General features: G+C 38.2%; 64 protein-coding genes (1 of these 64 running past the window's edge). 55 read left to right on the forward strand and 9 right to left on the reverse strand.

Annotation, left to right across the window (positions count from 1 at the left end):
* Both asd and rsgA read right to left on the reverse strand, forming a co-directional pair.
* On the reverse strand, positions 1–800 hold the 5' portion of the coding sequence (asd, locus tag H4J52_RS00940; RefSeq protein ID WP_182224117.1) for an archaetidylserine decarboxylase. 34 nt of this gene lie to the left of the window's left edge; only the first 800 of its 834 coding nucleotides appear in the window; its start codon is at positions 798–800; its stop codon lies beyond the left edge, outside the window.
* Between the two features lie 68 nt (positions 801–868).
* A complete protein-coding gene (rsgA, locus tag H4J52_RS00945; protein ID WP_182180631.1) occupies positions 869–1,906 on the reverse strand; it encodes a small ribosomal subunit biogenesis GTPase RsgA in 1,038 nt (345 codons plus the stop codon).
* Positions 1,907–2,232: 326 nt separating this feature from the next.
* Between rsgA and orn the strand changes: the two genes are divergently transcribed.
* Complete coding sequence (gene orn / locus H4J52_RS00950) at positions 2,233–2,778, forward strand: oligoribonuclease (protein WP_182180629.1); 546 nt, start codon at positions 2,233–2,235, stop codon at positions 2,776–2,778.
* A gap of 231 nt (positions 2,779–3,009) precedes the next feature.
* Here the strand turns inward: orn and H4J52_RS00955 are convergent, their stop codons facing one another.
* The 4 genes from H4J52_RS00955 to H4J52_RS00970 form a co-directional block, all read right to left on the reverse strand.
* On the reverse strand, positions 3,010–5,058 hold the full coding sequence (locus tag H4J52_RS00955; protein WP_182224095.1) for a methyl-accepting chemotaxis protein: 2,049 nt from the start codon (positions 5,056–5,058) through the stop codon (positions 3,010–3,012).
* Positions 5,059–5,472: 414 nt separating this feature from the next.
* Positions 5,473–5,778 (reverse strand): hypothetical protein, encoded by a 306-nt coding sequence (locus H4J52_RS00960; protein WP_182180625.1) that lies wholly within the window; start codon positions 5,776–5,778, stop codon positions 5,473–5,475.
* A 95-nt stretch (positions 5,779–5,873) separates the two neighbouring features.
* Positions 5,874–6,086: a hypothetical protein gene (locus H4J52_RS00965; protein ID WP_182224096.1), complete on the reverse strand. Its 213-nt coding sequence runs from the start codon at positions 6,084–6,086 to the stop codon at positions 5,874–5,876.
* A 263-nt stretch (positions 6,087–6,349) separates the two neighbouring features.
* Positions 6,350–6,571 carry a hypothetical protein gene (locus tag H4J52_RS00970; RefSeq protein WP_182180621.1) on the reverse strand — a complete coding sequence of 74 codons (222 nt, stop codon included), beginning with the start codon at positions 6,569–6,571 and terminating at the stop codon, positions 6,350–6,352.
* A gap of 551 nt (positions 6,572–7,122) precedes the next feature.
* Here H4J52_RS00970 and H4J52_RS00975 point away from each other — a divergent pair.
* The 4 genes from H4J52_RS00975 to H4J52_RS00990 all read left to right on the forward strand — a co-directional run bounded on the left by H4J52_RS00975 (position 7,123) and on the right by H4J52_RS00990 (position 12,922).
* Positions 7,123–7,608: a DUF4442 domain-containing protein gene (locus tag H4J52_RS00975; protein ID WP_182224097.1), complete on the forward strand. Its 486-nt coding sequence runs from the start codon at positions 7,123–7,125 to the stop codon at positions 7,606–7,608.
* A gap of 108 nt (positions 7,609–7,716) precedes the next feature.
* Positions 7,717–11,046: a hypothetical protein gene (locus tag H4J52_RS00980; protein ID WP_182223477.1), complete on the forward strand. Its 3,330-nt coding sequence runs from the start codon at positions 7,717–7,719 to the stop codon at positions 11,044–11,046.
* Position 11,047: 1 nt separating this feature from the next.
* Positions 11,048–11,245, forward strand: a complete 198-nt coding sequence (locus tag H4J52_RS00985; RefSeq protein WP_182180615.1) for a DUF1289 domain-containing protein — start codon at positions 11,048–11,050, stop codon at positions 11,243–11,245.
* An 18-nt stretch (positions 11,246–11,263) separates the two neighbouring features.
* Positions 11,264–12,922 carry a response regulator gene (locus H4J52_RS00990; protein ID WP_182224098.1) on the forward strand — a complete coding sequence of 553 codons (1,659 nt, stop codon included), beginning with the start codon at positions 11,264–11,266 and terminating at the stop codon, positions 12,920–12,922.
* Here H4J52_RS00990 and queG read toward each other — a convergent pair.
* Complete coding sequence (queG, locus tag H4J52_RS00995) at positions 12,909–14,069, reverse strand: tRNA epoxyqueuosine(34) reductase QueG (protein ID WP_182180611.1); 1,161 nt, start codon at positions 14,067–14,069, stop codon at positions 12,909–12,911. The genes H4J52_RS00990 and queG overlap by 14 nt on opposite strands.
* Positions 14,070–14,117: 48 nt before the next feature.
* Between queG and H4J52_RS01000 the strand changes: the two genes are divergently transcribed.
* From H4J52_RS01000 to H4J52_RS01060, 13 genes are all read left to right on the forward strand, one after another.
* Positions 14,118–15,740 carry an NAD(P)H-hydrate dehydratase gene (locus tag H4J52_RS01000; protein WP_182180610.1) on the forward strand — a complete coding sequence of 541 codons (1,623 nt, stop codon included), beginning with the start codon at positions 14,118–14,120 and terminating at the stop codon, positions 15,738–15,740.
* Positions 15,741–15,749: 9 nt separating this feature from the next.
* The gene (gene tsaE, locus H4J52_RS01005; protein ID WP_182180608.1) at positions 15,750–16,232 is read left to right on the forward strand and encodes a tRNA (adenosine(37)-N6)-threonylcarbamoyltransferase complex ATPase subunit type 1 TsaE; all 483 of its coding nucleotides are present in this window, start codon (positions 15,750–15,752) and stop codon (positions 16,230–16,232) included.
* 38 nt (positions 16,233–16,270) lie between these two features.
* Positions 16,271–17,575 carry an N-acetylmuramoyl-L-alanine amidase gene (locus H4J52_RS01010; RefSeq protein WP_182224099.1) on the forward strand — a complete coding sequence of 435 codons (1,305 nt, stop codon included), beginning with the start codon at positions 16,271–16,273 and terminating at the stop codon, positions 17,573–17,575.
* Between the two features lie 33 nt (positions 17,576–17,608).
* On the forward strand, positions 17,609–19,486 hold the full coding sequence (gene mutL / locus H4J52_RS01015; protein ID WP_182223478.1) for a DNA mismatch repair endonuclease MutL: 1,878 nt from the start codon (positions 17,609–17,611) through the stop codon (positions 19,484–19,486).
* Between the two features lie 4 nt (positions 19,487–19,490).
* Entirely contained in the window at positions 19,491–20,456 is a 966-nt protein-coding gene (gene miaA, locus H4J52_RS01020) for a tRNA (adenosine(37)-N6)-dimethylallyltransferase MiaA (RefSeq protein ID WP_182180765.1), read from the forward strand.
* A gap of 102 nt (positions 20,457–20,558) precedes the next feature.
* Positions 20,559–20,816: an RNA chaperone Hfq gene (gene hfq, locus H4J52_RS01025; protein WP_182180602.1), complete on the forward strand. Its 258-nt coding sequence runs from the start codon at positions 20,559–20,561 to the stop codon at positions 20,814–20,816.
* An 88-nt stretch (positions 20,817–20,904) separates the two neighbouring features.
* Positions 20,905–22,212 (forward strand): ribosome rescue GTPase HflX, encoded by a 1,308-nt coding sequence (gene hflX, locus H4J52_RS01030; RefSeq protein WP_182180600.1) that lies wholly within the window; start codon positions 20,905–20,907, stop codon positions 22,210–22,212.
* 54 nt (positions 22,213–22,266) lie between these two features.
* Positions 22,267–23,412, forward strand: a complete 1,146-nt coding sequence (gene hflK, locus H4J52_RS01035) for an FtsH protease activity modulator HflK (RefSeq protein ID WP_182180598.1) — start codon at positions 22,267–22,269, stop codon at positions 23,410–23,412.
* Positions 23,413–23,415: 3 nt separating this feature from the next.
* Positions 23,416–24,303, forward strand: coding sequence for a protease modulator HflC (gene hflC, locus H4J52_RS01040; protein ID WP_182180596.1), 888 nt, complete (start codon positions 23,416–23,418; stop codon positions 24,301–24,303).
* A gap of 131 nt (positions 24,304–24,434) precedes the next feature.
* Positions 24,435–24,623, forward strand: coding sequence for a DUF2065 domain-containing protein (locus H4J52_RS01045; RefSeq protein WP_182180594.1), 189 nt, complete (start codon positions 24,435–24,437; stop codon positions 24,621–24,623).
* Between the two features lie 144 nt (positions 24,624–24,767).
* Complete coding sequence (locus H4J52_RS01050) at positions 24,768–26,066, forward strand: adenylosuccinate synthase (RefSeq protein WP_182180592.1); 1,299 nt, start codon at positions 24,768–24,770, stop codon at positions 26,064–26,066.
* Between the two features lie 501 nt (positions 26,067–26,567).
* Entirely contained in the window at positions 26,568–27,809 is a 1,242-nt protein-coding gene (locus tag H4J52_RS01055) for a malic enzyme-like NAD(P)-binding protein (protein ID WP_182180590.1), read from the forward strand.
* Between the two features lie 267 nt (positions 27,810–28,076).
* Positions 28,077–28,442 (forward strand): hypothetical protein, encoded by a 366-nt coding sequence (locus H4J52_RS01060; RefSeq protein WP_182223479.1) that lies wholly within the window; start codon positions 28,077–28,079, stop codon positions 28,440–28,442.
* Here the strand turns inward: H4J52_RS01060 and metJ are convergent, their stop codons facing one another.
* On the reverse strand, positions 28,443–28,775 hold the full coding sequence (metJ, locus tag H4J52_RS01065; RefSeq protein ID WP_182224100.1) for a met regulon transcriptional regulator MetJ: 333 nt from the start codon (positions 28,773–28,775) through the stop codon (positions 28,443–28,445). It lies immediately after the preceding gene.
* Positions 28,776–28,957: 182 nt separating this feature from the next.
* Here metJ and metB point away from each other — a divergent pair, with 182 nt between their 5' ends.
* The 4 genes from metB (at position 28,958) to rluF (ending at position 35,123) form a co-directional block, all read left to right on the forward strand.
* On the forward strand, positions 28,958–30,115 hold the full coding sequence (gene metB, locus H4J52_RS01070; protein WP_182180584.1) for a cystathionine gamma-synthase: 1,158 nt from the start codon (positions 28,958–28,960) through the stop codon (positions 30,113–30,115).
* 40 nt (positions 30,116–30,155) lie between these two features.
* Positions 30,156–32,606, forward strand: a complete 2,451-nt coding sequence (metL, locus tag H4J52_RS01075; protein ID WP_182224101.1) for a bifunctional aspartate kinase/homoserine dehydrogenase II — start codon at positions 30,156–30,158, stop codon at positions 32,604–32,606.
* Between the two features lie 168 nt (positions 32,607–32,774).
* Positions 32,775–34,226: a hypothetical protein gene (locus H4J52_RS01080; RefSeq protein WP_182180580.1), complete on the forward strand. Its 1,452-nt coding sequence runs from the start codon at positions 32,775–32,777 to the stop codon at positions 34,224–34,226.
* Between the two features lie 78 nt (positions 34,227–34,304).
* Positions 34,305–35,123: a 23S rRNA pseudouridine(2604) synthase RluF gene (rluF, locus tag H4J52_RS01085; RefSeq protein ID WP_182180578.1), complete on the forward strand. Its 819-nt coding sequence runs from the start codon at positions 34,305–34,307 to the stop codon at positions 35,121–35,123.
* A gap of 155 nt (positions 35,124–35,278) precedes the next feature.
* Here rluF and fusA read toward each other — a convergent pair whose 3' ends face one another.
* The gene (gene fusA / locus H4J52_RS01090; protein ID WP_182224102.1) at positions 35,279–37,384 is read right to left on the reverse strand and encodes an elongation factor G; all 2,106 of its coding nucleotides are present in this window, start codon (positions 37,382–37,384) and stop codon (positions 35,279–35,281) included.
* A gap of 293 nt (positions 37,385–37,677) precedes the next feature.
* On the opposite strand from fusA, the gene H4J52_RS01095 reads away from it, so the two are divergent.
* The 33 genes from H4J52_RS01095 (at position 37,678) to rpsD (ending at position 57,657) form a co-directional block, all read left to right on the forward strand.
* Complete coding sequence (locus tag H4J52_RS01095; protein WP_182224103.1) at positions 37,678–38,217, forward strand: RNA polymerase sigma factor; 540 nt, start codon at positions 37,678–37,680, stop codon at positions 38,215–38,217.
* The gene (locus H4J52_RS01100; RefSeq protein WP_182180573.1) at positions 38,207–38,758 is read left to right on the forward strand and encodes a hypothetical protein; all 552 of its coding nucleotides are present in this window, start codon (positions 38,207–38,209) and stop codon (positions 38,756–38,758) included. The genes H4J52_RS01095 and H4J52_RS01100 overlap by 11 nt, the downstream gene beginning before the upstream one ends.
* On the forward strand, positions 38,742–40,316 hold the full coding sequence (locus tag H4J52_RS01105; RefSeq protein ID WP_182224104.1) for a PDZ domain-containing protein: 1,575 nt from the start codon (positions 38,742–38,744) through the stop codon (positions 40,314–40,316). The genes H4J52_RS01100 and H4J52_RS01105 overlap by 17 nt, the downstream gene beginning before the upstream one ends.
* 183 nt (positions 40,317–40,499) lie before the next feature.
* Positions 40,500–41,702, forward strand: a complete 1,203-nt coding sequence (locus H4J52_RS01110) for a hypothetical protein (RefSeq protein ID WP_182224105.1) — start codon at positions 40,500–40,502, stop codon at positions 41,700–41,702.
* Positions 41,703–42,373: 671 nt separating this feature from the next.
* Complete coding sequence (locus H4J52_RS01115) at positions 42,374–42,907, forward strand: RNA polymerase sigma factor (protein WP_182224106.1); 534 nt, start codon at positions 42,374–42,376, stop codon at positions 42,905–42,907.
* A complete protein-coding gene (locus H4J52_RS01120; protein WP_182224107.1) occupies positions 42,897–43,445 on the forward strand; it encodes a hypothetical protein in 549 nt (182 codons plus the stop codon). The genes H4J52_RS01115 and H4J52_RS01120 overlap by 11 nt, the downstream gene beginning before the upstream one ends.
* Positions 43,429–45,021, forward strand: a complete 1,593-nt coding sequence (locus H4J52_RS01125; protein ID WP_182224108.1) for a PDZ domain-containing protein — start codon at positions 43,429–43,431, stop codon at positions 45,019–45,021. Before H4J52_RS01120 ends, H4J52_RS01125 begins: the two co-directional genes overlap by 17 nt.
* A gap of 217 nt (positions 45,022–45,238) precedes the next feature.
* On the forward strand, positions 45,239–45,550 hold the full coding sequence (gene rpsJ, locus H4J52_RS01130) for a 30S ribosomal protein S10 (protein ID WP_070375080.1): 312 nt from the start codon (positions 45,239–45,241) through the stop codon (positions 45,548–45,550).
* Between the two features lie 12 nt (positions 45,551–45,562).
* Entirely contained in the window at positions 45,563–46,201 is a 639-nt protein-coding gene (gene rplC / locus H4J52_RS01135; protein ID WP_182180561.1) for a 50S ribosomal protein L3, read from the forward strand.
* A gap of 15 nt (positions 46,202–46,216) precedes the next feature.
* Positions 46,217–46,822, forward strand: a complete 606-nt coding sequence (gene rplD, locus H4J52_RS01140; RefSeq protein WP_182180559.1) for a 50S ribosomal protein L4 — start codon at positions 46,217–46,219, stop codon at positions 46,820–46,822.
* Complete coding sequence (gene rplW, locus H4J52_RS01145) at positions 46,819–47,121, forward strand: 50S ribosomal protein L23 (protein ID WP_182180558.1); 303 nt, start codon at positions 46,819–46,821, stop codon at positions 47,119–47,121. The genes rplD and rplW overlap by 4 nt, the downstream gene beginning before the upstream one ends.
* Before the next feature lie 12 nt (positions 47,122–47,133).
* Entirely contained in the window at positions 47,134–47,958 is an 825-nt protein-coding gene (rplB, locus tag H4J52_RS01150; protein WP_182180556.1) for a 50S ribosomal protein L2, read from the forward strand.
* Between the two features lie 86 nt (positions 47,959–48,044).
* Positions 48,045–48,320 carry a 30S ribosomal protein S19 gene (rpsS, locus tag H4J52_RS01155; protein ID WP_070375075.1) on the forward strand — a complete coding sequence of 92 codons (276 nt, stop codon included), beginning with the start codon at positions 48,045–48,047 and terminating at the stop codon, positions 48,318–48,320.
* Between the two features lie 10 nt (positions 48,321–48,330).
* The gene (rplV, locus tag H4J52_RS01160) at positions 48,331–48,663 is read left to right on the forward strand and encodes a 50S ribosomal protein L22 (protein ID WP_182180554.1); all 333 of its coding nucleotides are present in this window, start codon (positions 48,331–48,333) and stop codon (positions 48,661–48,663) included.
* Positions 48,664–48,675: 12 nt separating this feature from the next.
* Entirely contained in the window at positions 48,676–49,371 is a 696-nt protein-coding gene (rpsC, locus tag H4J52_RS01165) for a 30S ribosomal protein S3 (protein ID WP_070375073.1), read from the forward strand.
* A 10-nt stretch (positions 49,372–49,381) separates the two neighbouring features.
* Positions 49,382–49,795, forward strand: coding sequence for a 50S ribosomal protein L16 (gene rplP, locus H4J52_RS01170; RefSeq protein WP_070375072.1), 414 nt, complete (start codon positions 49,382–49,384; stop codon positions 49,793–49,795).
* Positions 49,795–49,986: a 50S ribosomal protein L29 gene (gene rpmC, locus H4J52_RS01175; protein WP_070375071.1), complete on the forward strand. Its 192-nt coding sequence runs from the start codon at positions 49,795–49,797 to the stop codon at positions 49,984–49,986. Before rplP ends, rpmC begins: the two co-directional genes overlap by 1 nt.
* Positions 49,986–50,237 (forward strand): 30S ribosomal protein S17, encoded by a 252-nt coding sequence (rpsQ, locus tag H4J52_RS01180; RefSeq protein ID WP_182224109.1) that lies wholly within the window; start codon positions 49,986–49,988, stop codon positions 50,235–50,237. The genes rpmC and rpsQ overlap by 1 nt, the downstream gene beginning before the upstream one ends.
* Before the next feature lie 337 nt (positions 50,238–50,574).
* Complete coding sequence (gene rplN / locus H4J52_RS01185; protein ID WP_070375069.1) at positions 50,575–50,943, forward strand: 50S ribosomal protein L14; 369 nt, start codon at positions 50,575–50,577, stop codon at positions 50,941–50,943.
* Between the two features lie 12 nt (positions 50,944–50,955).
* Positions 50,956–51,270, forward strand: coding sequence for a 50S ribosomal protein L24 (gene rplX / locus H4J52_RS01190; protein WP_182180550.1), 315 nt, complete (start codon positions 50,956–50,958; stop codon positions 51,268–51,270).
* 15 nt (positions 51,271–51,285) lie between these two features.
* Positions 51,286–51,831, forward strand: a complete 546-nt coding sequence (rplE, locus tag H4J52_RS01195) for a 50S ribosomal protein L5 (RefSeq protein ID WP_182180548.1) — start codon at positions 51,286–51,288, stop codon at positions 51,829–51,831.
* A gap of 4 nt (positions 51,832–51,835) precedes the next feature.
* Entirely contained in the window at positions 51,836–52,141 is a 306-nt protein-coding gene (gene rpsN / locus H4J52_RS01200) for a 30S ribosomal protein S14 (RefSeq protein WP_070375066.1), read from the forward strand.
* A 19-nt stretch (positions 52,142–52,160) separates the two neighbouring features.
* Complete coding sequence (gene rpsH, locus H4J52_RS01205; RefSeq protein WP_146799770.1) at positions 52,161–52,550, forward strand: 30S ribosomal protein S8; 390 nt, start codon at positions 52,161–52,163, stop codon at positions 52,548–52,550.
* Between the two features lie 10 nt (positions 52,551–52,560).
* The gene (gene rplF / locus H4J52_RS01210) at positions 52,561–53,094 is read left to right on the forward strand and encodes a 50S ribosomal protein L6 (protein ID WP_182180546.1); all 534 of its coding nucleotides are present in this window, start codon (positions 52,561–52,563) and stop codon (positions 53,092–53,094) included.
* A gap of 9 nt (positions 53,095–53,103) precedes the next feature.
* Entirely contained in the window at positions 53,104–53,457 is a 354-nt protein-coding gene (gene rplR, locus H4J52_RS01215; protein WP_070375064.1) for a 50S ribosomal protein L18, read from the forward strand.
* Between the two features lie 9 nt (positions 53,458–53,466).
* A complete protein-coding gene (gene rpsE, locus H4J52_RS01220; protein ID WP_070375063.1) occupies positions 53,467–53,976 on the forward strand; it encodes a 30S ribosomal protein S5 in 510 nt (169 codons plus the stop codon).
* 6 nt (positions 53,977–53,982) lie between these two features.
* On the forward strand, positions 53,983–54,162 hold the full coding sequence (gene rpmD, locus H4J52_RS01225; protein WP_070375062.1) for a 50S ribosomal protein L30: 180 nt from the start codon (positions 53,983–53,985) through the stop codon (positions 54,160–54,162).
* A 2-nt stretch (positions 54,163–54,164) separates the two neighbouring features.
* Positions 54,165–54,599 carry a 50S ribosomal protein L15 gene (rplO, locus tag H4J52_RS01230; protein WP_182180544.1) on the forward strand — a complete coding sequence of 145 codons (435 nt, stop codon included), beginning with the start codon at positions 54,165–54,167 and terminating at the stop codon, positions 54,597–54,599.
* Between the two features lie 6 nt (positions 54,600–54,605).
* On the forward strand, positions 54,606–55,934 hold the full coding sequence (gene secY / locus H4J52_RS01235) for a preprotein translocase subunit SecY (protein ID WP_182180542.1): 1,329 nt from the start codon (positions 54,606–54,608) through the stop codon (positions 55,932–55,934).
* A gap of 38 nt (positions 55,935–55,972) precedes the next feature.
* Complete coding sequence (gene rpmJ / locus H4J52_RS01240) at positions 55,973–56,086, forward strand: 50S ribosomal protein L36 (RefSeq protein WP_083277954.1); 114 nt, start codon at positions 55,973–55,975, stop codon at positions 56,084–56,086.
* 158 nt (positions 56,087–56,244) lie between these two features.
* Positions 56,245–56,601: a 30S ribosomal protein S13 gene (gene rpsM, locus H4J52_RS01245; RefSeq protein ID WP_070375059.1), complete on the forward strand. Its 357-nt coding sequence runs from the start codon at positions 56,245–56,247 to the stop codon at positions 56,599–56,601.
* Positions 56,602–56,614: 13 nt separating this feature from the next.
* Positions 56,615–57,004, forward strand: a complete 390-nt coding sequence (rpsK, locus tag H4J52_RS01250; RefSeq protein WP_070375058.1) for a 30S ribosomal protein S11 — start codon at positions 56,615–56,617, stop codon at positions 57,002–57,004.
* Between the two features lie 32 nt (positions 57,005–57,036).
* The gene (gene rpsD, locus H4J52_RS01255) at positions 57,037–57,657 is read left to right on the forward strand and encodes a 30S ribosomal protein S4 (protein ID WP_182180540.1); all 621 of its coding nucleotides are present in this window, start codon (positions 57,037–57,039) and stop codon (positions 57,655–57,657) included.
* Positions 57,658–57,671 lie beyond the last annotated feature (14 nt).

Below are 57,671 nucleotides of genomic sequence, written 5' to 3' on the forward strand. Positions count from 1 at the left end.
CCTAAACGCGTAACAGTACCGGCACGGGCATCGACACTAAACTCAATCATATTAGGCGCAAAGGTCGAAACTACCGTAGAGCCAAGTTTGAAACGTCCCATCTCGTCACCTTTTTCAAAAGTGATCGCGTCATCGCCATCAGCGGGGTAATTTTCTCTAAAAATACCTTTCTTTTTGGGTGAGGTAATCGTGCCTGCCCAAGTTGTTTCTATGCTGGCAACAATCGTTGCACCTACCAGTACCATTGCCATTGGACCTGCTTTTGTATCAAAGATAGCAACGACACGTTCATTACGAGAAAACAAGTTAGGCACGTTATTCGCCGTTAATGGGTTAACAGAAAATAAATCACCAGGCACAAAAATCATTTCTCGTAATGTTGCCGCCAGTGGCATATGAATACGATGATAATCTTTTGGTGCTAAATAGATACAAGAAAACTTACCGCCTTGGAATGGCTTGGCGGTGTTATATGAGCCACCGAGTAGGGTTTCTAATGAATAATCAAAGCCTTTAGCTTGAATTAAACGTCCGTCTTCAATATCACCTTGTTGGCTAATGGCACCGTCAACAGGGTAGCAAAGTGTTGTTTCATCTTTATCAATAGGGCGAGCACCATTTTCAAGTTCACGGGTAAAAAAATCGTTGAAGGTTTTAAAGTCTTCCGCATTTTTAAGCTTGGCTTCAGACATATTGATGTCGTAATTCTTAATGAATGCTTCAATGGCTTTCGTCGTTACTCGGCCACATTCTGCAGCAGCAAACTTTCCCGCTAAACGAGAAATCAAATGTTTAGGCATAAGGTATTGAAGGGTGATTTTTAATTTATTTAAAAGCACTGAATTTCCTTTATATTATCTATATTAATTTAGTTATTAAAACGGGAGGTTAATTTATTATCGCCTAAACTGGCTAATATTCGTTGAAAACTTGCTAAACGTTTAGGGTGTATTTTCATCTCTTTTCCTGCGGCAATTAATGCACAACCGGGGTCTTGTTGATGCTTACAATCTCTAAATCGGCAACCACCTAAGTAATCTGCAAACTCAATAAAACCACCATAAACTTCTGCGGGAGTTAAATGCCAAAGGCCAAACTCTCGAATACCGGGTGAATCAATTAAATCGCCACCTTGTTTAAAATGATATAAACGAGCAACCGTTGTGGTGTGTTGACCTAATCCCGAATTTTCAGAGACTATTTTGGTCATTAAACCAAGTTCAGGCATTAGCGTGTTAGTAAGTGTTGACTTACCAACACCCGACTGACCCACAAAAATACTGGTATGTTCACTGAGTTGTTTTTTGAGTTCTTCTATACCGTGTTGAGATTCATTACTGACATAGATTACTTGATAACCAATATCACGATAAATATCAAGGTGCTTCTCAATTTCTGTTTTGGTGGCCTCATCAAGTAAATCGGTTTTATTGAGTAAGATAACCGGTGTAATACCTGTTTGTTCTGCGGCCACTAAATATCGGTCGATAATATCTGGATTAAAGGCAGGTAATACAGAAGAAACGATGAGTATTTGGCTAATGTTGGCAGCAATAGGTTTTACACCGTCATAAACATCAGGGCGGCTTAATACCGACGTACGCTCGTGTACAGCCTCTATTACGCCTGAAATACTATGCTGAGTTTCTTTACCTCTACGCCATAGCACTTTATCGCCACAGACTAAAGACTTAACACCACGGCGAATATTACAGCGAATGCAATCGCCATTTTCCGCCTCAACATCAGCATGCTGACCAAAACGGCTGAGAATTGTACCGTTTTCAGGTTCACCTAGTTCAGTGTCTTGCCATTGCACTTGTTCAGGTTTATTACGCAGTTTTTTCGCTTGATTATCTTTAATGCGTCTTGTCTGACCTTTAGTCAGCTTTTTTATCTTAGACATGCGGTTTTATCATGTTAATTATGGAGTTTCACTCTTGTTTAAAAAAAGGCTAATGCGACAAAAAGTTTTAATCACAGTTCATTGTACGTATTATACTGACTAAATCACAATTCATCTAATATACTTGTAATAGTAATATCAGTTTTATTACGTTTGTGATTTTATTATGTATGGGGAAAACAAATCAAAGCAAGGCGCGCAATTGATTTTTGCCGAGACGTTGAAGATTAAAACAACGCTGCCTTAGCGTATTTAACCCTGCATATGTGGGCGATCAATGGATGAAATTGGTCTCAGTAAACAGTTGGCATTATTAAGGAAGCGGTATGACATGTAGCGACACAAATTTAATTTGGTTAGATTTAGAGATGACAGGATTAGAGCCTGATACGGATGTGATTTTAGAGATTGCCAGTATTATCACCGACAGCCATTTAAACATTTTAGCGCAAGGGCCAGTCTTTGCGATTCATCAAAGTGATGAAGTCTTAGATAATATGAGTCAGTGGTGTATAGAACACCATGGTGAATCAGGTTTAACTGCGCGTTGCCGTGAAAGTTTAAGTACTTTAGCCGATGCTACTCAGGCAACGATAAAATTTGTTGAGCAATATGTACCAAAAGGAAAATCACCAATGTGTGGCAATAGCATTGGACAAGACAGGCGCTTTATCAATAAGTACATGCCTGATTTTGAAGATTACTTTCATTATCGAAATTTAGATGTCAGTACCGTTAAAGAATTAGCGCGTCGCTGGAAACCTGAAGTATTAGATAAAGTGGTAAAAACGGGGGCTCATTTAGCCCTTGATGATATTTTAGAGTCAATTGCTGAAATGAAAGTTTATCAAGAACACTTTTTTAAATTGTAATGCCCTTTATCAATACCTTTCAAATAAAAGCGCCCACGGCGCTTTTATACTTTACGACAGCCCTGTCTTTTTTGTTAAAAATCCACCTCAATGGTCCTTAAATGTAAATATCTGTTGATAAGTCTTAAGCTATAAAGAAAATATTTTGGTCACTGTAGCGTATTTTAGCCTCAAGTGATCTCAATTTTTAACAATCATAGGTTGTTAGTTACAGATTATACAAATAACGATTTAGATTTTAAATTGCCTAACTTGCGTATTAAGTGCTTCACCCAGCTTTGCTAATTCAACACTGGTTGTTGCTATTTGTGACGTTGATGTAGACGATTGAATGGTTAATTCTTGTACATTGACAACATTGCGATTAATTTCTTCTGCAACAGCAGACTGCTCTTCTGAGGCAGTTGCAATCTGACAATTCATATCATTAATTGCAGTGATTGATGAGGTAATTAGTGTGAGCATTTGACCTGTTTCATCGGCTTTTTCTACTACATGGTGTGTTTGCTCACGGCTTTTGTTCATACTATCAACAACAGCAATGGTGCCATTTTGTATTTTATCGATCATAATTTCAATTTCTGAAGTGGATTGTTGCGTCCGCTGTGCTAGCGAACGCACTTCATCAGCGACAACAGCGAAACCACGTCCTTGTTCTCCTGCTCGAGCTGCTTCTATAGCAGCATTGAGTGCTAATAAATTTGTCTGATCAGCAATACTTTTAATCACATCTAAGACTGAACTAATATTTTCACTATCAACTTTTAGTTTATTAATGGCTTCTGCAGAGTGTTCAATTTCACTTGCCAATAGACCCACTGACTCTATTGTTTCCTTTACAACATTGGCACCATTACCTGCACTGACATTAGCTTCTTTTGCAGAACTTGCTGCTTGCTCAGCATTACTGGCAACATCTCGAACTGTTGCTGCCATTTCATTCATTGCAGTGGCAACTTGTTCTATTTCACTTCCAAGGTTCTCTACGCCTTGACCTGTCTGCTGACTAACCGTCGATAACTCTTCTGCGGAGCTTGAGAGCTGTTCCGTAGAATAGGTTACTTCACTAATTACAGTGTGTATCTGGGCAGTAAATTGATTGAAGGCACGGGCAACATTACCGGTTTCATCTTTGGCACTTTCGTCAATAACAACGGTTAAATCACCCTCGCGTTGAGCAATATATAGTCGATTGACTAATCGTTGTAACGCGCCACCGATACTCATCGAAATATAAAGAGCAAGCGTACTACCGGTTATAAGGCCTATAAGGGTAAGTATTAACATTATATTGCGCGCTGTCGCATATTGGTTGTCACTTAATTGTGAGTCATGAGACATATCACTTTCTGCTTTTTTCACCAGTTTAGCCATTAAATCACTGGCTTGATCACTGATGATGCGGCCTTGGTTTGTTGACAGGTCAAACGCGCGTTGATTCCCATTTTCTCGTGTAGCATCTCTTATTTTTTGGTTTAAGGTCATATATTGTTCGTAAGCAAGGGTAAAATCTTTTATTTCTTGTCTATCTTCTTTAGGTACAAGGGCTCTTAGGGCCGTCAATCGTTCATAAATATCTTTTTGAGTGATGTCAATGGCTGTGGCGTACTCATTAATGCTTTCAAGTTGCGTGGAGAGAATCATGTTTTTTTCGTCACGTTGAATTTCAACTAAATTACGATTGATACGTGCCGCAAGTTTAATGCGTTCGGCAACAAGCTTTGCATCGACTAAACGTTTGACTGCAGTCAAAGCTAGGTCGTTACGAGCTACAACGGCAATGATTGATTTAGATGCAGTATCATAGGCCAAACGGGCCTCGTCTCTGGATAATTTTCCGGCGACTTTATTCGAGTTAAGTCTAGCCAGTGTTCGAACTTCCGTGTTTATTTTTATGTATTGATCCCAAGTGTTAGCAAAATCATCTAATATTTTTTTACCATTACCATCAAGTAATACTCTTAACTTGGCCAGGCGCTTGCTCATTTCAGTGTTTTCTAAATCTGTGTTGGTAGAAAATATATCCATCTCTTCTTGAGTGTTTGCTAATATAATATTCTTTTCAGCCCTCGATATAGATAAAAGATTTTGATTTATTCGTGCAGCAAGCTTAACTTTTTCGACAGATATATCAACAATGTCATTGAGTTGATTGTTTATGTTAGACATTCCTCTCACTCCAAACCATGCAGATATCACTAAGAAAAAAATTAAAAGGCTAAAGCTAGCAACCAACTTTGTTTTTATTGAGTAGAGTTTATTACTTTGGGGTGTATTCATATATGCCTCTTATTGATAATACTTAAGGTCCACAATAATTTAATGTTTATTCTGTCGTATAAAGAATGATCCACACCAGTTTTGTGAGCTAAAAGAGAAAAAATTCTGTTACTTATACTCGGATATATCTGCTTAGGTAAGTTTAGTATAATGTTTTAAAGTTACAAATCGTATTAAGCTATCGAACAATTTTTTTGATAAGAGATAACATTTTTAAGTGAGTTAAATATTCTATTTACGGCGTTTTGTAGTTACCGTTCATAAAGCGTCTTGTAGTGGTCAAGATGAAGATTATGACGATGATTAACTTGGCTAATCACTAATAGAAGTTGTTATACCAAAAAGGATATACTTTCCCATTCAGGTATGGCATTTCTTTTGAAATAATAGGCATTCTTCAATTTTAGTCTGCTCCTAACCACCTTTATTTCTCTCATAGGCGGGAATGTCGATATAACCATCATCGCCCCTTGCAACGGCCTCTCTTAGGTTTGCTTTGCGAGATTTCCTCGATTCTATAGTTTCACCAAACACCTCAAGATGTGCATTTTCCATCAAATTAAGTGCTTCCTCATTGGAAATCACACCGAGAGCCTTACCTGCATGAAGATACCCTTCTAACCTATGTTTTTTCTTATCATCTTTTTTGTAGTCTTTGACTTCTTTGAATATAGAAGTCAGTTGCGTATAGCATGAATCAATAAACGTTTGCTTATCCATAAAATTCCTCTTAATCACATTGTATACTTATGAATTATTGCTTTTAATTTGAATGAGCAGAGAAATAATTTTTGCTATAACTCTGCTGTTTTTAACTATTTGATGCTTTTTGAAAAGAGGCTAGTCACTACTTTTTGCATTTCTAATTTCGAAGACTCTGAGATTTCAGGCATCAAAATACTTGAATATCCGGCCACCGAGACAGGACCATATCCATCATATTCTTCACCAGTATCAGCATTTATAGCAACATGCTCGTCATTAGTTACATCAAAGTCATATAATTTGCAAAATAATACCAGAACCATTTTTCCTCATGTGGGCTAGTATTTGCAATAACATCTGCGACCCTTTCTTTATTTGGGTTTTGCATGACCTCAGTTTTATACCAATCCAATTAACTTTGCTTCCAAATTTCTGGTGTTCATAAACGATTTCAATGCATCCAGCATATCTAGAGAAGAGAGTTTTTCATCATAAGATGCATGGTTATAAAAATCCCAAATATCATCGAGGTTAGGAGTCTTAAGCTCTTCCCACAATTTTCCGCATGTTGATTTATTAACAATGCTTAATCAGCAACAAAACCAATATCGAGCATTCGTTCAAAGCATTGTCGATTTGCTTGTTCTTTATTAGTTACTTGTAACTCATCTGTCAATTGAAAAGCGGCATAACTTTTAAAGCCACTGTATGAGGCAATTGCTTCATATATCTGGCTTTTTTTAATTGATGGGATGGTAATTTTAAGCACGCAGTGAGTAGCATGAACTAATGGTTGTAAATTTTTCATAAACATATCCATATCCATATGCCTAAGGCAGCTTCAATACTGCTATCAATTATCGTTATACGCGATTACAACATGATTTGCTCAAGGCATGTCTTAATTTATAAAATTTTTATGTGTTGCTTGTAATAGATTAGGTATTACTAAGATCTTTTTAGGTGTTTTGCTCTTTTTCACTCGCGTACAAGTGTGGCTAGCGCCAAAATAAAAAATACCTCTTTAAGTAAAATTTAGCAAATAAAACTAAAAAAACTGCAATATTTCGACTTAATCTAAAAGTTTGATTTTGAAAAGTCCTTCAACATTCAATTTCAACCGCAAAACGGCAGTAGGGCGGATTATTTCAAGCTTTATATCACCTCAACCAATTAATGTTATTGATTATTATGAAATAACCTTTTTCATAATTCGAGACATGTGTACCGGACAAAAGACGGAATGTCTTAGAAACTACAACATTAAAACGCAAGATATTCTGTAGTATAGTAAAATGCCTTGCAGGTCAGACCAGTTTGCGCGACACTACTTTTAAATTAACAGAATGTGAATAACTTATGGCGAATAAATTTGGAAAAATCATCAGTAAAGTTAATAAAATGCCGCGTTTTATACGCTCTTTTTTACTGACTAAAATTTTTTGTTTTACGGTAAAGTTTGCCGGTACTTCATCAATAAAGCTTATTTCAGTTTCGCACACCAAAGCTGTATTGTTTTTAGAAAATAAAAAGAAAGTACAAAACCATATTGGCGGTATTCACGCCATTGCTGCTGCATTATTGGCAGAATCAGCAACGGTTATTGTTTTTGGTATGAATGTACCTGACCGTTGTGTACCTTTACTAAAAAGTATGACGATAAACTTTGAAAGGCGAATGCAGGGAAGTTTATCTGCGGTCGCTGTGTTAAGTGAAGCCGACATTGAACAGATAGAAAATGCCGACAAGGGCAGCTTAATGGTCAGTGTAGAAATTACCGATGAATCACAAAAAAAGCCTATTGTTTGTGAAATGGAATGGGCTTGGGTCACCAAAAGAAGTTAAGTTTTTATAAAATGAAAGCATTGATAACCATTAAAAATCGTTGATTCTTAGTGATAATTCCCTACACTGTATTTTTCTATAAATTTACCGTTGAAGGTATAGAACAATATGGACGTTTCTCGTTACTTTTCTCAGCAATTATCAGGACGATTTTTTAGGATTGCTTTACTTTCCTTTCTTATATTCTCTGTGATAACCGCACTTTTAGTCTTTCGCGACAATCAAGTTACCTCATTCGCAGAGAAAGATCTGCCGTTATTAACGCAACAAAACCAAAGGCAACAGCAAGTATTACTGACTTATTTGGCACTAGATAATTTAGCTCAACGTACACATGCCGATAAGTTAAAGCCTGACTATGTAAAGGCCCAACAAAAAATTAATAATATTTCACTATTGATAAACAATAATAAACCTCAGCTAGATTTAATGTATATAGGTCATAAAGAGTTTGCTGGTGTTGTTGATAAATTGACTAAAAATCACGATAGAAACTACCAGCTAAAACAAAATACGATTATTCAATTACAGCTTATTAATGATCAGATATCGACTGATATTAAACAAAAGCAGCGACAAAAAAAACTATTACTTCAGCAAATCAGTTCAGACAAGTTTACTGACAACGTAACGGCAACAAGAGCTAAAGCCTACGCAACGCAAATAACGGAACTGAGTCATTTGCAACAATTACAACAAACAATTATCCATGCATTGTTAGCCTTTCAACAATTAAATCTTCAGTATTCTATTCTTGATTTTGATGATGTAAGTACTGAGCTAAGGCAAGCTTTAACAAGTTATTTACCGACTAAAAATGTGGTCAGTAAAAATACTTCGTTATTAACAAAACAATTAATAATGTTAGAACAGTTATTATTTTCACAGCAAAATACGGTGGCAAAGTGGCGTAGCCATTTATGGTTGTCGCGTTTATATGTCGAATTTATAAAACAACAGCAACAACAATTACAAAAACTAGTGTTGGACTTTTCATTCGTAGAGTCTGTTTCATTAAATAAAAAATTGTTATTAATCGATTGGCTTCCTGCCAAGGTAACAACCTTACTAAGCCAACAAAAAATCGTTCTAAGCAACCAACATTTACAGTTAGCGATACTTGGTTTTATTGCGCTACTTTTTTTATTTTTAGTGAGCATGATATTCAATACCAAGAGAAAAATAAAAAAGTATGGCCAAGAAAGTGTACCGCTATTTATGGCGTTTATTGAAAGTAGGGTTAACAATGGAGATGAAAAACTTACCCCCAATTTTTTGAATTCTATGGAAAATAAAAAAATTGCAGAAAAAATGCAAATAGCCCTAGAAACAATGGTTAATCCTGCACATAGTGAAAAAGAATTTCAGCAACAACTTTTAGAGCTACAAATTACTAATAAAAATAGTAGTCAACAAGTTGAAGAAATTAAAAAGCTGAAAAACGCTATAAATAAATTAGAACAGGTCAGTGATAAAAAAAGTCTGCAGCTAATATCTAAACATAACACCGATAACGAAAAGTTAAGTAATATGGTGGTACGTACTATGTTGCAAAGTCAGAGTGTATCCATTGGCTCTGGTGTTACCTCACTTCAGGTTTATCGGCAATTATCACGCATCTTTGATTGGTGTCGACAAAATGAAATTCGAAATCAGTTTTCGTCTGCTTTACAACCGATGACATTGAGCGATGTCGCCTTGTACAACGAAATAGATGCGGCACTACTTAATATTATTAGCGATACACATTTTCAGCGTAATAATATTTACTATCTCCAGGACGAACAATTGTTAACACACGCGAAATTGGATATACGTTTATTCCACCGACTTTTAAATGGCATTTGTCGATTACTGCTTGTTGACTTATTTAAAGCTACCTTACAAATAAGTACCCGTGTCATTGATAAAAACGAAGGTCAGCAAATGGTGCGTTTTGACTTTTCTGTTATAGCCAAAAAGGCAATAGCAAAAGTACCTGAGGAAATAAAACGTCTATTATTGGTGGAAAGTTCGGAGTCTGCGAAAATAACAACAAATGATACTCTTGCCTACTTGAGCCTACTTTTTGACACTTTAAATGTCACGGACAAAAATGTTCAATTTCAAGAAAACGGTTATCAATTCTCATTTACGTTACCGATTGCTTTTACTGATATTGTTCAAGAAATATCAGTAAATAAAATTGATTTGCAGCAAACGAATGTTTTATTACTCTCAAGTGACAACAACATCTGTGGCATTATCGAAAAAGCGCTTGTTTCAGCTAATGGTTTAATTGAAAGCTTAGCAAAACCAGCGTTAATTTTTCCGCGTTTAAGCACAACAAAACTGATGAGTAACAGGGTTGATCTGGTTATTTTAGGTAGCGATCTTTATATAAAGTGGTTTGAAAAAATCCAGCAACATATATCGAGCTTAGCAACAAATATTCAGCCCAAACTCTTCGTTATACAACCCAATTTCAATGCTCCTATAGAGCGGCATGGTTTGTTTGAACAAGGAGCTAACCCGCTACAAATATCTGCGTTACAACAAAGTATCTATGATTTTTTAACAACAGAAAAAGCGAGTAATCATAAACTTAATGCAAGTCTGTTTATCGAACATCAGTATTTAATGACACAGGTTGAAGTACTTTTTGCTGTAGAAGCTCCTACTAAGCACCTAACGTTAATACGTATTTTACAGTGGTTAGGATTACAAGTGAAAATTGTTTCTCAGCCTAAGGCTATGTCTAAATTTTGGAGTTCTGGGCGATATTTATTATTATTTACTGGGTTTGAGCAATCACCTTTTATTGAAATGGCTGCAGGTAAAGGCGTTCGCCGCGATATATTTACTTTTAGTAAAAGTAGCTTTTCAACAAAAAATATTCCATCATTGGCAGAGAAGTGGCGTGTCTCTGTTGTCCCCAGACTTGATGATATTGACGCTTTAGTGACACTTTTACAGCCTTGGCTAAAGGCAAAGCAAACTCAAGCAATTTCTAATGCACCGCTAGAAGAGCAAAATAACGACAGCCAAAAGCGGCATACGAGTAAAGAAATTGACCAAGTACACTCGGCGTTAGATTTAACACCCGCATCGAGAAGTAATCAGTCGGAGCCGCTTAATTTAGAACAATATGCAAACACCCAAGGTTCTGCAGAACTGGCAATCGTGATGCTTGATGATTACATTGCTGATATTAATGATGTGGTTAGACAATTATCGACAGCGCTTGATGAGCAAAATTACCCCTTAGGTATAAGCTTGATCCATAATTTAATGAAAACAGGCACAATATTAGCTGCTCAAAACTTGCTTGATACGTGTAAACAATTACTGTTTGAACTTAATCAAGATAAAATACATGAACATCAGCTGATTATGGTGTTGTTTGGACAATTGAATCATCAGAAACGGCTGTTAAGTCTGTTTGCTGAGGCAATATAAAGTGACTTTTGAAGCGGATAAAAACACTAACGTAGCCAGTCCTTGTACGAGAAACTGTTGTTTGAATACGGACGATGTTTGTCTTGGCTGTTTTCGACATATTAATGAAATTTTGGCATGGAAAAACTATAAAAATCATGAGAAAAACAAGGTGATTAAAACGTGCGAACATAGGCGAGTTACTGCGCAAGAAAAATGATCTAAAGGTAAATGTTAAATGGAAATTACTGAAAAAAATGAGCTAGATGACTTTTCTCAACTTACTGTATTAATAATAGACGACAACCGGTTAGTTCATGACACCTTAAAAAGGGGATTATATGACATTGGTATTAATCACGTAAAATGTGCTGAAAATGCTTATTACGGTATAAGGTTATGTGAAACAGAACGTTTTAATATTGTTATTTGCTCATTTAATGTTAACAGTGATAAAGATGGTTTTCATTTACTCGAAGAATTAAAGTTTAGAGGCCATGTTAATAAAACCACTGTACTCATTTTTCTTAGTACTGAAACCAATGAGTCTCTCGTTAATTCTATTGTAGAATTGCAGCCTGATGATTTTTGGGTAAAGCCACTTGCGCCTAAAAATGTCAAAGAACGCTTAATACATACTTTGCAAATTAAGAAGCAATTATTCAATATGTATCGAGCGAGCGATACGAAGAGTTTTTCAAAAGTTATTTATTTTGCAGACCGTCATTTAGCTAATGAGCGTTTACATCATTTTCATTCAAACATATCACGTATGAAAGGTGAGGCTTATTTAAGTCTTTTAGAGTTCGAGACAGCAGAAGGTTTCTATAAAGGTTTAATGAAAACCTATACCTATGCTTGGGTATATTTGGGTTATGTAAAGTCTTTATTAAAACAAGGACGTATTAAGGATATTTATGACTTACTCGAAAAACTGATAAAAAAACCTGCTACTCGGTTTGGTGCTCACGATATGCTTGCTCAATATTATATTGAACAAGCGCAATTTGACAAAGCTTACGATGAGATAAAAAAAGCCACTGAGTTATCGCCACGAAATATTGAACGTAATAAAAAATCATGGGATTTAGCGCGTCTTAATCATGACCATGAAGGACAATATATTGCGACACGTAATATCGTCAAACAAGCAAAAAACTCTATTCATGATTCCCCTGAACTCCTTTTAAACCTGATTCGATCAGGTATTGACTTAGCTGGCGCACTTACAGACGGAAGGGCATCTATTGTTTTAAAGCAAACAGATAAAAACATTAAACAACTTGAAAGTGAATATAGTAACGATATAAGTGAATTCAAACAGCAGTTGTTAGTGATAAAAGCACGTTTATATATTGTGCGAGAACATAAAGGTAAAGCGACTAAGCTCATTTTAAATCACGTTGACTTGAAAGCATCCACTCAAATTGAAGACAACCTTGACAAAGTTAAAGTATTTCATGAATTAGGTATGCGTGAAGAGGCATTGAAAATGTTAGATGTCATTAGTAATCAAGTTTCAGGTGATTCACTGACGAGCCAAGTCATCAATAAATACATCGAACAAGAAAGTATTGAGCGTGTTGAAATTAATTTTTCTCCTAAACAATTGAATGACATGTCGATTGAGCATTTCGAAAAAAACCGTCTTAAACCCGCACTTGACGCTATTCAGCAAGCACTGAGATTAACGCCTCATAATATTAAATTGACGATGCGATTGTTAAAAATATTGATTGCGTTAAAGGAAAGTAATGAATTTGAAGAATGTCATGATATCTTCGGGAAAGAGGCTATTGAAGTACTCTTATCTTCAAACGTCAAGGGGAGTGGTCTAGAGGCAATTGAAAAACTTAAAATAAAGTGGCAAAAAGCTGAGCCAATTAAGCGTCTCTAGGTAAACCTTTTTCAACACTGCGAATCAATCGTTCAGTTAACCGTTGATTTTTTACGTGTATCTTACTTTGCTGTTCTATTGCTATACGCTTGCTTTCCTGTTGGCTCAGTGCCCAAGTCATATGTTCAGCGACCATAGACTCCGCGCTAACTAAGTTATGCTGTAGTGCTTGAACATTTGCTTCGTTATACGGAGCATTACCCAGTGCAACGGCAATATTTCGTTGCCAGCTATTAAAGCCAATACGGCGGATTGGTGAGCCTTCGGTTTTACTGAGAAACGTTTGTTCATCCCAGTTAAAGACCGTCAGTAATTCAATGTTATCAAGATTTTGACGTGGCGAGAAATCACCTTCATGTGTCAGGTTTGCAAATTTATTCCATGGACAAATAAGCTGGCAATCATCACAACCGTAAATTCTATTACCAATTAAGGGTCTAAATTCTTCAGGGATCGCATCTCGTAATTCAATGGTTAAATAAGAGATACAACGACGAGCATCAACGACGTAAGGGGCCACTATTGCTTGAGTTGGACAAATTTTAATACAAGAGACGCAACTACCACATTCATTAGCTGTTTTATCACTGGTCGGTAAGGGTATATCAACTAAAAGTTCGCCAAGAAAAAACCATGAACCCGCATTTTTGTTGATCAAGAGTGAGTGCTTGCCTACCCAGCCTAACCCCGCTTTTTCTGCTAATGGCCTTTCTAAAATGGGGGCAGAGTCAACGAATGGACGAAAATTAAACGCTTCACAATATTCACTAATTTTATCACCAAGTTGTTTAAGGCGTTTACGGATTAATTTGTGATAGTCTCGGCCTAAAGCATAACGGCTAATATAGGCATGATCTTTCTTTTTAAGGGTACGCGCAAATTTAGCATCGGTAGGTAAATAGTCCATGCGTACACTAATTACTCGTGTTGTGCCCTCAACAAGCTCTTGAGCGCGTGCTCGCATTAAACCATGCTTTTTCATGTAGTCCATTTCACCATGGTAGTTGTTTTCTAACCACTGGGTTAATGCTTTTTCATGGCTTGATAAGTCAATATCGCTGAAACCTACCTGGGAAAAGCCTAATTCTTGACCCCAAAGCTTGATTTTTTCGGCTAATTCTTGATAGTTGATCGTAGATGTTGTCATAGTTACATTGTTGTCGCAGGAAAATTAACCGAAAGTTGGATAAAAATAATGAATATAAAAATCTTAGCAGCAAGTTTACCACAAGCGGCTTTTTCCGCGAAGCAAGTGTTGAACAATGAAGAAAAAGTTGCAAAAAAGCAAAAAATTGAAATGTATTCATTAATGAAAAGTGCAGGTGAGGTTACTTTTCAACATATACAACAAACCTATTTATTAAAGTCTAACCTAGAAAACGAGTATCTTTTAAAGCCGAAAATTTTAGTGATTTGCGGTAAAGGAAATAATGGTGGTGACGGTTTTGTTTTGGCGAGTTTAGCTGCACAGGAAGGCTTTCAAGTCACTGTTTTACTTACCGTACCCCCACAGGAACTCTCAGGTAATGCTTTAACTGCTTACCAACACTACACAGTGATTAATAAAGCTAAAGATGCATTGGTTTTATTTGAACAGCAAAACTGCAATGATGAAACGGTGGTGAATTTTCAAGGCGCCCTAATCGTTGATGCAATTTTTGGTATTGGTTTTAAAGGAAGTTTGCCGCCATGCATCGTTACTTTGGTTGACGCTATTAATCAGCATTTAGCGCCAGTGGTCAGTGTTGATGTTCCGTCTGGACTTTGTGCAACAACTGGCTATGTGGAAAGTTCAGCGGTTGTTGCGCAGAGTACAGTCACTTTTATTGCGCTTAAAAGTGGCTTGTTAACAGGGCAAGCAATGAATCACGTTGGTCAGTTATATTTTGCTGATTTAGATCTGGGTTGCGAGTTTTCAGCACAAATCTCGAATGAAGCTTCCGTGTTAGGTGAGTCGGTATTTCAGTATCTGCCAACACGTGTGGCCAGCAGCCATAAAGGAAATATTGGCTTATGTATGGCGATTGGTGGCGAGAAAGGTTTTGCGGGGGCCATTAGGTTATCTGCAGAGGCTGCTTTACGAAGTGGCGCAGCATTGGTCAGTGTTTGTTGTCATCAAGCCAACCAAGCATTCGTATTTAATGGGCGGCCTGAATTGATGTTAGCACCGACTTGTGCTGAAAAATTATCAACTAATGATGCATTTATTAACGCTAAAATCTATGTGCTTGGCCCGGGGTTAGGTCAAAATAACTGGGGTATGGCGTTATTTAATTTGGTTTTAGCTCAACATAAACCTTGTGTCATTGATGCGGATGGCTTGCGTTTATTGGCAAGCGATTATTATCAAGGTCTATTGGGAGAGTACCTTAAAAATAATGATTGGATATTAACGCCACATCCTGGTGAAGCGGCTGCATTATTAGATTGTACAGTAGCAGACATAGAAAGAGACCGTTTTAGTGCAGTGAAAAAAATTGCCCGACAATATAACTGTGTTTGTGTATTAAAAGGCTCAGGGAGCTTAATCAGTGATGGACAACATGCTTGGATAAATACAACAGGAAATTCAGGTATGGCTAGTGGTGGTATGGGGGATGTCTTGTCAGGTATTATTGCAGCGGTCGTTATGCAAAAAAATATGGTTAAAGGTTGGAGCAAAAAGCAAAAGACCCTCAATTATGCACAACTTACTGCTCTGGCTGTTTATATTCATGGGAAAGCCGGCGATTTTATTGCACAAAAGCATGGTAAAATTGGTATGCTAGCAAGCGACTTATTGCCTATTATCCCGCAACTTATTAATAAGAAACTTTAGAATATACTAATGAAAGAAATACTTACAAACAAACACTACTTATTACCTGATGAATCCGCAACCATAGCCATGGGTAAAAAACTGGCTGATATTGTACAAAAAAAACTTAAACAAGGTATTGTTGTTTATTTATACGGTGATTTAGGTGCAGGAAAAACGACGTTAACACGAGGTTTTGTACAAGGTATGGGGCATATTGGTCACGTTAAAAGCCCAACTTACACTTTAGTTGAACCCTACGAACTGAATAATTGGTTAGTATACCATTTTGACTTATATCGATTGTCTGACCCTGAAGAATTAGAGTATATGGGCATTCGAGATTACTTTGCGCAGAATTGCTGCTGCTTTATAGAGTGGCCGGAAAAGGGGCAAGGTATGATTAAGGCGCCTGATTTACGTATCGACTTAGCGTATAGTGATGAACAAAGAACTATTAATTTCCAAGCAAAAACCACGCTGGGTCAGCTTGTGCTGAGCTCACTGGCTTAATGTAGTTTGAAATAAGCAAAAGGAAGGGAAAGCAGTAAATGAATATTCGATCGTTATTTTTAGCTATTTTATTACTTTTTAGCGGTTTTTCTTCTGCCTACGGTAATAGTATTGACGGCGTTCGTGTTTGGCCTGCACCTGAGAATACACGTATTGTTTTTGATTTAAGTGGCGTACCTGACTATAAGTATTTCAGTTTAAAAAAACCTCAACGGTTAGTCATTGATTTTAAAAATAGTAAAAATCACGTTTCGTTTAAGAATCTTCTTAAAAAAGACAAGCGTATTACACGCATTCGTACCAGCAAGTCTCCTACTAAAGGAACAACACGCTTAGTATTAGAATTAGCTGACAATTATTCTCTAGCTGTTTTCCCCCTTGCCCCCGCAGGACAATACGGCAATCGTTTAGTGATTGATTTATTCGATCAGGAAAAAATCACCCAGCGTGCGCATACGCCACAAAATAATCAACGCGATATCATCATAGCCATTGATGCCGGACATGGCGGCGAAGACCCAGGCTCGGTGGGTGGGAAGGGGACTTATGAAAAACGCGTTACGCTAGCGATTGCAAAAAAACTTGCGACTTATATCAATAATGAAAAAGGGATGAAAGCGGTAATGGTTCGCGATGGAGATTATTATGTCTCTGTCGGGCGACGTAGTGAAATAGCCAGAAAAAGCCAGGTCGACTTTTTAGTGTCCATTCATGCCGATGCTTTTAGAACCCCACAGCCAAGTGGTGCGTCAGTGTGGATTGTATCGCATAAACGTGTAGAGTCAGAAATGGCAAAATGGTTGCGTAACCGATCTAACAACTCAGAGTTATTAGGTGGTGGAGGGGGCGTAATCAAAAATACCCGTGATGATAATTTGGCGAAAACCTTAGCTGACATGAATAAAGAGCACTCACAAGGTGTCAGTATCAGTATGGCAGCGAGCGTAATTAAACAATTAAAAAAAATCACTAAGATGCATAAGAAATATCCACAAAATGGTAATTTTGGTGTGTTAAAATCTTCTGATATCCCCTCAATTTTGGTAGAAACAGGCTTTATTTCTAACCACAGAGAAGAGCAAAATTTAAATTCTAGTGCCCATCAAAGAAAACTCGCTAAAGGTATTTTTAAAGGCATTAAAAATCATTTTCTGTCTCAACCACCGATGGGAAGTTTTTATGCCTCTATTGAAGAACGTCAGCACAAAATTACTCGTGGTGAATCTTTGTCGGTGTTGGCGCAGCGTTATAGCGTTTCAGTAAGACAATTAAAACTCGCAAACAATCTAACGTCTAATACCGTACGCATAGGTCAAACATTAAGAATACCTCGTGCCGATTAATTTCATTATAAAATAGTTAATAGATCAAATTTTATGACCATAGAAATCCTTCCCGCTCGTCTTGCTAACCAAATTGCCGCGGGTGAAGTCGTAGAGCGCCCTTCATCAGTGGTGAAAGAATTAGTTGAAAACAGTTTAGATGCTGGCGCAACGACCATTAAAATAGATATTGAAAAAGGTGGCGCTAAACGTATTCGTATTAGCGATAATGGCGCGGGCATTGTTAAAAATGAACTCACCTTAGCGCTAAGTCGCCATGCAACCAGTAAAATTAAAGATTTAAATGACTTAGAAGGTATCTGCAGTTTAGGTTTTCGTGGTGAGGCACTGGCAAGTATTAGCTCTGTTGCTCGTTTAACGTTGACCTCAAAGCCTGCTGAGCAAGAATCAGCGTGGCAAGCAATTGCGGAAGGCCGAGATATGGCGGTGGCATTGCAACCAGCCGCACATCCCAACGGTACAACTATTGATGTCGTTGATTTGTTTTTCAATACGCCAGCTAGGCGAAAATTTCTGCGCACCGAGAAAACAGAATTTTCTCATATTGAAGAAGTCATTAAGCGTATCGCTTTGGCACGGTTTGATGTGAGCTTTATTTTGTCGCATAACCAAAAAGTGATAAAACATTTCAAAGCGGTTAATAATAAAAGCTTATATGCGAAGCGCGTAGCGCAAATTTGTGGTCAAAAGTTTATTGAACATTCACTTGAAGTTGATTGTCATCATGGTGATTTGCAATTGTCGGGTTGGGTAGGGCTACCAAGCTTCGCGCGCAGCCAAAATGACTTATGTTTTAGCTATGTTAATGGTCGCATGATGCGAGATAAGTTGATTAATCACGCGATTCGCCAAGCTTACAGTAATATGCTGCCCGCGGATACTTATCCCGCTTTTGTACTTTTTCTGGTGCTTGATGTGCGTGAAGTTGATGTTAATGTGCATCCTGCAAAGCATGAAGTACGTTTTCATCAAGGCCGTTATATACATGATTTCATCTACTCGGTTTGTCATGACGCGTTAAGTGAAAATGCAAATGTGGCTGAGGTGCCTGTTCAAGGTAATCAATCTGCCACTCTTTCACACATTCAGCCTGAAATGAGCGGGGTAAATTACCCACAAGCCAATCAACACGAAAGCGTTCACCAAGTAGAGCGTGACTATATTAAGCCATTGACTAAAGTGACTGATGTACATGTTCAATCTTATGAGCATCGCCCTCAAAATAATCAATCCTCTTATACACAAAGCAATAACAAAGTCAGTAGAAGTGCGGCTCAAGCTTATCAAACATTAATGACACCTTTGTCTGACAAAGAAAATACTGATGAAAGATTAAAAACCGTTAATGACAACCAAACCCTAGTACTGGGCGATGTGGTTGACAAACAATATGCTGTGATTACACTTAATAATGAACTGCGTTTATTAGCGTTAAATAAACTAGAACAAGCGGTTAAATTGCTTGATGTTCAAAACAGGTGGCAACATAACTTTGTAAGCCAACCGCTATTATTACCCATAAAAATATCGTTAGATAACAATCAAGTCAATTTTGTTGAACAACAGACGGATGCTTTGAAAAAAATAGGCATCGTTGCCAGTGTTTTAACAAAAACTAGTGTGCAGGTTCGCGAATTTCCTGCCTTATTGAGAAATAAAGATGTTAACTTGAGCTTTAATAACCTACTAAAGTTTTTGTTTTTGCAGGATGTCCAGAAATTGGAAAATAGTGATTGGCAACAGGCGTTTGCAAGTTTGTTGACCGCTGGTGTCTATGATAGCCAAGAAGCTAATAATCTACTTCATTTGGGTGAACAAAAATTTAATTCTACTTTTGAACAGCAGCTACGCTTGAATTCGGTAGTGGTAGACCTCACATCCTCAATAAGAAAGTTAACGAATGCCAATTAAGCTGATGTCTGAAGTTCTATCCTTAAACGTTATTGACAGTAAACAAAGTAAATTACCGCCAGTAATTTGTTTGATGGGGCCGACTGCCGCGGGGAAAACAGCGTTAGCGATGGCATTATATGATGCACTACCATGCGATATCATCAGCGTTGATTCTGCACTTGTATACCGAGATATGGATATTGGCACAGCCAAGCCAACGGCTGAAGAATTAGCAAAGTATCCACATCGTTTAATTAATTTAATCGATGCTAGTGAAAGCTATTCAGCCGCTGATTTTTGTCGTGATGCATTAATAGAAATTGCTAAAATTCGAGCAAATAACCGTATACCTTTATTGGTAGGCGGTACGATGATGTACTTTAAAAGCTTAATTGACGGGATCTCACCTCTGCCATCTGCAGATGTTAGTATTCGTGAAGCCATCGAAGCTGAAGCTAAAGCGTTAGGTTGGGGCAATATACACCAGCAACTTGCTGTAGTAGACCCCATTTCTGCCGAACGTATTCATAAAAATGATCCGCAACGATTAATGCGAGCGTTAGAAGTCTATCGACTTACTGGCAAAAGCATGACTGAATTAACGAAAGTTAAAGGTGAGCGACTTAGCGGCGATGTTCTACAATTTGCTATTTCACCTAAAGAACGTAAAGATTTACATGCTCGTATCGCGCTAAGATTTGAGCAAATGATAGCACAAGATTTTGAATCAGAAGTTGTTAAATTAAAGCAACGTAATGATTTAAATAAAGATTTACCCTCCATCCGTTGTGTTGGTTATCGCCAGATGTGGGAATATTTAAATGATGAAGTCGACCATGATGAAATGGTCTTCAAAGGCATTTGTGCGACACGTCAATTGGCAAAACGACAGTTGACTTGGCTGAGAAATTGGCCAAATCTACAATGGCTGCATATGGAAGATGAAAATAATTTAAAACTAATTTTGTCTTCTGTAAGCAAACTTTAAACCTTGATGTATAATGAAAACAGTTGCATAGTAAGTAACTAGTTTTATAACGAAAAAACTCGACAATACATTTATTAAAAATAACAAAAAAGGGGCCACACAATGGCAAAGGGGCAATCTTTACAAGACCCATTTTTGAATGCTTTACGACGTGATCGCATTCCGGTAGCAATATATTTAGTTAATGGCATTAAACTACAAGGACAAGTAGAGTCATTTGATCAATTTGTTATCTTACTTAAAAATACAGTAAGTCAAATGGTTTATAAACACGCGATTTCTACTGTTGTTCCTTCACGGGCAGTTTCTACTATGCCAGCGCCTCAAACAGGTGATTATAATCAGGAACAGCAAGATTAATGATTTTATTGAGTTTGGTTATACGCCAAATATTAAATGTACATAAATCTTTTTTGGTTTAACTATTTAGTTTATAGGTAATACTCAATTGTTTGATCGTTATGAAGCAGGTGAGCAAGCTATTCTTGTTCACCTTGATTTCCCTGATGAAAATGCACGTGAAGACTTACAAGAATTTGAAATGCTTGTAAGCTCTGCGGGTGTGAATGCGCTTGCTATTATTACCGGTAAACGCAGTACACCTCACGCTAAATTCTTTGTTGGTAGTGGTAAGGCTGAAGAAGTAGCCGAGGCGGTAAAGCTATACCAAGCCAATGTCGTACTTTTTAATCACGAACTTTCCCCCTCTCAAGAAAAAAATATTGAAGCGTTGTGTGAATGTCGTGTTATTGACCGCACGACACTTATTTTAGATATTTTTGCACAACGCGCGCGAACCCATGAAGGGAAGATGCAAGTTGAGCTGGCACAGTTACGACACATGAGTACTCGCCTTATTCGTGGCTGGACTCACCTTGAACGACAAAAAGGTGGTATAGGCTTACGAGGTCCTGGTGAAACTCAACTAGAAACTGATCGGCGTTTACTTCGTGATCGTATGGTTAATATTCGTAAACGTTTAGAACGGGTTGAGAAACAACGCCAGCAAGGCAGAAGAGCAAGAACACGCGCTGAAATACCGACTATTTCTTTAGTGGGTTATACCAATGCGGGTAAATCGACGCTGTTTAACATTATTACTGAGGCAAATGTTTATGCAGCTGATCAATTATTTGCAACTTTAGACCCTACGTTACGAAAAATTGAGATTGAGGATGTCGGTCGGGCAATACTCGCTGATACAGTAGGTTTTATCCGTCATTTGCCTCATGATTTAGTCGCTGCTTTTAAAGCAACATTGACCGAAACTCGTGAAGCTGAGTTATTACTACATGTAATCGATATTTCGGACGATAGGCGAACTGAAAATATTGAGCAGGTTGAAACGGTTTTAAAAGAGATCCAAGCGGGCGACGTACCGCAATTATTAATTTGTAACAAAATAGATGCTCTGGAAGATATTCAGCCTCGCATTGACAGAGATGACACAGGCTTACCTAGTAGAGTCTGGTTGTCTGCACAGAAAGGTATAGGAATCGATTTACTTTTTCAAGCGCTAGCTGAACGCCTTGGAAAGAAAATTATTAAGCACAACTTATGTTTACCTCCAAGTGAAGGTAAATTACGGGGTGTATTTTATCAATTAAATTCTATTGTTGATGAAAGTTATGATGAAGACGGAAATTGTTTATTAAAAGTTAAATTACCTGCAAGAGAGTGGGATAGATTAGTTAAACTCAACGAAGCTGATATTGAAGGCTTTATTGAACGCAAACAGACTGATATATTACCGTAATGGGTAAATAGTAGTTTTAGTATTTATTTAAATTTAAAGTGAGTGGAGAAGACCATGGCGTGGAACGAACCGGGGAATAATGATAAAGACCCCTGGAAAAAGAAAGATGATAAGAATCAAGGGCCACCTGATTTAGACGATTTACTTAAAGATATTGGTAATAAGTTCGGTGGTATTTTTGGTGGTAAATCATCAAACGGTGGTAGCAAGAAAGGCGCATCGAATGTTGGTATCGCTATTGCTTTAATTGTGGGTATTCTTGTCTATGCATTTAGTGGTTTTTATACCATTAAAGAAGCTGAGAAAGGTCTTGTTTTACGTTTTGGACAATATTCTGGCACAGTAGAGCCAGGTTTGCGTTGGAAGTGGACATTTGCGGAACGTATTATTCCTGTAGATATGCAAACAACACGCGATTTACCTGCATCTGGCTTCATGTTAACAAAAGATGAAAACGTAGTACGTGTTGAAATGCAAATACAGTATCGTGTTGTTGATGCGCGTAATTATATTTTCAGTGTTACCAATGCAGATGACAGTTTAAGCCAATCACTAGATAGTGCTTTACGCTTTGTTATTGGTGATTCTAGAATGGATGATATTTTAACAAGTGGTCGTGAGAAAGTTCGTCAAGATGTTTGGAAAGAATTAGATGATATTATTGCCCCGTATAACCTTGGGTTAATTGTTGTCGATGTTAACTTTAAAGATGCTCGTCCTCCTGAAGAAGTGAAAGATGCTTTTGATGATGCTATTTCTGCACAAGAAGATGAAGTGCGTTTTTTACGTGAAGCTGAAGCCTATGCACGTGGTATTGAACCACGAGCACGTGGCCGAGTGAAACGTATGGAGCAAGAAGCCATAGCGTATAAGCAACAAACGGTATTAGATGCTGAAGGTGAAGTGGCTAAATTCAATAAACTATTACCTGAATATTTAGCGGCTCCAGAAGTTACTCGCCAGCGTATGTATTTATCAACGATGGAAAGCGTTTACGCGAATACCAGCAAAGTAATGGTTGATGTTGAAGGCGGTAATAATATGATGTATTTACCGTTAGACAAAATGATGCAAAGTCAGTCATCAAACCAGAATAATACGATGCAGAGCCAGTCACGTGTAAACAAATCTGTTAATACGTCAAGCTCTGCTCCTGACTTGTCAGGTCGTGCAGACAGATTTAATGATGGGAGAAATTAAGCAATGAAAAACTTTATAATTGCATTAATTGTATTATTTTTGGTATTAACTGTCTCTTCTGTTTTTGTCGTTTCAGAAGGACAACGTGGTATCGTTTTTCAGTTTACAAAAATTAAACGTGATGCTGATACCGGCGAAATGATTGTCTATGAACCGGGCTTACATCTTAAGATACCGTTTATTAACAACGTTCGTAAACTTGACGCGCGTATTCAAACACTTGATGAAGCAGCTGATCGTTTTGTGACCTCTGAGAAAAAAGATTTGATGGTAGACTCTTTTGTTAAGTGGCGTATTGTTGATTTTTCAACCTTTTACTTACGGACCTCTGGTTCAGTAGAAAATGCTCGTGCGTTATTAAAGCAAAAAGTAAATAATGGTCTGCGTACCGAATTTGGTACTCGTACCATTAAAGAAATTGTTTCAGGTGACCGTGATGGCATTATGGCTAAGGCTTTGGCAAGCGCTGAAAGTAGTCGCGAAGATTTAGGTATTGAAGTTATTGATGTACGTATTAAGGCGATTAATTTACCCGCCGAAGTTAGTGCGTCTATCTACGACCGCATGCGAGCAGAACGAACCGCGGTTGCAAAAGAGCATCGCTCTAAAGGTCAAGAGCAAGCAGAAATTATTCGTGCAACAATAGATGCTAAAGTAACAGTGATGTTAGCAACGGCGCAAAAAGAAGCACAAGAAATGCGTGGTGAAGGTGATGCATTAGCCGCTAAAGTTTATGCTGATTCATATGGACAAGATCCTGAGTTTTTCAGTTTCTACCGTAGCCTTGAAGCGTATGAAAAAAGTTTTAGTAGTAAAAGTGATATCCTGGTGGTTAAACCTGATAGTGATTTCTTTAACTACTTAAAAGAAGGCGCTAAAGTTCAAAAGTAGTCTATTCTTTTGATAAAAAAGCCATGACTTGTCATGGCTTTTTTATATCTGCTATAAGTAGCAACCAATCAATTGTTAATAGGAGTAATTCCTTATTTCAATACTAATCAAATAACTTACGGAGTATTAAGATGATAGATACACTGTTAACCGCTTTCGCGTTGGTACTGATCATTGAGGGTTTAGTACCAGCCCTTTTTCCCAATAAATGGCAAAACTACCTAATAAAGTTAACACAACAACCGACTTCATCTATCCGTAATATCGGCATGAGTTTATTGTTTTTTGGTATGATTATTTTATGGTTGATGAGCAAATAGGTTAAAGTTTGATATAAATATTTTTTATAAGCCCTTTAGTTAATTGAATATTTTAAAATTGAACTAAAAATCGTCATATATTACTTGGACTACTATTTTATTTTTGATAAAATCGCCGCCTAATTTTTTATCGAAATTGAAAACATGGGCAAAAACGTCGTAGTTCTAGGCACCCAATGGGGTGACGAAGGTAAGGGTAAGATTGTTGATTTACTCACAGATAAAGCTAAGTACGTAGTACGTTATCAAGGAGGCCATAATGCAGGTCATACTTTGGTAATTGACGGTGAAAAAACCGTACTTCATTTAATTCCATCGGGTGTATTACGTGACAATGTGAAATGTTTAATCGGTAACGGCGTAGTTTTATGTCCAAAAGCCTTGATGACAGAAATCGCAATGTTAGAAGCTAAGGGTGTTCCTGTTCGCGAACGCTTACTTATTAGTGATGCTTGTCCGTTAATTCTTCCTTACCATAATGCTTTAGATGCGGCGCGTGAAATTGCTCGTGGTAATAAGCCTATTGGTACGACAGGACGCGGAATTGGTCCAGCTTATGAAGATAAAGTGGCTCGCCGTGGTTTACGGGTTGGTGACTTAGTCTGTGCAGAAACATTTGCAATTAAATTAAAAGAAATTGTTGAATACCATAATTTCTCTTTAGAACATTACTACAAAGTTGAGCCTGTTTGTTATGAAACAGTCCTTGCTGATGCCCTCGCGGTGCGTGATGTGATCCTTAAGATGGTTGCTGATATACCTGAAATGCTTGATCAAGCGCGTAAAAACGGTGAGTCAATTATGTTCGAAGGTGCTCAAGGCACTTTACTGGATATTGATCACGGTACTTACCCTTATGTAACGTCTTCAAATACTACTGCAGGTGGCGTTGCTACCGGTTGTGGTTTTGGACCTCGTCACTTAGATTATATATTAGGCATTACTAAAGCATACACAACGCGTGTTGGTTCGGGTCCTTTCCCAACAGAACTAGACGATGAAGTGGGTGAACACTTAGGCACCGTTGGCCATGAATTTGGCGCAACTACGGGTCGTGAGCGACGTTGTGGTTGGTTTGATGCCGTTGCAATGCATCGCGCGATTCAAGTTAACAGCGTAACAGGTTTCTGTTTAACTAAACTTGATGTTTTAGATGGTTTAAAAACACTTAAAATTTGTACAGGCTACAAAACTCAAGCGGGTGATATTATCACCGTGCCGCCAACGGCTGCTGAAGGTTATGAGTGTATTACACCTGTTTACGAAGAAATGCCGGGCTGGTCTGAAACAACAGTTGGAGCAACTTCTCGTGATGTTTTACCTGCTAATGCAATTGCTTACATCAAGCGTATTGAAGAATTGACAGGCGTACCGGTTGATATTATTTCAACAGGACCAGAACGTAATGAAACTATTATTTTAGTTAATCCGTTCACTGATTAACACATAATACAGCATATTTTCTAAAATAAAATTTTATTAAAACCACCTTTTAGGTGGTTTTTTTTTCATCAAAAATAAAATATATTCAAACATTGATTTGAATATAAATGCAAAAAAAATTACTAACACTACAATCATAAGTTATAAAGTTAATGAACGTTATGGTTTTAATGTTAAAATTTAGTGATAAATTCGCTATTGTGCATTGAAAAAAACAAAAATAGAAAGCTAAGTTTAGCCAGTGAATGAAGTTTATAAAATGTACATAAGTATTAGATGAATAGATTAAGCTATATAACGAATATTTAGTTTTATGATGTGCAATAGAAAAGTGCTGAGGGTATGTTTGTTGTGGCTTCTGGCACTTTTTTATATAAGAATAATGTTGGAACAACATGTAAGATTGCCATAATATATATAACTATACTGTATGTAAAAATAATAAAACTTAAAAAATAGCATAAAAAACATAATAAATTTACCTAACGCATAGGACTCATCATGACTGATTTTCGCCAACAAGCACTTGATTACCATCAATTCCCAACGCCAGGGAAAATAAGTGTCGAATTAACTACCGCTGCTGAAACTAGCCTTGATTTAGCGCTCGCATACAGCCCCGGTGTTGCTGAGCCGGTACGTGCAATTGCAGCAAACCCAGATGATGTTTACAAATATACCGGCAAAGGTAATACGGTTGCTGTTATTACTAACGGTACCGCTATTTTAGGTTTAGGTAATTTAGGTGGTATGGCTGCTAAGCCAGTGATGGAAGGTAAAGCGTTATTGTTTAAGCGATTTGCAAACATTAATTCATTCGATATCGAGGTCAAACATAAGACAGTTGAAGAATTTGTTAATACGGTGGCTAATATTGCAGATAGTTTTGGCGGCATTAACTTAGAAGATATTAAAGCGCCAGAGTGTTTTGCTATTGAAAAGGCCCTTATTGAACGTTGTAAAATACCTGTATTTCATGATGATCAACATGGTACCGCTATCGTTACTGCTGCAGGTATGATCAATGCCTTAGAAATTCAAGGTAAACATATTAAAGACGCCAATATAGTGTGTCTTGGGGCAGGTGCTGCAGCAATTGCTTGTATGGAACTCTTAATAAAATGTGGCGCTCAGCGAGAAAAAATCTACATGTTAGATACTAAAGGTGTTATTCATACTCGTCGTGACGATCTTAATGAATACAAGCGTATGTTTGCTAATAATACCGATAAACGTACGCTAGAAGATGTCATCGATGGCGCAGATGTATTTGTCGGTGTTTCTGGGCCAAATTTACTTTCTGTTGAAAATGTAAAAATGATGGCGGCGAATCCGGTGATATTTGCTTGTTCAAACCCCGATCCTGAAATTAAACCAGCATTAGCGCTTGCTGTTCGCGATGATCTTATTATTGCCACTGGACGTTCTGATTACCCTAACCAAGTTAATAATGTTTTATGTTTTCCTTTTATTTTCCGTGGAGCATTAGATGTTCGTGCTAGAAGGATTAACGATGAAATGAAAATTGCTGCTGTTAATGCCATCCGTGAATTAGCAAAAGAACCTGTTTTGCAGGAAGTGCTAGATGCTAGCGGTGAGCAAAGTTTAACTTTTGGTAAGGAATATATCATTCCTAAACCAATGGACCCGCGTTTATGTGGTCGAGTTGCACTTGCTGTTGCCCAAGCTGCGGTTGATTCTGGCGTTGCCGCATTAGCGATGCCTGAAAATTATATGGAATAATCAGCGCAAAGGAGCAATCGTGGTTTATGTGGTCGAGTTGCACTTGCCCAAGCTGTGGTTGATTCTGGCGTTGTCGCATTAGCGATGCCTGAAAATTATATGGAATAATCAGCGCAAAGGAGCAATCGTGGTTTATGTGGTCGAGTTGCACTTGCCCAAGCCGCGGTTGATTCTGGCGTTGCCGCATTAGTGATGCTTGAAAATTATATGGAATAATCAGTAAAATGTAATGCAAATAAACTAAGATGAACACGCGGGAGAGCCATAATGAAAAACGTAACAAAAGCAGTTTTACTTTCTACGCTTGTTTACCCAGGAGTTGGCCAACTAGTTTTTCAGTCCTATCGGCGTGCAATAGCGCTAATTTTAGTATTTTCAATAACGGCTTATGTGTATATTGAAGAGGTGGTCAGTAAATATCAGCCACTTATTGATAGAGTAAAATCAGGTGAAATTGGGCTAAACAGCCAAGTACTTGCAAATGAAATAGCAAAACACCCTATTACTTTTGATCCGTTCTGGGTGAGCACATTAACCTATATACTCGTAATTTGTTGGGGAGTGGGTGTTATCGATGCTTATCGTTTAGGCATAAAAAAAGACGCTAAAGCGTCTTTAAATGAGTGTAAATAATTACTGCTCGTCATCTACTTCAAATTGACTAAAGTCGGTAATCCCCTTTGCTATCAGTGCATCTCGAACACTTTTGGGGAGCATTTCAGTATTGTCTTTTGTCAAATCACCATCATCAGGAAGAGGCTGTCCAGTAAAAGCATGTAAAAAAGCTTCACATAATAATTCACTGTTTGTCGCATGGCGTAAATTATTAACTTGTCGACGTGTGCGTTCGTCAGTTAACACCTTAAGCACACGCAACGGAATTGATACGGTGATTTTTTTAACTTGCTCACTTTTTTTCCCATGTTCGGCGTATGGTTTTATATAATCGCCATTCCACTTTGCCATCTAATTACCTTGTTTAGCTAAATTATTTTTTATAGGTTCGATTTTACTGGTTGTTGGCGTTGAGTCAATAACGAATGTGTAGAAGTTTAGAAGTCTAAAGTTCTTGACCGGCAAAAGTAAAGCGTTTAGAGTTATAGACGTCCAAACATCTATTTGATTTTATTGTCCAATTGGAGCAAAAAATGACAAGCAAAAAACCAGCAACATTGGCGGTTAGAGCGGGTATTAATAGTGATAAACACCATGGTGGCGTTGTACCTGCAATTCATTTATCGAGTACTTACGCTTTAAAAGGCTTTAATGATAAGCGCCAGTTTGATTATTCTAGGACAGGAAATCCAACACGAAGTACATTTGGGCAAGCTATTGCTGATTTAGAGCATGGCGCAGTTGGTATAGTCACTAGTACCGGTATGTCTGCTGTTCATTTAATCTGTCAACTACTGACAACACAAGATACTGTTATTATCCCCCATGACTGTTATGGTGGCAGTTATCGATTATTTACCCATTTAGCAAAACGTGGCCAATTTAATGTTATCGTTGTTGACCAAAACGATGAGGAAGCCTTAGCTCAAGCACTGGCGAAAAAGCCAAGATTAGTTCTGGTTGAATCACCGAGTAACCCATTATTACGTTTGGTTGATATAGAAAAGGTCACTCAGGCGAGTCATAATGTAGGAGCTTTAGTTGCGGTAGATAATACTTTTCTTTCACCTCTTTTGCAGCAGCCGTTATTATTAGGCGCGGATATTGTTTTTCATTCAACAACTAAATATATTAACGGTCATAGTGATGTGGTTGGTGGTGTATTAGTAACAAAAGACCAGGAGCTTGGTGTAGAACTTGCGTGGTGGGCAAATTGTATTGGTATTACGGGCTCACCATTTGACAGCTATCTTGCATTACGCGGCTTAAAAACATTGCCTATTCGCATGAAACAACATCAAGAGAATGCAAATGTTGTGGCAAAATACCTAAAAAATCACTCAGCAATTAATGCCGTGTATTTTCCTGGTTTGAAAGATCATCCAGGACATGAAATTGCTAAGCGGCAACAAAAAGATTTTGGCGCTATGATGAGTTTTGAAATAAAAGGCGGTGTTGAAGCGGTTAAAGTGTTGTTTGATAAGTTAGCACTCTTTACCTTGGCACAATCGTTAGGTGGCGTCGAAAGTTTAATCAGTCATCCATCAACGATGACTCACGCAGGTATGGAGATTGAAGCACAAATTGCTGCAGGTATCACGCAATCCTTAGTCAGAATTTCTGTAGGTATTGAAGATATTACTGATATTATCAGTGATTTGGAACAAGCTTTACTTGCGAGCCAAATTTAAGTTTTTAGGCTATTTTTAGTAGAATAATTAATGAGTGAAAATGACACAGTCAAATACAGTAGAACCGTTATCATCCGGGAATAACCAACTTGCCAAACATGCTATACATGCACATAAATTTGGTGGTAGCAGCTTGGCAACCACACAATGTATTGAGCGTGTGGTTGCTATTATTCGCAAAAATTGTCAGTTAGATGATTTAGTCGTTGTCTCTGCTAATGGTAATACGACGGATGACTTATTCAATATTTATGAACTCGCTGTTGAAAATAGTCAGGATCTTTTAGTTGCCATTGAGGCATTAAAACAGTCACAAAGTGTATTAATTAGTGAACTATTAAATAAGAGTAGAGCCGCATGCTTAATTGAGATTTTGTCTGATGATATAGATCAATTAACCGTTTGGTTAACAGAGCAACCGCGTCAACATCATGCTGATATGCTGGCCTATGGAGAAGTGTGGTCTGCGCGTTTATTATCCGCAGTGCTGAGTGAGCAAGTGTGTCCAAGTTATTCAATTGATGCGCGTGATTTCTTAGTTATTAATAACGATAAAGAGTGTGCAGTTGATAATCAAAGCAGCAAAAAACAATTTCAGGAAATATTACAAAAGGGAAAGTTGGCAGTCATTACTGGCTACATTACTAAAAACTCACGAGGTGAGACCTGTACATTAGGACGTAATGGCAGTGACTATTCAGCAACAATAATCGCATCGCTGTCGGGTGCGTTGAATGTTACGCTCTGGACTGATGTCGATGGTATATACAGTGCTGATCCCCGTGTTGTACCACTTGCTCGTAAATTACACCGTTTACCAAACGGTGTAGCAAAAGAGCTTGGTCGCTTGGGTAACCCCGTTTTACATGCAAAAACTTTACAACCGCTCACGAACCACAGTACGCATTTACATGTAGCAAGCAGTTTTGATCCCGAAATATCTGGTACAGAAATTGGTAAATTTGGTCAAATTGCTAAGCAAGAACTATCAGTGACTTCACTCAATGATTTATTACTGGTTCAATCAACAAGTTTAACTGGTTCATTGGCTGGGCAGGCTAACCATGAGTTTTCTGCTATTTGCAGTGATGTTAAACAAGGTTTTATTGTTATTCACCGAGCACAACAAAAGTTGGTTAGTCAATGGTTAGCCAATCATGATACCGACGTGTCATTCACACCGGTTTCAATTTTAGCTATTGTTGGTCACAGTGTAGTGAACCAAGGTAATATTCAAGCGCGTTTTAAGCGTGCTCTCAAACATTCCAAAGTGCTTTATGTGGTTAACTCGTTAAGTGAACATAGTATTATTGCCGTTCTTCAGCAGAGTTGTACGGGGGAGTTACTCAATAATGTTCATCATGATATGACTAAAGACGCACGTCATATCGGGGTTGTTGTAGCAGGACTTGGTAATATTGGTCAACGGTTTTTGGAGTTATTACCTGGGCAACTCAATCGGATCCCGGCGTTAGAGAACGTACATTTAGTCGGTTTAGTTGCGTCGAATAAAGCACTTCTTAATACCGACGGTATCGATGTTGTTCGAGCGATAAAGCTTTATGAGCGAGATGCTAAAGCTTATGACAATGCATTATTAATGTCATGGTTGACCAATCACCCTTACGATGAATTAATTGTTGTTGATATAACACCCAGTGAACATTTTAGTTATCTATACGGCGATTTTTTTAGAGAGGGAATTCATGTTATTGGCGCAAATAAGTGGGCGGCATCGTCCAGCACCAAACAATATAATACCTTAGTATCGACAGCGGCCAAAAATAAAAGCTTATGGTTAGGTAATACGACCGTAGGTGCAGGTTTACCGATTAATTTTGCGATTAACGATTTACTTAATAGCGGCGATCAAATCATTGAAATATCCGGAATTTTCTCTGGAACACTCTCTTGGTTATTTGAAACCTATGATGGTAGTGTTCCTTTTTCAAGGTTGTTACTAGATGCACTGTCACAAGGTATTACTGAACCTGATCCACGTGAAGATTTATCGGGGCGAGACGTACAACGAAAATTACTAATACTAGCGCGTATGGCTGGTTTTGAATTATCACTTGAAGATATTGATTGTCAGAACTTAGTACCTGAATCACTACAAGGCCTATCAATAAAAGATTTTTTAGCAAAAGCAGCTCAATTAGATACTTATTTTGCTGAACAGTTAGCGCAAGCGTCGGCGAAGCAATCGTGTATTCGTTATATTGCAGAGTTTGCTGTAAATGAACAAGGTAAATCAACAGCTAAGGTTCATTTAGCTGTTTTACCCAATAATGACGCATTTACTCGTTTAACACCGTGCGATAATATATTTTTAATAAAAAGCCTTTGCTATCAAGATAACCCACTCATTATCCAAGGACCTGGTGCAGGACGAGATGTTACCGCTGGTGGCTTACACTCAGATTTAGTTAGTATCTGTCAACAATTGGCAGGTAAAAAACATCAAGTTAAAATTAAAGGTTTAAGTTAGTTACATAACGCTTTTAATAAACAATACTTTAATTTAAAAAGCATGACCTTAACGTTATGCTTTTTTATTACGTAAAGTGTACGAAATACTTGTTTCCGTAGTATTATCAACTAGCATCTGGTTAACAAAAATTTTAATACACTTATTTAAGGCTCAGTTTTATTTTTTATGGCAAATAAAAGTAACAGCGATACAAACTTTACCGCACAAGCAAAAAGCCTTTTAACAAGGATATACGGACGTAGCCAACTAAACGATTCAGTACTCGAGCGTGCGATTGAATATTATGAAAAACAACCCTTTATCCAACATAAGCTCGATGAACTTCAAAATAATATTGAAAAAATAACGGCCCAAGTCCCTAGCGATAAAACTAAACAACAAAGGGTTCGGTTAGAGCGAGAAGAACGTGCCTATCAGGAAGAATTGAAGTTCGAACGTAATGAGCGCCATCAACATTTATTCTTGCTGTGTAAAGAAATTATCAGTTTATGCGAAGGTGATAGTTTTGAGGAAAGTAATCGTAAATCAGGGCAGTTATTAGGTATTATCCAATTAGTTAGCCCTACCCAAGGTAAAAAAGTCGCTTTATCCAATGAGCAGAACAAGCCTCTTTATAAAAGTGTGCTGTGTTTACGTTTACTCGACAGATTATGTTTAGACAAAAATATTGTTGAACCTTACATTAAAGTTGCCTTGGGTAATATATCTTCAGACCAGTATAAAACTTTTGCACAAGACAATCCACAAGCGTATCAGGCTTTTGTTGAAAAGGTGAAAATTCCTTTAATGATGGCGTCATTATTACAAGATATGGGTAATAACCACCCTGAAGCGATAGCTATTTTGTCTGGCGAAAAAAATGAAAAAAATCCTCACAGAACATTACCGATAGAAGAACGAAAAGCATTATTACAAATTAACTACCGGGAAACGGTAAAATACCTTGTAGATGGCATTGGCGCGTCGATTTATATAGGTAACTCAAAAGCAGATCGTGATAAGTATAATGCACTTGAACGTAAAAAATTATTATTTATTAAGCACCTATTAAAAAGCGCCGTGAACCCAAAACAAGGGATTGGTAATTTACTTAAAGTGCCACAAATCTATAGTTCAATAATCTTGTCGACCAAAGATAGCTATAACTACAAATTATTACCAAAAGTTTATCATGTCTTAAACCAGAATGCAGAGCGCGGAGCCTGTAGCCAGATAGTTGTTGATGCACTCGCTCAAATTACGGGTCATTTCCCTCAAGGTTATGGCGTTACCTATATTCCGGTAGAACAAGATATGGCTGACCGCTATGAATATGCAATAGTCAGTCAGCTTTACCCTAATGATCTTGAAAATCCTATTTGCCGAGCAGCAACGCGTAATTTAGCTTTTATATGTCATGGACAAGAAGTTGTGCTCAAAAAGTCTAATAATTTGTATTATACAGAAACAGCAAAAAGTTTTTCTAGCATCAGCAAAGAACGGCTCCATGAAATATTAGAGCTTTTAGTATCAAATTATCATGAACGTAAGAAATTAGACTTAATTCCACGCTGTTGGGAGCCCGGAGAGTTCTTTGCTGTAAAGATTAACCAAAACCTGTGGAATAAAGCTAAATAATAATAAAGCTTTTATCAATGTCTGTAAAAGTTCAGGTAAAATACATATTCACTACTTTGTACTATTTTGGAATATCTCGTGAGCGATCAAGAAAAAAGACTCAACAAATTTATCAGTGAATCAGGTTATTGCTCGCGTCGAGGTGCTGATAAGCTGATTGAAGAAAACCGAGTTACCATTAACGGTAAAAGCCCTGAATTAGGTACTAAAGTACAGCCAGGTGATGTTGTTTTTGTTGATGGTAAACAAGTCGGTGCAATGCCTACCAATAAATCAGACAGGGTTTATATTGCCTACAATAAACCTATTGGCATCACTTGTACAACTGAACTAAATGTCAGGGGCAATATTATTGATGCTATTGGTCATCAAGAAAGAATTTTCCCTATTGGTCGTTTAGACAAACCATCAGAAGGATTAATTTTTCTTACCAGTGATGGAGATATTGTTAATAAAATTTTACGCGCTGAAAATGCACACGATAAAGAGTATATTGTGACCGTTGATAAACCTATCAGTGAGCGTTTTATTCTGCGTATGTCTAAAGGTGTTCCTATTCTTGGTACTATTACAAAACCTTGTATTGTTAAAGTTCACAGCAAATTTGAATTTCGCATTATTCTTACGCAAGGCTTGAATCGCCAAATTCGCCGCATGTGTGAATATTTAGATTATGAAGTATTGAAACTCAAACGTTCACGTATTATGACCGTTGAACTGGGCGACTTAAAGTCAGGCCAATGGCGAAATTTAACGAAAGAAGAAATGACCGAAATAAATGCTGCGGTAGCGACGTCAACGAAAACAGCCTTACCAAAAGAAGCTGATGAATCTGCAGATCCCTGGGCTACTGTTATAGCAGTCACGGATATAGAAAATGATACGGATATCTCATAACTATACTAAGTTTATCCCTTTTACCCCATGAGAAAATAGAACCACTCATTAATTAAACGGATATTATAAAATTTAAATCGTTGATTATCTGTAATATTAAGACAATAAAAAAGGACGCAGAAGCGTCCTTTTTTGTTTTAGTACTTTAATGCTTACTATTTTCTAGCGGCATCTTTAGCTGCTTTAGCTGCTTTTACTTCAGCGATAACAACTTCTGCTACGTTATTAGGACAAGGCATGTAGTGAGAGAATTCCATTGAGAATTGACCACGACCTGATGTCATTGTACGTAATGTTCCGATGTAACCAAACATTTCTGAAAGAGGAACGTCAGCTTTAATACGAACACCAGAAACACCCGCGTCTTGACCTGCGATCATGCCACGACGACGGTTTAAATCACCAATAACATCACCAACGTGATCATCAGGCGTAAACACATCAACTTTCATGATAGGTTCAATTAACTGTGCACCAGCTTTTGGAATTGATTGACGGAAAGCACCACGAGCAGCTAATTCAAATGCAACAGCAGATGAATCGACCGCGTGAAAACCACCATCGTATAATTCAATTTCAACGTCAAGTACAGGGAAGCCAGCAAGAACACCAGTATCCATCATGCCTTTGAAGCCTTTCTCGATAGCTGGGAAGAATTCCTTAGGAACATTACCACCGACAACAACAGAGCTGAATACGAAACCAGTACCTGGTTCGCCGGGCTTAATACGGTAATCAATTTTACCGAACTGACCAGAACCACCAGACTGTTTCTTATGTGTGTAAGAATCTTCAATTGCCGTAGTGATTGTTTCACGGTAGGCAACTTGTGGCTTACCAACTTCTAATTCAACACCATAAGTACGTTTTAGAATATCTACTTTGATATCTAAGTGAAGCTCACCCATACCAGATAAAATTGTTTCACCTGAATCGATATCAGTTTCAACTTTAAAAGTAGGATCTTCTGCAACCATTTTACCGATAGCAAGACCCATTTTCTCAGTTGAACCTTTATCTTTAGGTGTCACAGAGATTGAAATTACAGGCTTAGGGAAAACCATCGCTTCTAGGACGATAGGGTGTTTTGGATCACATAATGTGTGACCTGTCTGAACATTACTTTTCATACCAACAATCGCGATGATATCACCAGCTTGTGCCGAAGTAAGCTCATTACGGTCATCAGCTTGCATTTCACACATACGTCCAACACGCTCTGTTTTACCTGTAGCAGCATTAAGAATTGTATCGCCTTTCTTCAATGTACCTGAATAGATACGTACGAAAGTTAATGTACCAAAACGGTCATCAGTGATTTTGAATGCTAACGCTTTGAATGTTTCTTCTGCAGAAACGATTGCGAATTCGCCATTAGGCGTGCCTTCTTCATCAGTAAGTGGTTGAGGATTAACATCGGTAGGTGAAGGCAAGTAATCAACAACAGCATCAAGAATTAATTGAATACCTTTGTTTTTAAATGCAGATGCACCGTAAGTTGGGAAGAAAGTCATATCACGAGTACCAGTACGGATACACTCTTTGACTTGTTCTGTAGTAGGAACCATTTCCCCTTCTAAGAACTCCATCAACATATCTTCATCAACTTCTAAAGCTGTTTCAATTAACTTCACACGGTATTCAGCCGCTTTTTCTACCATATCTGCTGGAATATCGGTAATTTCATAGTTTTCTGGAAGACCTGTGTCATCCCATATGTAAGCTTTTTCGCTCAGAAGATCAACTACACCTACAAAATCATCTTCTTCACCAATTGGTAAAGTCATAATAAGAGGAGTAGCACCTAGAACGTCTTTAACTTGTTTACAAACACGATAGAAATCGGCGCCTAAACGGTCAAGTTTGTTAACCATGATGATACGAGCAACTTTTGAGTCGTTCGCGTAACGCCAGTTAGTTTCTGATTGTGGTTCAACACCACCAGAACCACAGAATACACCAACACCACCATCAAGTACTTTAAGTGAACGGTAAACTTCAACGGTGAAATCAACGTGACCAGGAGTATCGATGACATTGAAACGGTGATCGTTCCAAAAACAGCTTACCGCAGCAGACTGTATGGTGATACCGCGCTCAGCTTCTTGTTCCATGAAGTCAGTCGTAGATTCACCATCATGTACTTCACCTGTTTTATGGATTTGACCCGTAAGTTTTAAGATACGTTCAGTTGTTGTGGTTTTACCCGCATCAACGTGAGCGAAGATACCAATGTTTCTGTATTTAGATAAATCTGCCATTACTTTACTCTATTTAAGTCGCTACTAAAAAAGCGGAATTATTGAAAATTTGCGCGCGAGTATACCATTACTTTATCTAAATCTGTATAAATAATGAAAAAAAATTGTACAAAGAGTATTTATTTGGATTTGGATTATGGCTATATATTTCGAATTAGTATTACCTCCATAGAATTAATGTTACCTCTATATAAGTAGAACTTTAAAAAGGTTAATTTTTATAAAATATATGCGACCCTTCAGGCACAAGCGTTGTTATATAAATATAAGAAAAATAAAGGGGTGAACTTTTGGTGCAATGGAATGAATCGCTTGTCGATAAAATGAAAGCCGGAGATCAAGAGGCATTGGAACAATGCTATCGACAGTTATCTCCCCTCATTTATACGGCAATTTTTAATATATGTCGTGATCAAGGTAATGCTAATGACTTATTGCAAGATACCTTTATTGCCGCATTTGAAAAAATTCACAGTTACACATCTGGATCACAATTGTTTCCCGCTTGGATAAAACGTATTGCCTTTAACCATACTTTTAATTTTTTGAAAAAACATAAATTAACCGTTATCGGTATAGAGAATGAAAACCAAGTAACGTCAACAGAGTTTTCAATAGAAATGCTACACGAACAGCATAATTTTTTAAGTGCCTTATTACTAAAAATTTCAGAAAAAGAACGTTTGATTATTTGGTTGTATGTGGTTGAACAATATAGCCATGAAGAAATTGGAAATATTGTGAAGAAAAGTCCTAGTTATTCAAAGTCAGTGGTTTCAAGATGTTTAAAAAAGTTAAGAGCAAAGCAAGAGATTAAAAATTATGCATATTAATTTACATCAAGCTCATGATAAATATAGCGAAGCAGAGTGCTTACATATAAAAAAGTGTGAACAATGCCAAGAAGATATTAAGTTGTTAGAACAATTAAAAGCTTCTGCGAATGTGATGCCGGTAATAATACCAGAAGCATCGAATTGGCAAGCGATTAGAAGACACACTATTGATAAAAAGTTAGTGGTCATTTCGCGGAAAACCAAAAGGACTAGGCCCTATTTTTTCCAACAACTTATTGGCATTGCCGCTTCCACCTTTTTTATTGCAGTGGGTTGGTTAGTGTGGAGCAACTATCAGTTACAGAGTCAGTTAGAACAAGTGCTGATGGTTAATCAATCGTTAGAATTACAATTGTTCGACAATGCGGTGCCAACATTTCATCAAACAGGTGTTTTGAACAAGGTCAGAAATATTGAATTAAAACTTTCCCAATCAACGAATGCTCAAGAAAAATTAATTTTACTGAATAAAAGAAAGTTACTAATTCAGGAAATTGTAAATATACAAAAGGAAAATAACGATGCAATATCAATCTAGACTCTATAAAAAATCATTATTAGTAATTAGTGCTCTGATTTTTTCATTGAATATACACGCCAACGAATGTGCGGCAGTTAAAATAACTTCAGCAAATCCTCAAGAGCATGATGTCGTTTATGAATTAGTGGGGCACAACGGGGCAGTTGCAGAAGGGCATAATAAACATTCTTATTTCAATGCCGTACTTGATGGAACTAAAGAGTATTACTTAGCCCCTGGTCTACATACACTGACTTTCAATCAATGGGATAAACGTTACTATCAACGATTTAAAAGGGGGCTGCAACCGCGTTTTGAGAGAACCTTGCCCAGCTCTATTCAAATGATTGTAGAGAAAAATAAAAGGTACAATGTTGCTGCTAAGTCATCAGGCAAAGATAATCTCCCTATTTTTAGTATTGAATCTATTGAGGACATAAGCAGCGACTTATGTGATGAAGACAAAGTAACTTATATAGCATCAACTAAGGCGCGCGAGATCCAACTTAATAACAACCTTGATTACAAACTGAAGCATCTAATGGCAAAAATGAAAACCATTCAGGAGAATAATTTATTCCCATTAGAGTTTAATTGGTCGTTTGGGGCCGTATTTGACACTAATCAAAATAGTTTTAAAACACTCGCCGTCTTTCCATACTCTTTTGCGAGCAAATTAAAACTAACCAGTGGCGACAAAATACTTGAAATTAATGGTGTCGATGTCAAAAGTATAACTTCGGATCCTTATAGTGTTCTTTATGGCTTGTTAGGAGAGTTAGGGTTAGGTCATGACGTAAATATGACTATTTCAAGAGCAGAAAAACAGCATAAGTTGTCAAATAAATATTTACCAGCAATTGTCCCTAGTGTGAATTATAAAACAACTGATTTTGATACGGTTCAATCATTAACTAATGCTACTGCAATACCTGAGAATATTAAATATCAGTACAATAATTTGATGGTAGAAATAGCAGAATATGCCAAAAATAATGATCTGGATGATACTGCGATTATGATAAAAAGCCCTGAGAAATATGATGTTTCTTTTGGTATTACAGGAAAAAATACAACGATAGGCAACAAATCAGCGTTTATGGTGATGCGAATTACTGAAAATAGTCCAGCTGAAAATTTACATTTAAAGCAAGGAGATATGATTGTTTCTATTAATGAACAAGAATTTACGGGTGCTGCATCGGTTATTCTAGCCAGTAATATTCGAGCCCTAGAGAAAAATAAAGTATATACAGTGTCTATTTTACGTAGTGGTATTAAACAGGTTTTAACGGGGATATATACACCAATACTATTTCCTAAATTTGAAATGACTGTAGATTTAGCCGAGAGAAGCTTAGCGTTAAACGCTTTATTTGATTTAGCGAATAATCCTATGGAATTTACCAAGGAACGCAAGTTGCGTTATAACTATGGAATTGAATTATATGACTACCGTTCGAGTACGTTAAGAACTCCGAGAAGTCATCGTTCTGATGCAAGCTGGAGATCAAGTTCAAAACCAAGTTCGCCATCAAAATCGAGTTCGAGTTCAAAATCTTCATCAAAGAATTAAGGTTTAACGCTGCTTGAGTTAATAACTCAGGCAGCATTCTAAAACCGAATTAACCAACGATTTATCAGAAAAATAGTTCCAAACTAAGAGCCATTATTAGTCAATATTATTAACAAATATTGACTTAATTAAGCGGTAATGGCTAAACCTATGAACGTATTCAGTTAAAATAAAGGATTACAGATGAATAAATACAGATTGGCAAAATCAGCATTAGTTGCATTGATTCCAGCCTTGCTGCTACAAACAGTCTATGCAGCAGATTGTGCATCAGTTAGTTTGGCGAGTGGTGAAATCTCTGGAAAAAAAGTTATCTTAGAATTACTGGGAACTAATGGTAAAGCGGTCCCTCAACCTAAGAAATATCAAAAAACGCTCAAAGGAGACCATGCATACTTTCTTGCTCCTGGTACGCATACCTTGATTTTAAATCAATGGGATAAACGTGATTTTATTTCATATCATAAAAGTTTACGTAGAGGAGTAACGGCCAGTAATCCACCTGTGCCATTGCAGTCTGCAGTTACTATGCAAGTATTGGCTAATCAACATTATCAGTTATCTGTGAGTGAAATGGGACTTGGTTCTGTAATCGAAATTAAGGAACAAGACAGTAAAGAGTGCGAAGGGATATTCATTGCAAAAGCAAAAACTAATTATCCTGAATTACTTGCGGTAGACCTACCCGAAAATCTTCAGCAGCAGCTAACGTCAATGATGCATAGCCTTACCGTCTTTCATCAACAAACAGCTGACAAGCGTGATGATACTAATGTTCAATCTCGTAAGCTAAACGAACATTTTGGCACTGTGTTGGCAAGAGATTTTGTCGGTGAGAATATAAAGGTAGATAAAGTGATAAGCCATTCACTTGCAGCCGGCGTTAATATTAAGGCAGGAGACTTAATTATTAAATTGGGAGAAGAAATATTTAATACGGCGAGTAATACACCCAGCCAAGTAATAAATACTTACTTGAAAGGGCGTGCCTATGGTGAACAAATATCTCTAGACATCCTTCGTGCAGGGAAAGTAATGAAGCTCACTGGCCGTTATATCCCAGTGGTTGTCCCTGAAGCATCTTACACCATTGTTAAAGGCTCAATGAATGATGTTATTAATCAAACAATATTACCTGCACAACTAGCCTTCGAATTTGACCAGTTTTTGTTAGCAATGAACAATTATTACCAACAAATGGGGCAAGGTAATAAAATCGTCATTGTTAAAGAACCAATATTTCAACTCTCAATAAATTTGGCTTCTGTAGAGAATGCGCAAAAAGAAATGTTGAAAGCGAGTATTGAAGGAAAGGGCAGTTATCATAAACTAAGGAGTAGAGAATCGAGAAGTTCAGGCGTTCTTAATTATAATATGGGGGGGTAGAGTCTTAACATCATCGACTTTAAATAAGTCATTATATATCTCAACTTAATGAATAACATTCAGTGAACGGTGAGCATTACAAATAACTTAATATGCACACAAGTAGCTAACAATAAAGCTGAAAATACTTTAACAATGTAATGTAGCACCTTCAGGATAATTTATCTTTAGGTGCTACAGAGCCTCAACCTATCTTCTGTGAATAAAAGTTACGTCTATCTACGTTAACTCATATCATAAACTGCATAATACCCACACCAATTGTAAATATAAAATCATATTTCTCCGTTATATTTATCGGTAATAAGGCGGTTGAAAAAGGATCCATGTCGGTAAGTTTGCACTTTATTTATATGATGCTTTGAATCAGCGTCACTTAACCCTTTCTCTATAAATAAAAAGAAAAATCAGAAAAGTTTATCATTCTTTGCGACCATTTATTGTTGACAGATGTATTACTAAGTATGAAAGGATAAGGATAGAAATCAATGCAAGGTAAAAAGCTTAAGATAAACTAAGTGACTTATTAAAATATCATATTATACCGTATCGATATGATAGACCGCCGGTGCTAACGCTGGTAATTGCGTTGTAAGTTGTTAAGTCAATGAAAGCACACTTTATCAATAATAGTGGCACACACATTGAAGAAAAGGGATTTGGAGGAGTAGATGTTAAAAATTAACGTTTTATCAGGAATGTTAGCCGGAGAGAATGAGGCTTTTGAAAAGTGTTATCGGCTTTTCTCCCCTGCACTTTATGGTTTTATTATTAGGATTTGCCGAGATGAATCTACCGCTAATGATTTATTGCAAGATACATTTGTGGACGCCTTTAATTCAATAGGATCGTTTGATAAGAATCGCTGCTTTGCTTCATGGATAAAGAGGATCGGTTTTAATAATACCTTAAATAATATTAAGAAAGTAAAAAGACAACAAGAGGTGTTTTCACAATTAACTTACCTTTTTACTGATGGCAGTTATGTAAATAATGAAGCAGAAAATCAAAACTTATTAGATAACTTATTAGCACAAATAACGGAGACTGAGAGAATGGTTTTATGGTTGTCAGTGGTTGAGCAATATAAGCATGATGAAATAGGGCGTATATTCAATAAAACCGCGAGCTTTTCAAAATCTACGCTTTCACGCACCTTAAAAAAGTTAAAAATAAAATCTGAGGCTAAAAAATATGCAGGATAATAAAATTGAAAGTGCAGATTTACTAACAGCTGCAGACGAAGATCATGTTAGGGAAATTACTGACAATGAAGATGAGCGAACTAAGATGTCAGCCTTAATACAATCTTCTAAAATGTCTGCACTTAGCGTCCCTAATGAAATTAACTGGCTTAAAATTCAAGGCCGAATTCAACCGATAATTGCCGCTCCACATCACGTTAAAGAGCCAACTGTTGTGCCTTTTTACATTAAATCTTTTGCTGTAGCTGCATCAACAATCTTTTTAGCAATGGGCTGGCTAGTTTTTAGCAATTATCAATTACACAATCAATTAGAACAAGTGTTATTAACAAATCAACAATTAGAATCAAAACTTATAAATCCTAAAGTCACTACCTATGAACAAGTGTTTTTTGTTCAAAAATTAAATGATATTGATAAAAAATTACAAAATATTAGCGCTTTAGATCAAAAAGTAACACTTCTTCAAAAGCGAAGTGTTCTTATTTTAGAGCTCTATAAAACACAACAGGGAGTCAGCGATGTATTCAGTATATAAAAGTCATAAATTTGTATTAGGTTTAGTTTTGTTATTGGGGATAACGACGCATACAGTTTCAGCTAAGGAGTGTTCATCTTTACAACTAAAACAGACCAAAATAGAAGGTGAAACTTACCTCTCAAGAATAAGACTTAGCAATGGTTTGATGTTAGAGAGTGAAATTAAAAAGTATACAAGTGGCCTCAGCACTAGAACACTTCGTACCGGTCTTATTGGTGGAGATGAATTAAGGACGCTAAACGCCAGTAAACTCTATTATTTAGAACCAGGTGAACACAGCGTAACAGTGGAACTATGGAAAAAGGATGATTTGGAGACGTATTACACAGATTTTATGCGTGGAACCGATAGCCCTAAATCACCTGAACGCTTATCAACCTTTAGATTGAGAGTAGAAGATAATCATGCATATCAGGTGGTTTTTAGTCTCGATGGTCAGGTAACACTCAGTGCAGAAAAGTCATTATGCGTATTAGACAATAATTATATTCTTGGAGCTATCACGAGCAAAGTTGATGAGATTAAAAGTAGTGAAAAATTGCCGCCTGAACTTGAAAAACGCCTAAGGGTGGTGATGAATAAACTCTTTGATAATGTGCAACCTTTAGGTCTTATTAATAGTGAAGTAAGTCAATATTTTGGTGCGGTTAAAGACGAAAATTATAAAGACAAAGACGGCGGGGTAAGATTACTAAGCGTTTTGCCTTTTTCATTAGCTCATAAACTGGGGTTACTTAGCGGAGATGTAATAGTAAGTTACGGCGATCCTGCTTATAGTAACTTAACAGAATTACTCACGGCACTTGACTATAAAAAAGAAATGAAACTTGAGGTCTTAAGGAATAGTTCATTAGTCGCGCTTAACATGGTGTATGAGCCTGTTGTTGTGCCGCAAGTAACCTATGGTCGCGATAAAAACGATATTCAAAAAACACTTATTGAAGGGGTAGAGTTTGATCATGAATTACAGTTTGAATATGAACGACTTATGCTTGAAATTACAGAATACTATCGAAATAAAAATTACAAAGGTCGGCTCAACATAGTAAGAGACAATACCTTGAACGAACAATTTGGTCTTATAGGTACATTAGACAAAGTCTCAGGTTCAAAATATAGCATTGTTGTTGATGAAGTCTTGCCTCATAGTGCAGCTAAGGCTATAGGACTTAAAGTTGGTGATATAATAGTCTCAGTGAATGATAAAGTAATGAACACACGATACATCACGCATATTAATGAAGAGTTAAAAAATCTAGCAGTAGGAGAAGAGTATACTATAGCTATAGAACGCCAAGGTAAAAGTATAGCTTTGACCGAGAAATTTACAGCAAGTGCTTTTTTATCTTTTAATTTAATAATAGAACTAGACTCTGTGGACACCTATTACGCTAACTTAGCATCGATAAAAAGTGTGAACAAAGATATTAAAGATTTTACACAGTTACTTAGGAACAGCCAGGGAACTCGGAGTTCTCCTACAAAGAGCAGGATTTCCGGGAAGGGGCCGTCTACACCTTGGCAATCGAGTAATAAGAGATCAGGAAAAGAAAGCAAAAGCTCAGAAAAATAGTTAACGAATATCTTTGTCTTGCTATATATCTTTGCTTATGTATAATACGCATCCGCATATAGCTCAGGCTTTGTGCGGATTTCTACTTATGCCAACATGGATAAGTACTACAGCAGCTCCGATAGGGAGTTGAATGTTATTAGCGATACACCCCCCTTTTACATATAAAAGGTGATGGGATGTATTTTGTTGTTCTTTAAAAATGGGGATTTGATTAATGTCAAATCAAAGAATTCGCATTCGTTTGAAAGCGTTCGATCATCGTTTGATTGATCAATCAACAGCTGAAATCGTAGATACTGCAAAACGCACTGGTGCACAGGTTCGTGGTCCAATTCCACTTCCTACACGTAAAGAGCGTTTTACTATCTTGACTTCTCCACACGTTAACAAAGATGCGCGAGATCAGTACGAAATTCGTACTCACAAACGCATGATTGATATCGTAGAGCCAACTGAAAAGACTGTAGACGCATTAATGCGTTTAGATCTTGCAGCTGGCGTTGACGTTCAAATCAGCTTGGGTTAAGGGGTTTTAACAATGACTATTGGTCTAGTTGGACGTAAAGTAGGCATGACTCGTATCTTCACTGAAGATGGCGTATCAACACCTGTAACCGTTCTAGAAGTTGAAGCCAACCGTATTTCTCAAGTGAAAACTTTAGAAACTGACGGTTACTCAGCGCTTCAAGTTACAACAGGTAGCCGCAAGGCTAGCCGTGTTACAAAACCAGCAGCGGGTCATTTCGCTAAAGCTGGCGTTCAAGCAGGCCGTGGCCTGTGGGAATTCCGCTTAAACGAAAATGAAGGCGAAGGTTTAGAGTTGGGCAGTGAATTAACTGTTTCAATTTTCGATGACATAAAATTAGTAGACGTAACTGGCACGTCAAAAGGTAAAGGTTTCCAAGGCGGTATTAAGCGCTGGAACTTTACTATGCAACATGCCACTCATGGTGTTTCTTTATCACATCGTTCTAACGGTTCGTTAGGTCAGTGTCAAACACCAGGTCGCGTTTTCAAAGGTAAGAAAATGTCTGGTCACATGGGTTCTGTGCGTTGTACTACACAAAACCTTGAATTGGTTCGCGTTGACGCAGAACGTAACTTGCTCCTTATTAAAGGTGCGGTTCCGGGTGCAATCAACGGTAACGTAATCATCAAACCAGCTGTTAAAGCCTAGTCCGGGAGATTCGTGATGGAATTATCATTAAAAGACGCTTCAGGTGCTCTTGAAGTTTCTGAAGCAACTTTTGGACTTGAGTTTAACGAAGCATTAGTACATCAAGTAGTAGTTGCATATGCAGCTGGCGCTCGTCAAGGTACTCGTGCTCAAAAGACTCGTTCAGAAGTAAGCGGCGGTGGCGCAAAACCTTGGCGTCAAAAAGGTACTGGCCGTGCTCGTGCTGGTACTACCCGTGGTCCAATTTGGCGTTCTGGTGGCGTAACATTCGCTGCTAAACCTCAAGACCACAGCCAAAAAGTAAACCGTAAAATGTACCGTGGTGCGATTAAAAGCATCTTATCTGAGTTAGTTCGTCAAGATCGCTTAGTCGTGGTAGAAAATTTTACTGTTGAAACACCAAAAACTAAAGAATTAGTAGCTAAACTTAACGGCTTGGAGTTAAAAGATGTATTAATCATCACTCCAGAAGTTGATGAGAACTTGTTCTTGTCAGCACGTAACTTATATAAAGTTGACGTTCGTGACGTAGACGGTATTGACCCAGTTAGCTTGGTTGGTTTCGAGAAAGTTTTGATGACTGCTACTGCAGTTAAACAACTTGAGGAGATGTTAGGATGATAAGCGAAGAACGTTTGTTAAAAGTGCTTTTAGCACCGAACATTTCTGAGAAAAGCACAATGGCCGCTGAAGCAAACAACACTGTTGTTTTCAAAGTTGTCACTAGTGCTACTAAAGCTGAAATCAAAGCTGCTGTTGAGAAACTTTTTGAAGTTTCAGTAGACGGTGTTCGCACATTAAATGTTAAAGGTAAAGTGAAACGTACTGGTGCTCGTTTTGGTCGCAGAAGCGACTGGAAGAAAGCCTACGTTACTCTTGCTGAAGGCAGCGACATCGACTTCGTCGGCGCGGAATCATAGGAGTTTACGAAAATGGCTATAGTTAAATGTAAACCTACTTCTCCGGGTCGTCGCCACGTAGTTAAAGTGGTAAACACGGAGTTGCATAAAGGTAAGCCTTACGCACCATTATTAGACACTAAGTCTAAGTCTGGTGGCCGTAACAATACCGGTCGTATTACAGTTCGTCACGTTGGTGGTGGTCACAAGCAACATTACCGCATGATCGACTTTAAACGTAACAAAGATGGTATCCCTGCAAAAGTTGAGCGTTTGGAATATGATCCAAACCGTTCTGCTAACATTGCACTTGTATTATATGCAGATGGTGAACGTCGTTATATCTTAGCCCCTAAAGGCTTAAGCGCTGGAGATACAATCCAGTCAGGTATCGATGCTCCAATCAAGCCAGGTAATACAATGCCACTTCGCAACACACCATTAGGTAGTGTTGTGCATGCAATCGAACTTAAGCCAGGTAAAGGTGCACAAATTGCACGTGCTGCTGGTACTTACGCTCAGTTAGTTGCTAAAGACGGTGCATATGTCACTTTACGTCTTCGCTCTGGCGAAATGCGTAAAATTGAGTCTGACTGTCGTGCTACTTTAGGTGAAATCGGCAATTCTGAACACATGCTTCGCTCTTTGGGTAAAGCTGGTGCTTCAAGATGGCGCGGTATTCGCCCAACTGTTCGTGGTGTTGCCATGAACCCAGTTGATCACCCACACGGTGGTGGTGAAGGTAAAACATCTGGCGGTCGTCACCCGGTATCCCCTTGGGGCGTACCAACTAAGGGTTACAAGACTCGTTCAAACAAACGTACTGATAAATTTATCGTGCGTCGTCGTACTAAATAGTACATTTAATTAATACTCTGAATGTGGAGCTTAGGTTACTTCGGTAAGGTTAAGTTCACATGAAGGGTAAATAAAGAGGATTCACCATGCCACGTTCTCTCAAGAAAGGTCCATTTATAGACCTACACTTGCTGACGAAGGTAGAGAAAGCTCTGGAAAGCGGGAATAAAAAGCCAATTAAAACCTGGTCTCGTCGTTCAATGATCATCCCTACGATGATCGGATTGACCATAGCTGTCCATAATGGCCGTCAACACGTACCTGTATTTGTAACTGATGAAATGATCGGTCACAAATTAGGAGAATTTGCACCAACTCGTACTTATCGCGGTCATATCGCTGATAAGAAAGCGAAGAAATAGGGGAAATTAAATGGAAGCTATCGCTATACATAAATTTGCCCGCGGTTCTGCTCAAAAAGCACGTTTAGTTGTGGATCAAATCCGCGGCTTACATGTAGAGAAAGCACTTGAAATACTAACTTTCAGCAACAAGTCAGCTGCTGAATTAGTTAAAAAAGTACTTAACTCTGCAATTGCTAATGCTGAGCATAACGAAGGTGCAGACATTGATGAACTTATCGTAAAAACTATTACGGTTGATGATGGTCCAACAATGAAACGTATCCGACCTCGTGCAAAAGGCCGTGCGGATCGTATAATTAAACGTACAAGCCACATAACTGTGATTGTATCTGATAACTAGGAGTATATTAGTATGGGTCAAAAAGTTCATCCTAACGGTATTCGCTTAGGTATCACGAAACCTTTCGCGTCTACTTGGTTTGCAAGTAATAAAGACTTCGCTGAAAATTTACGCGGTGACCATTTGGTTCGCGAATATTTGAAAGAGAAGCTTGTCCGTGCATCATTATCTAAAGTAGTGATTGAACGTCCAGCTAAATCTATCCGCGTAACAATTCACACGGCTCGTCCGGGTGTAGTTATCGGTAAGAAAGGCGAAGATGTTGAAAAACTACGTTTAGCTGTTTCTAAAATTGCTGGTGTTCCTGCTCAAATCAACATCGCTGAAGTACGTAAGCCAGAAATGGATGCGCAGCTTGTTGCCGACAGCATTGCTAGTCAATTAGAACGTCGTGTGATGTTTCGTCGCGCTATGAAACGTGCTGTACAAAATGCTATGCGTCTAGGCGCAAAGGGTATTAAAGTACAAGTAAGTGGTCGTTTAGGCGGTGCAGATATTGCACGTGCTGAATGGTATCGTGAAGGTCGTGTACCACTACACACTTTACGTGCTGACATCGACTATGCTATTGCACGCGGTAACACAACTTATGGTGTTATTGGTATCAAAGTGTGGATCTTTAAAGGTGAAATCATTGGTAATATGCCTCTACAGGCAGAAGTACCAGCGGCTAAACCTAAAAGAAAAAACAACCGCAAGCCTAAGTAGGAGCTAAGTAATGTTACAACCAAAACGTACTAAATTCCGTAAGCAATTTAAAATGCGCAACCGTGGTCTTGCACACGTCGGTAGTTCAGTTAGCTTCGGTACTTTCGGTTTAAAATCAATGGAACGTGGTCGTATGACTGCGCGTCAGATTGAAGCGGCACGTCGAGCAATGACTCGTCACGTTAAGCGACAAGGTAAAATCTGGATACGTGTATTCCCTGATAAGCCAATTACTAAAAAGCCTCTTGAGGTTCGTATGGGTAAAGGTAAAGGTTCAGTGGAATATTGGGTATGCCAAATTCTACCAGGCCGTGTTCTTTATGAAATGGAAGGTGTATCGGAAGAAATCGCACGCGAAGCATTTGCTTTAGCCGCGGCTAAACTTCCGTTCAAAACATCTTTCGTAACTAGAACGGTGATGTAATGAAAGCTAGTGAATTAAAAGATAAAAGCATTGAAGAGCTAAATACTGAAATGCTTGCATTATTACGCGAACAGTTTAACTATCGCATGCAAGCAAGCACAGGACAATTAGCACAAACTCATTTGCTAAGAACGGTACGTCGCAATATTGCACGTGTAAAGACTATCATAACTGAAAAGGCAGGTAAGTAATGAGCGAAGCTAAAATCCGCACACTACAAGGTCGTGTTGTCAGTGATAAAATGGATAAGTCTATCACTGTATTAATAGAACGTCGTGTTAAGCACCCAATGTATGGTAAGTACCTTACGCGTTCAACTAAGTTGAAAGCGCATGATGAGACAAACCAATGCAACGAAGGTGATTTAGTAACAATTCGTGAAGTTGCACCAATTTCAAAGTCTAAAAACTGGACTTTAGTTGATGTAATCACTAAAGCATAATTTACTTTTAGTAAATTTGTTTTAACGAACGTGTTTAATAAAAACCCTATCACACTGTGATAGGGTTTTTTTATGCCTGAAAGACAGCCTTTTTCGTAATAATAAAAATCAGAGTTGATAATATTTTACAATATTGATGGTGTTAATTATTTCCAAGCTATGAAATTGTTTATTTTTTAGCTAAATAAAGTATCACTTTAACTTTTGCGGTGTTATAATCTCGCGCCCTCCGAATTCGTTTGACGTTTTTATGGGGGAGTAGAAGGCAGTGACGGGTCAAATTTCTGGCCTTAAATTATATCTAAGTTAATTTAGATAAATAGCGGAGTAAAACTCAATGATCCAAATGCAATCACAACTGAACGTAGCTGATAACAGCGGCGCTCGACGTGTACAGTGTATAAAGGTTCTTGGTGGTTCGCACCGTCGCTACGCGCGTATCGGTGATATCATTAAAATTGCAGTGAAGGAATCAAATCCTCGTGGCAAAGTTAAAAAAGGTGATGTTCTGACTGCGGTAGTTGTGCGCACTAAGAAAGGTGTTCGTCGTTCAGATGGTTCAACCATCCGTTTTGATGAAAACGCGGCTGTAATGTTAAATGCTAACTTACAACCAATTGGTACTCGTATTTTCGGTCCAGTGACGCGTGAACTTCGTAATGAAAAGTTCATGAAAATCGTTTCACTTGCACCTGAAGTACTATAAGGAGTCACGATAATGGCATCTAAGATTCGTCGTGATGATGAAGTTATTGTACTAGCTGGCAAAGACAAGGGTAAGACTGGTAAAGTCACTAAAGTTCTTGTTGAAGACAGTAAAGTATTTGTAGAAGGCATAAACTTAATCAAGAAACACACTAAGCCTGTACCTCAGTTACAGCAACCTGGTGGGATTATTGAAAAAGAAGCTTCTTTACAAGTTTCAAACGTAGCGATTGTTAACCCTAAAACGGGTAAAGCAGATCGTGTAGGATTTAGAGTTGAAGACGGCAAAAAAGTTCGTTTCTTCAAATCTAACAACGAACTAGTTTAATTATTGGAGTAAACGATGGCGAAACTGCATGATTTTTACAAAGATACTGTTGTAGACGACCTTCAGAAGAAGTTCGAATATAAGAGTGTCATGCAAGTCCCTCGGATTGAAAAGATCACCCTTAACATGGGTGTTGGTGAAGCTATTGCTGATAAAAAAGTATTAGACCATGCCACAAATGATCTTACTGCAATCTCAGGTCAAAAACCAGTTACGACTGTAGCACGCAAATCTGTTGCGGGCTTTAAGATCCGTGAAGGTTACCCTATTGGTACAAAAGTAACTCTACGTGGCGAACGTATGTGGGAATTTTTAGAGCGTTTAATTTCGATCTCTATTCCTCGTATCCGCGATTTCCGTGGCTTAAACCCTAAGTCATTCGATGGCCGTGGTAACTACAGCATGGGCGTACGTGAGCAAATAATCTTCCCTGAAATCGATTACGATAAAATCGATAAAATTCGTGGGATGGATATTACTATCACTACTAGCGCGAAGAGCAATGAAGAAGGACACGCATTGTTGTCTGCCTTTAGCTTCCCGTTTAAGAACAAGGTGTAGAGTTATGGCTAAAACGTCAATGAAAGCTCGTGAAGCTAAAAGAACCAAATTAGTAGCACAATATGCTGAAAAGCGTAGTGCATTGAAAGCAATTATCTCTAACGATAACTCTTCTGAAGAAGATCGTTGGGATGCTGTATTGAAACTTCAAAGTTTACCTCGTGATTCATCAAGTAGTCGTCAACGTAACCGTTGTAATATTACTGGTCGTCCGCATGGTTTCTTACGTAAATTCGGTTTAAGCCGAATCAAATTGCGTGAAGCAATGATGCGTGGTGAAGTTCCAGGTCTTAAGAAAGCTAGTTGGTAATTCACGGGAGTAAATTGTTATGATGACTGATCCTATCGCGGACATGTTTACACGCATCCGCAACGGTCAATCTGCAGCTAAAGTTGCAGTTACAATGCCATCTTCTAAGGTTAAAGTTGCTATTGCCAACTTGCTTAAAGAAGAAGGTTATGTATCAGAGTTTTCAGTGTCAGGCGAAGTTAAGCCTGAGTTATCTGTAACTTTGAAATATTTTGAAGGTAAAGAAGTAATAGAAACGATCAAACGTGTTTCACGTCCTGGTCTTCGTATATACAAAAGCTGTGATGAACTTCCTAAAGTTCTAGCAGGTATGGGTATTGCGATTGTATCTACTTCTAAAGGTCTGATGACTGATCGCGCTGCTCGCTCTGCGGGTATCGGCGGTGAAATCATCGGTTTCGTAGCGTAAGGAGAAATATATGTCTCGTGTTGCAAAAGCACCTGTCGTTGTTCCTGCTGGCGTTACTGTTACGTTATCAGGTCAAGACATTCAAGTTAAAGGTCCAATGGGCGAATTATCTCGCACGATCCATAGTGACGTTGTTATTTCTCAAGAAGAAAATAGCATCATTACTAATATCGTTGCTGATGTTAAAGGCGCATGGGCTCAAGCAGGTACTGCACGTGCTTTAATCAATAATATGGTTGAAGGTGTTAGTACAGGTTATGCAAAAACATTGTTATTAAACGGTGTTGGTTATCGTGCAAAAGCTGCAGGTAAGTCATTAAGCTTATCTCTAGGTTTATCACATCCAGTTAACCACGCTATCCCTGATGGGATTACCGTTGAAACTCCTAGTCAAACTGAAATCATACTGAAAGGTGCTGATAAACAGTTGGTTGGTCAAGTTGCTGCAGACATTCGTTCATACCGTAAGCCAGAGCCTTATAAAGGTAAAGGTATACGTTATAGTGACGAGCATGTTCGCCGTAAAGAAGCTAAAAAGAAGTAGGATAATACTATGGATAAGAAAACATCTCGTTTGCGCCGCGCTAAACGCGCTCGTGCAAAAATTAGCGAGTTGGGTGCGAATCGTTTAGTTGTATTTCGTACTCCTCGCCACATTTACGCGCAATTGATCGCTCCAACGGGTTCTGAAGTTATCGCATCTGCGTCTACTTTAGACAAAGAAATCAGTGCTCAGTTAGATAAAACAGGTAACGTTGCCGCAGCAACTGCAGTCGGTACAGCAATTGCTGAACGTGCAGTAGCTAAAGGGATCACAAGCATTGCTTTTGATCGCTCTGGTTTCCGTTATCACGGTCGCGTAAAAGCGTTAGCAGAAGCAGCTCGTGAAGCTGGCCTGCAGTTCTAGGAGTTGATAATGGCTAATCATAATCAAGAAAACTCACAACAAAGTGATATGGCTGAAAAGCTAATCGCCGTTAACCGCGTTTCAAAAGTGGTTAAAGGTGGTCGCATATTCAGTTTCACTGCTCTTACAGTAGTTGGTGATGGTGCTGGTCGCGTTGGTTTCGGATACGGTAAAGCACGTGAAGTGCCTGCTGCAATCCAGAAAGCAATGGAAAAAGCACGTCGTAACATAGTAACCGTTGATCTGAAGGGTACAACTCTTCAGCATGTCATTATTGGCAAGCACTCTGGTTCTAAAGTTTACATGCAACCAGCTTCTGAAGGTACAGGTATCATCGCCGGTGGCGCGATGCGTGCAGTACTAGAAGTAGCAGGTGTTCAGAACGTATTGTCAAAAGCATACGGTTCTACTAACCCGATCAACGTAGTTCGTGCTACTGTTTCAGCTCTTGCGAATATGAAATCGCCGGCAGGTGTTGCAGCTAAGCGTGGCAAAACCGTTGCAGACATACTGGGGTAATTGAGCATGGCTAAAACAGTAAAAGTAACTCAAATGAAAAGTTCTATCGGTCGTTTACCGAAGCATAGAGCTACATTAAGAGGTCTTGGATTACGTCGTATCCGTCATACAGTAGAGTTAGAAGATACTCCATCTGTACGCGGTATGATTAACACAGTATCTTATATGGTTAAGGTGGAGGACTAATTATGCATTTAAATACTTTATCTCCTGCACCAGGTGCAAAGAAAGCTAAGAAGCGCTGTGGGCGTGGTATTGGTTCAGGCATAGGTAAAACAGGCGGACGTGGCCATAAAGGTCAGAAGTCTCGTTCTGGCGGTAGTGTACGTCCAGGTTTCGAAGGTGGTCAAATGCCATTGAAACAACGTTTACCTAAGTTTGGTTTCACGTCACGTAAATCTTTAGTTCGCGCTGAAGTACGTCTACATGAACTAAATAACATCACAGGTGATGTTGTCGATATCTTTGCTCTTAAAGATGCAAACCTAATTACACGTAACATTAAGACAGCAAAAATTATGTTGTCTGGTGAAATTAACCGTCCAATTACGGTTCGTGGTTTAGGTGTTACTAAAGGCGCACGTGCAGCTATTGAAGCTGCTGGCGGAAAAATCGAGGAATAGTACAGCATGGCTACACCAGGAATGGCTACTTCACAAAGTGGTAAAGGCGCAGGCGGAATGTCTGAGCTTAAGCAAAGATTATGGTTTGTTCTCGGCGCCCTCATTGTGTTCCGTTTAGGATCATTTGTGCCAATCCCTGGTATTGACGCCGCTGTATTAGCTCAGTTGTTTGAACAACAAAAGGGCACCATTGTAGAAATGTTTAACATGTTCTCTGGTGGTGCACTTGAGCGAGCCTCTGTATTGGCGCTAGGTATTATGCCGTACATCTCAGCTTCAATTATCATGCAATTGCTCACTGTGGTTCATCCCGCAATGGCAGAGCTGAAAAAAGAAGGTGAAGCTGGACGTCGTAAGATCAGCCAATACACCCGCTACGGCACGTTAGTCTTAGCGACAGTACAATCAATTGCAATTGCAAGAAGTTTACCAGGAATGATGCCGGGTCTAGTAATGGACGCTGGTTTTGGTTTCTACTTTGCTGCGGTAGTAAGTTTAGTAACCGGTACCATGTTTTTGATGTGGTTAGGCGAACAAATTACTGAACGTGGTATTGGTAACGGTATATCAATCTTGATTTTTGCAGGTATTGTTGCTGGCATGCCGTCGGCTGTTGCACAAACAGCTGAAATGGCGCGTCAAGGTGAATTGCACTTATTAGTATTATTGCTGATGTGTGTCATAGTATTCGCTGTAACATTTTTTGTAGTATTTGTGGAACGTGGTCAACGACGTATTGTTGTTAACTATGCTAAACGTCAGCAAGGCCGTAAGGTTTTTGCTGCCCAAAGCACACATTTACCACTGAAAGTGAATATGGCTGGTGTTATACCACCAATCTTTGCATCAAGTATTATCTTGTTCCCTGGCACTCTAGCGAGCTGGTTCGGGCAAGGTGAAGGTGCAGTTGCTGACTTTTTACAAGAAGTATCTATTGCTATTTCTCCAGGTCAGCCGTTGTACGTTATGTTACTTGCCGCAGCGATAATATTTTTCTGTTTCTTTTACACGGCTCTTGTTTTCAATCCGCGTGAAACAGCAGATAACCTAAAAAAATCAGGTGCGTTTATTCCTGGGATACGTCCTGGCGAGCAAACGTCTAAATATATAGATAAAGTGATGACACGTTTAACCCTAGCCGGTGCGTTGTATATTACCTTTATCTGTTTGGTACCTCAGTTCATGATCATCGCATGGGACGTTCAGTTCTACTTCGGTGGTACATCATTACTTATTATAGTAGTGGTTATTATGGACTTTATGGCACAAGTACAAACGCATATGATGTCTCATCAATATGATAATGTGCTTAAGAAAGCTAACTTAAAAGGTTAGGCCGTTAGGCTTAATTTAATAGGTAAACGGAGTATAAAATGAAAGTACGTGCATCCGTAAAAAAGATTTGTCGTAATTGTAAAGTGGTTAAACGCAAAGGCGTAGTACGCATTCTTTGTGTTGAACCTAAGCACAAGCAAAGACAAGGTTAAGTTTAGATTTATCTAAGCTGACAGCAATATCTTTTAGAAGTAGCATTGTGCAGAGATTTCTGTATAATGCCGCTTCGATTTGCAGAAAAGAAGACGGGTTGGGTATCCTAACGGGCTTTCCAACCTGATAATTTTAACCTTAAATAGGAGATGTGTTAGTGGCCCGTATCGCTGGCATTAACATCCCTGATCGTAAGCATGCAGTAATCGCCATTACTGCGATTTTCGGTATCGGAGCGACTCGCGCAAAAGCAATTTGTGCAGCCGCAGGTATCGCAGAATCAACGAAGATCAGTGAATTAGACGAAGCAAAAATAGATTTGCTACGTGCTGAAGTGGATAAATACACCGTAGAAGGTGATTTACGCCGTGAAGTTTCAATGAATATTAAACGTCTTATGGATTTAGGTTGTTACCGTGGCATACGTCATCGTCGCAGTCTTCCTCTACGTGGTCAACGCACTAAAACAAATGCGCGTACCCGTAAAGGTCCTCGTAAGCCAATTAAGAAGTAAGAGGAACTAGACAATGGCTAAAACACCTGTACGTACGCGTAAACGCGTTAAAAAACAAGTTGCTGATGGCATGGCTCATATCCACGCCTCTTTCAACAACACAATCGTAACTCTTACAGATCGTCAAGGTAATGCTTTATCTTGGGCAACTGCGGGTGGTTCAGGTTTTCGTGGTTCACGAAAATCAACACCCTTCGCTGCTCAGGTAGCTGCAGACCGCGCTGGCGCCGCTGCAAAAGAGTTTGGTTTGAAGAATATTGAAGTGTTCGTTAAAGGCCCTGGACCAGGACGTGAGTCTGCTATCCGTGCTTTAAATGCTGCTGGTTTTAAAATCACCAACATTACTGACGTTACGCCTATTCCTCATAATGGTTGTCGTCCTCCTAAGAAACGTCGCGTTTAATCGCACTTTTCTAGGATAGTTGGAGAAAGAAAATGGCTAGATATTTAGGTCCTAAGTTAAAGCTTAGTCGTCGCGAAGGAACAGATTTGTTCCTTAAAAGCGGTGTTAGAGCAATTGACACTAAATGTAAAATCGAAACAATACCAGGTCAGCACGGCGCACGTCGCGGTCGTTTGTCTGATTACGGTATTCAACTTCGTGAAAAACAAAAAGTTCGTCGTATATATGGCGTACTAGAAAAGCAATTCCGTAATTACTATAAAGAAGCGGCTCGTTTGAAAGGTAATACAGGTGAAAACTTGTTACAACTTTTAGAGAAGCGTCTTGATAATGTAGTATACCGTATGGGCTATGCAAGCACTCGTGCTGAAGCCCGTCAACTTGTTAGCCATAAAGCTATCGTAGTTAACGGCGTAGTTGTTAATATTCCATCTTTCAATGTTAAAGCTGAAGATGCAGTTTCTATTCGTGAGAAATCTAAAACTCAAGCACGTATTATCGCTGCTTTAGAATTAGCTGAACAACGTGAGAAACCAGTCTGGGTTGAAGTAGATAACAAGAAACTTGAAGGCGTTTTTAAACGTGTTCCTGATCGTTCTGACTTGTCTGCTGAAATTAATGAACAGTTAATTGTTGAACTTTACTCTAAGTAAAGTAGCACTTAAGA

This window comes from Colwellia sp. MB02u-14, from assembly GCF_014076915.1.
Lineage (GTDB): Bacteria > Pseudomonadota > Gammaproteobacteria > Enterobacterales > Alteromonadaceae > Colwellia_A.

Coding starts and splice junctions, on each gene's coding strand:
- rsgA (WP_182180631.1), bottom strand. CDS start 1,906: ATGTCTAAGATAAAAAAGCTGACTAAAGGTCAGACAAGACGCATTAAA.
- orn (WP_182180629.1), top strand. CDS start 2,233: ATGACATGTAGCGACACAAATTTAATTTGGTTAGATTTAGAGATGACA.
- H4J52_RS00955 (WP_182224095.1), bottom strand. CDS start 5,058: ATGAATACACCCCAAAGTAATAAACTCTACTCAATAAAAACAAAGTTG.
- H4J52_RS00960 (WP_182180625.1), bottom strand. CDS start 5,778: ATGGATAAGCAAACGTTTATTGATTCATGCTATACGCAACTGACTTCT.
- H4J52_RS00965 (WP_182224096.1), bottom strand. CDS start 6,086: ATGGTTCTGGTATTATTTTGCAAATTATATGACTTTGATGTAACTAAT.
- H4J52_RS00970 (WP_182180621.1), bottom strand. CDS start 6,571: ATGAAAAATTTACAACCATTAGTTCATGCTACTCACTGCGTGCTTAAA.
- H4J52_RS00975 (WP_182224097.1), top strand. CDS start 7,123: ATGGCGAATAAATTTGGAAAAATCATCAGTAAAGTTAATAAAATGCCG.
- H4J52_RS00980 (WP_182223477.1), top strand. CDS start 7,717: ATGGACGTTTCTCGTTACTTTTCTCAGCAATTATCAGGACGATTTTTT.
- H4J52_RS00990 (WP_182224098.1), top strand. CDS start 11,264: ATGGAAATTACTGAAAAAAATGAGCTAGATGACTTTTCTCAACTTACT.
- queG (WP_182180611.1), bottom strand. CDS start 14,069: ATGACAACATCTACGATCAACTATCAAGAATTAGCCGAAAAAATCAAG.
- H4J52_RS01000 (WP_182180610.1), top strand. CDS start 14,118: ATGAATATAAAAATCTTAGCAGCAAGTTTACCACAAGCGGCTTTTTCC.
- tsaE (WP_182180608.1), top strand. CDS start 15,750: ATGAAAGAAATACTTACAAACAAACACTACTTATTACCTGATGAATCC.
- H4J52_RS01010 (WP_182224099.1), top strand. CDS start 16,271: ATGAATATTCGATCGTTATTTTTAGCTATTTTATTACTTTTTAGCGGT.
- mutL (WP_182223478.1), top strand. CDS start 17,609: ATGACCATAGAAATCCTTCCCGCTCGTCTTGCTAACCAAATTGCCGCG.
- miaA (WP_182180765.1), top strand. CDS start 19,491: ATGTCTGAAGTTCTATCCTTAAACGTTATTGACAGTAAACAAAGTAAA.
- hfq (WP_182180602.1), top strand. CDS start 20,559: ATGGCAAAGGGGCAATCTTTACAAGACCCATTTTTGAATGCTTTACGA.
- hflK (WP_182180598.1), top strand. CDS start 22,267: ATGGCGTGGAACGAACCGGGGAATAATGATAAAGACCCCTGGAAAAAG.
- hflC (WP_182180596.1), top strand. CDS start 23,416: ATGAAAAACTTTATAATTGCATTAATTGTATTATTTTTGGTATTAACT.
- H4J52_RS01045 (WP_182180594.1), top strand. CDS start 24,435: ATGATAGATACACTGTTAACCGCTTTCGCGTTGGTACTGATCATTGAG.
- H4J52_RS01050 (WP_182180592.1), top strand. CDS start 24,768: ATGGGCAAAAACGTCGTAGTTCTAGGCACCCAATGGGGTGACGAAGGT.
- H4J52_RS01055 (WP_182180590.1), top strand. CDS start 26,568: ATGACTGATTTTCGCCAACAAGCACTTGATTACCATCAATTCCCAACG.
- H4J52_RS01060 (WP_182223479.1), top strand. CDS start 28,077: ATGAAAAACGTAACAAAAGCAGTTTTACTTTCTACGCTTGTTTACCCA.
- metJ (WP_182224100.1), bottom strand. CDS start 28,775: ATGGCAAAGTGGAATGGCGATTATATAAAACCATACGCCGAACATGGG.
- metB (WP_182180584.1), top strand. CDS start 28,958: ATGACAAGCAAAAAACCAGCAACATTGGCGGTTAGAGCGGGTATTAAT.
- metL (WP_182224101.1), top strand. CDS start 30,156: ATGACACAGTCAAATACAGTAGAACCGTTATCATCCGGGAATAACCAA.
- H4J52_RS01080 (WP_182180580.1), top strand. CDS start 32,775: ATGGCAAATAAAAGTAACAGCGATACAAACTTTACCGCACAAGCAAAA.
- fusA (WP_182224102.1), bottom strand. CDS start 37,384: ATGGCAGATTTATCTAAATACAGAAACATTGGTATCTTCGCTCACGTT.
- H4J52_RS01100 (WP_182180573.1), top strand. CDS start 38,207: ATGCATATTAATTTACATCAAGCTCATGATAAATATAGCGAAGCAGAG.
- H4J52_RS01105 (WP_182224104.1), top strand. CDS start 38,742: ATGCAATATCAATCTAGACTCTATAAAAAATCATTATTAGTAATTAGT.
- H4J52_RS01110 (WP_182224105.1), top strand. CDS start 40,500: ATGAATAAATACAGATTGGCAAAATCAGCATTAGTTGCATTGATTCCA.
- H4J52_RS01115 (WP_182224106.1), top strand. CDS start 42,374: ATGTTAAAAATTAACGTTTTATCAGGAATGTTAGCCGGAGAGAATGAG.
- H4J52_RS01120 (WP_182224107.1), top strand. CDS start 42,897: ATGCAGGATAATAAAATTGAAAGTGCAGATTTACTAACAGCTGCAGAC.
- H4J52_RS01125 (WP_182224108.1), top strand. CDS start 43,429: ATGTATTCAGTATATAAAAGTCATAAATTTGTATTAGGTTTAGTTTTG.
- rpsJ (WP_070375080.1), top strand. CDS start 45,239: ATGTCAAATCAAAGAATTCGCATTCGTTTGAAAGCGTTCGATCATCGT.
- rplC (WP_182180561.1), top strand. CDS start 45,563: ATGACTATTGGTCTAGTTGGACGTAAAGTAGGCATGACTCGTATCTTC.
- rplD (WP_182180559.1), top strand. CDS start 46,217: ATGGAATTATCATTAAAAGACGCTTCAGGTGCTCTTGAAGTTTCTGAA.
- rplW (WP_182180558.1), top strand. CDS start 46,819: ATGATAAGCGAAGAACGTTTGTTAAAAGTGCTTTTAGCACCGAACATT.
- rplB (WP_182180556.1), top strand. CDS start 47,134: ATGGCTATAGTTAAATGTAAACCTACTTCTCCGGGTCGTCGCCACGTA.
- rpsS (WP_070375075.1), top strand. CDS start 48,045: ATGCCACGTTCTCTCAAGAAAGGTCCATTTATAGACCTACACTTGCTG.
- rplV (WP_182180554.1), top strand. CDS start 48,331: ATGGAAGCTATCGCTATACATAAATTTGCCCGCGGTTCTGCTCAAAAA.
- rpsC (WP_070375073.1), top strand. CDS start 48,676: ATGGGTCAAAAAGTTCATCCTAACGGTATTCGCTTAGGTATCACGAAA.
- rplP (WP_070375072.1), top strand. CDS start 49,382: ATGTTACAACCAAAACGTACTAAATTCCGTAAGCAATTTAAAATGCGC.
- rpmC (WP_070375071.1), top strand. CDS start 49,795: ATGAAAGCTAGTGAATTAAAAGATAAAAGCATTGAAGAGCTAAATACT.
- rpsQ (WP_182224109.1), top strand. CDS start 49,986: ATGAGCGAAGCTAAAATCCGCACACTACAAGGTCGTGTTGTCAGTGAT.
- rplN (WP_070375069.1), top strand. CDS start 50,575: ATGATCCAAATGCAATCACAACTGAACGTAGCTGATAACAGCGGCGCT.
- rplX (WP_182180550.1), top strand. CDS start 50,956: ATGGCATCTAAGATTCGTCGTGATGATGAAGTTATTGTACTAGCTGGC.
- rplE (WP_182180548.1), top strand. CDS start 51,286: ATGGCGAAACTGCATGATTTTTACAAAGATACTGTTGTAGACGACCTT.
- rpsN (WP_070375066.1), top strand. CDS start 51,836: ATGGCTAAAACGTCAATGAAAGCTCGTGAAGCTAAAAGAACCAAATTA.
- rpsH (WP_146799770.1), top strand. CDS start 52,161: ATGATGACTGATCCTATCGCGGACATGTTTACACGCATCCGCAACGGT.
- rplF (WP_182180546.1), top strand. CDS start 52,561: ATGTCTCGTGTTGCAAAAGCACCTGTCGTTGTTCCTGCTGGCGTTACT.
- rplR (WP_070375064.1), top strand. CDS start 53,104: ATGGATAAGAAAACATCTCGTTTGCGCCGCGCTAAACGCGCTCGTGCA.
- rpsE (WP_070375063.1), top strand. CDS start 53,467: ATGGCTAATCATAATCAAGAAAACTCACAACAAAGTGATATGGCTGAA.
- rpmD (WP_070375062.1), top strand. CDS start 53,983: ATGGCTAAAACAGTAAAAGTAACTCAAATGAAAAGTTCTATCGGTCGT.
- rplO (WP_182180544.1), top strand. CDS start 54,165: ATGCATTTAAATACTTTATCTCCTGCACCAGGTGCAAAGAAAGCTAAG.
- secY (WP_182180542.1), top strand. CDS start 54,606: ATGGCTACACCAGGAATGGCTACTTCACAAAGTGGTAAAGGCGCAGGC.
- rpmJ (WP_083277954.1), top strand. CDS start 55,973: ATGAAAGTACGTGCATCCGTAAAAAAGATTTGTCGTAATTGTAAAGTG.
- rpsK (WP_070375058.1), top strand. CDS start 56,615: ATGGCTAAAACACCTGTACGTACGCGTAAACGCGTTAAAAAACAAGTT.
- rpsD (WP_182180540.1), top strand. CDS start 57,037: ATGGCTAGATATTTAGGTCCTAAGTTAAAGCTTAGTCGTCGCGAAGGA.